The organism is Deinococcus radiopugnans ATCC 19172 (assembly GCF_006335125.1).
Classification (GTDB): Bacteria; Deinococcota; Deinococci; order Deinococcales; family Deinococcaceae; genus Deinococcus; species Deinococcus radiopugnans.
Genome location: NZ_VDMO01000002.1, coordinates 170,766 through 226,762, shown reverse-complemented (window position 1 = coordinate 226,762; position 55,997 = coordinate 170,766). Strand labels below are relative to the sequence as shown.

The 55,997-nt window shown below is 67.9% G+C and carries 50 protein-coding genes (1 of these 50 only partly in view); 19 read left to right on the top strand and 31 right to left on the bottom strand.

Annotation, left to right across the window (positions count from 1 at the left end; all coding sequences use genetic code 11):
• Positions 1 to 11: 11 nt before the first annotated feature.
• The 3 genes from FHR04_RS02470 to FHR04_RS02460 are packed head-to-tail and all read right to left on the bottom strand — an operon-like array spanning position 12 to position 2,840.
• The gene (locus FHR04_RS02470) at positions 12 to 1,142 is read right to left on the bottom strand and encodes an XdhC family protein (RefSeq protein ID WP_139400529.1); all 1,131 of its coding nucleotides are present in this window, start codon (positions 1,140 to 1,142) and stop codon (positions 12 to 14) included.
• Positions 1,139 to 2,353 (bottom strand): MFS transporter, encoded by a 1,215-nt coding sequence (locus FHR04_RS02465; RefSeq protein WP_139400527.1) that lies wholly within the window; start codon positions 2,351 to 2,353, stop codon positions 1,139 to 1,141. The genes FHR04_RS02470 and FHR04_RS02465 overlap by 4 nt, the downstream gene beginning before the upstream one ends.
• Before the next feature lie 43 nt (positions 2,354 to 2,396).
• On the bottom strand, positions 2,397 to 2,840 hold the full coding sequence (locus FHR04_RS02460) for a cobalamin B12-binding domain-containing protein (protein WP_139400525.1): 444 nt from the start codon (positions 2,838 to 2,840) through the stop codon (positions 2,397 to 2,399).
• A gap of 115 nt (positions 2,841 to 2,955) precedes the next feature.
• Here FHR04_RS02460 and cmk point away from each other — a divergent pair, with 115 nt between their 5' ends.
• The gene (gene cmk / locus FHR04_RS02455; protein ID WP_039681949.1) at positions 2,956 to 3,591 is read left to right on the top strand and encodes a (d)CMP kinase; all 636 of its coding nucleotides are present in this window, start codon (positions 2,956 to 2,958) and stop codon (positions 3,589 to 3,591) included.
• A gap of 3 nt (positions 3,592 to 3,594) precedes the next feature.
• The gene (locus tag FHR04_RS02450; protein WP_139400523.1) at positions 3,595 to 4,224 is read left to right on the top strand and encodes a lysophospholipid acyltransferase family protein; all 630 of its coding nucleotides are present in this window, start codon (positions 3,595 to 3,597) and stop codon (positions 4,222 to 4,224) included.
• Between the two features lie 23 nt (positions 4,225 to 4,247).
• Here FHR04_RS02450 and FHR04_RS02445 read toward each other — a convergent pair whose 3' ends face one another.
• The 6 genes from FHR04_RS02445 to FHR04_RS02415 form a co-directional block, all read right to left on the bottom strand.
• Entirely contained in the window at positions 4,248 to 6,959 is a 2,712-nt protein-coding gene (locus tag FHR04_RS02445) for a S8 family serine peptidase (RefSeq protein WP_249038931.1), read from the bottom strand.
• Between the two features lie 11 nt (positions 6,960 to 6,970).
• Complete coding sequence (locus FHR04_RS02440; RefSeq protein ID WP_249038930.1) at positions 6,971 to 7,456, bottom strand: PPC domain-containing protein; 486 nt, start codon at positions 7,454 to 7,456, stop codon at positions 6,971 to 6,973.
• Between the two features lie 120 nt (positions 7,457 to 7,576).
• The gene (locus FHR04_RS02435; protein WP_139400517.1) at positions 7,577 to 9,724 is read right to left on the bottom strand and encodes a S8 family serine peptidase; all 2,148 of its coding nucleotides are present in this window, start codon (positions 9,722 to 9,724) and stop codon (positions 7,577 to 7,579) included.
• Between the two features lie 36 nt (positions 9,725 to 9,760).
• A complete protein-coding gene (locus FHR04_RS02430; protein WP_249038929.1) occupies positions 9,761 to 11,554 on the bottom strand; it encodes a DRA0282 family DNA-binding protein in 1,794 nt (597 codons plus the stop codon).
• Between the two features lie 404 nt (positions 11,555 to 11,958).
• Positions 11,959 to 14,679, bottom strand: a complete 2,721-nt coding sequence (locus FHR04_RS21550) for a S8 family serine peptidase (RefSeq protein ID WP_276341328.1) — start codon at positions 14,677 to 14,679, stop codon at positions 11,959 to 11,961.
• A 29-nt stretch (positions 14,680 to 14,708) separates the two neighbouring features.
• A complete protein-coding gene (locus FHR04_RS02415; protein ID WP_139400513.1) occupies positions 14,709 to 16,319 on the bottom strand; it encodes an Ig-like domain-containing protein in 1,611 nt (536 codons plus the stop codon).
• A 349-nt stretch (positions 16,320 to 16,668) separates the two neighbouring features.
• Here FHR04_RS02415 and FHR04_RS02410 point away from each other — a divergent pair, with 349 nt between their 5' ends.
• From FHR04_RS02410 to FHR04_RS02390, 5 genes are all read left to right on the top strand, one after another.
• Positions 16,669 to 17,211 (top strand): hypothetical protein, encoded by a 543-nt coding sequence (locus tag FHR04_RS02410; protein ID WP_139400511.1) that lies wholly within the window; start codon positions 16,669 to 16,671, stop codon positions 17,209 to 17,211.
• 102 nt (positions 17,212 to 17,313) lie between these two features.
• Positions 17,314 to 18,300, top strand: coding sequence for an alpha/beta hydrolase family protein (locus tag FHR04_RS02405; RefSeq protein ID WP_170213820.1), 987 nt, complete (start codon positions 17,314 to 17,316; stop codon positions 18,298 to 18,300).
• Positions 18,301 to 18,304: 4 nt separating this feature from the next.
• Positions 18,305 to 19,387 (top strand): alpha/beta hydrolase family protein, encoded by a 1,083-nt coding sequence (locus FHR04_RS02400; protein ID WP_139400509.1) that lies wholly within the window; start codon positions 18,305 to 18,307, stop codon positions 19,385 to 19,387.
• A gap of 146 nt (positions 19,388 to 19,533) precedes the next feature.
• Entirely contained in the window at positions 19,534 to 21,126 is a 1,593-nt protein-coding gene (locus tag FHR04_RS02395; protein WP_139400507.1) for an ABC transporter substrate-binding protein, read from the top strand.
• A gap of 89 nt (positions 21,127 to 21,215) precedes the next feature.
• Positions 21,216 to 22,409 (top strand): M20 family metallopeptidase, encoded by a 1,194-nt coding sequence (locus tag FHR04_RS02390; RefSeq protein ID WP_039681969.1) that lies wholly within the window; start codon positions 21,216 to 21,218, stop codon positions 22,407 to 22,409.
• A 257-nt stretch (positions 22,410 to 22,666) separates the two neighbouring features.
• Here FHR04_RS02390 and FHR04_RS02385 read toward each other — a convergent pair whose 3' ends face one another.
• The 5 genes from FHR04_RS02385 to FHR04_RS02365 form a co-directional block, all read right to left on the bottom strand.
• Positions 22,667 to 24,229, bottom strand: coding sequence for an acyl-CoA carboxylase subunit beta (locus FHR04_RS02385; protein ID WP_139400505.1), 1,563 nt, complete (start codon positions 24,227 to 24,229; stop codon positions 22,667 to 22,669).
• 41 nt (positions 24,230 to 24,270) lie between these two features.
• Positions 24,271 to 24,759 carry a YflT domain-containing protein gene (locus FHR04_RS02380; RefSeq protein WP_139400503.1) on the bottom strand — a complete coding sequence of 163 codons (489 nt, stop codon included), beginning with the start codon at positions 24,757 to 24,759 and terminating at the stop codon, positions 24,271 to 24,273.
• A gap of 101 nt (positions 24,760 to 24,860) precedes the next feature.
• A complete protein-coding gene (gene xpt / locus FHR04_RS02375; RefSeq protein WP_139400501.1) occupies positions 24,861 to 25,442 on the bottom strand; it encodes a xanthine phosphoribosyltransferase in 582 nt (193 codons plus the stop codon).
• A 19-nt stretch (positions 25,443 to 25,461) separates the two neighbouring features.
• A complete protein-coding gene (locus FHR04_RS02370; RefSeq protein ID WP_139400499.1) occupies positions 25,462 to 25,956 on the bottom strand; it encodes a hypothetical protein in 495 nt (164 codons plus the stop codon).
• 192 nt (positions 25,957 to 26,148) lie between these two features.
• Complete coding sequence (locus FHR04_RS02365; RefSeq protein ID WP_170213819.1) at positions 26,149 to 27,084, bottom strand: quinate 5-dehydrogenase; 936 nt, start codon at positions 27,082 to 27,084, stop codon at positions 26,149 to 26,151.
• Between the two features lie 137 nt (positions 27,085 to 27,221).
• On the opposite strand from FHR04_RS02365, the gene panB reads away from it, so the two are divergent.
• A complete protein-coding gene (panB, locus tag FHR04_RS02360; RefSeq protein ID WP_139400497.1) occupies positions 27,222 to 28,043 on the top strand; it encodes a 3-methyl-2-oxobutanoate hydroxymethyltransferase in 822 nt (273 codons plus the stop codon).
• Positions 28,044 to 28,122: 79 nt separating this feature from the next.
• Here panB and sat read toward each other — a convergent pair whose 3' ends face one another.
• The 5 genes from sat to FHR04_RS02335 form a co-directional block, all read right to left on the bottom strand.
• A complete protein-coding gene (sat, locus tag FHR04_RS02355; RefSeq protein WP_139400495.1) occupies positions 28,123 to 29,277 on the bottom strand; it encodes a sulfate adenylyltransferase in 1,155 nt (384 codons plus the stop codon).
• Between the two features lie 86 nt (positions 29,278 to 29,363).
• Complete coding sequence (locus FHR04_RS02350) at positions 29,364 to 30,086, bottom strand: phosphoadenylyl-sulfate reductase (protein WP_139400493.1); 723 nt, start codon at positions 30,084 to 30,086, stop codon at positions 29,364 to 29,366.
• Positions 30,083 to 30,637: an adenylyl-sulfate kinase gene (gene cysC / locus FHR04_RS02345; protein WP_139400491.1), complete on the bottom strand. Its 555-nt coding sequence runs from the start codon at positions 30,635 to 30,637 to the stop codon at positions 30,083 to 30,085. The genes FHR04_RS02350 and cysC overlap by 4 nt, the downstream gene beginning before the upstream one ends.
• On the bottom strand, positions 30,634 to 32,226 hold the full coding sequence (locus FHR04_RS02340; RefSeq protein WP_139400489.1) for a nitrite/sulfite reductase: 1,593 nt from the start codon (positions 32,224 to 32,226) through the stop codon (positions 30,634 to 30,636). The genes cysC and FHR04_RS02340 overlap by 4 nt, the downstream gene beginning before the upstream one ends.
• Positions 32,227 to 32,329: 103 nt before the next feature.
• Entirely contained in the window at positions 32,330 to 32,779 is a 450-nt protein-coding gene (locus tag FHR04_RS02335; protein WP_139400487.1) for a DUF4395 domain-containing protein, read from the bottom strand.
• 416 nt (positions 32,780 to 33,195) lie between these two features.
• On the opposite strand from FHR04_RS02335, the gene FHR04_RS02330 reads away from it, so the two are divergent.
• The 3 genes from FHR04_RS02330 to FHR04_RS02320 all read left to right on the top strand — a co-directional run bounded on the left by FHR04_RS02330 (position 33,196) and on the right by FHR04_RS02320 (position 35,035).
• On the top strand, positions 33,196 to 33,732 hold the full coding sequence (locus tag FHR04_RS02330) for a phosphoribosyltransferase family protein (protein WP_039681989.1): 537 nt from the start codon (positions 33,196 to 33,198) through the stop codon (positions 33,730 to 33,732).
• A gap of 55 nt (positions 33,733 to 33,787) precedes the next feature.
• Entirely contained in the window at positions 33,788 to 34,336 is a 549-nt protein-coding gene (locus tag FHR04_RS02325; RefSeq protein WP_039681991.1) for a type I phosphoribosyltransferase, read from the top strand.
• 66 nt (positions 34,337 to 34,402) lie between these two features.
• Positions 34,403 to 35,035, top strand: coding sequence for a DedA family protein (locus FHR04_RS02320; protein ID WP_139400485.1), 633 nt, complete (start codon positions 34,403 to 34,405; stop codon positions 35,033 to 35,035).
• Here the strand turns inward: FHR04_RS02320 and FHR04_RS02315 are convergent.
• On the bottom strand, positions 35,026 to 35,682 hold the full coding sequence (locus FHR04_RS02315) for a hypothetical protein (protein WP_249038928.1): 657 nt from the start codon (positions 35,680 to 35,682) through the stop codon (positions 35,026 to 35,028). The genes FHR04_RS02320 and FHR04_RS02315 overlap by 10 nt on opposite strands.
• A 30-nt stretch (positions 35,683 to 35,712) precedes the next feature.
• Between FHR04_RS02315 and FHR04_RS02310 the strand changes: the two genes are divergently transcribed.
• On the top strand, positions 35,713 to 36,837 hold the full coding sequence (locus FHR04_RS02310) for an alpha/beta hydrolase family protein (protein ID WP_139400483.1): 1,125 nt from the start codon (positions 35,713 to 35,715) through the stop codon (positions 36,835 to 36,837).
• 9 nt (positions 36,838 to 36,846) lie between these two features.
• Here FHR04_RS02310 and FHR04_RS02305 read toward each other — a convergent pair whose 3' ends face one another.
• The 3 genes from FHR04_RS02305 to FHR04_RS02295 all read right to left on the bottom strand — a co-directional run bounded on the left by FHR04_RS02305 (position 36,847) and on the right by FHR04_RS02295 (position 39,251).
• Positions 36,847 to 37,353, bottom strand: a complete 507-nt coding sequence (locus FHR04_RS02305; protein WP_249038927.1) for a hypothetical protein — start codon at positions 37,351 to 37,353, stop codon at positions 36,847 to 36,849.
• 102 nt (positions 37,354 to 37,455) lie between these two features.
• Complete coding sequence (odhB, locus tag FHR04_RS02300) at positions 37,456 to 38,751, bottom strand: 2-oxoglutarate dehydrogenase complex dihydrolipoyllysine-residue succinyltransferase (protein ID WP_139400482.1); 1,296 nt, start codon at positions 38,749 to 38,751, stop codon at positions 37,456 to 37,458.
• A gap of 74 nt (positions 38,752 to 38,825) precedes the next feature.
• Positions 38,826 to 39,251, bottom strand: coding sequence for a DUF1801 domain-containing protein (locus FHR04_RS02295; RefSeq protein WP_139400480.1), 426 nt, complete (start codon positions 39,249 to 39,251; stop codon positions 38,826 to 38,828).
• A gap of 103 nt (positions 39,252 to 39,354) precedes the next feature.
• Here FHR04_RS02295 and menC point away from each other — a divergent pair, with 103 nt between their 5' ends.
• The 3 genes from menC to FHR04_RS02280 all read left to right on the top strand — a co-directional run bounded on the left by menC (position 39,355) and on the right by FHR04_RS02280 (position 41,896).
• Positions 39,355 to 40,464, top strand: a complete 1,110-nt coding sequence (gene menC / locus FHR04_RS02290; RefSeq protein WP_139400478.1) for an o-succinylbenzoate synthase — start codon at positions 39,355 to 39,357, stop codon at positions 40,462 to 40,464.
• Positions 40,465 to 40,529: 65 nt separating this feature from the next.
• The gene (locus tag FHR04_RS02285; protein ID WP_139400699.1) at positions 40,530 to 41,288 is read left to right on the top strand and encodes an acyl-CoA acyltransferase; all 759 of its coding nucleotides are present in this window, start codon (positions 40,530 to 40,532) and stop codon (positions 41,286 to 41,288) included.
• Between the two features lie 71 nt (positions 41,289 to 41,359).
• Positions 41,360 to 41,896 (top strand): single-stranded DNA-binding protein, encoded by a 537-nt coding sequence (locus FHR04_RS02280; protein WP_039681998.1) that lies wholly within the window; start codon positions 41,360 to 41,362, stop codon positions 41,894 to 41,896.
• A gap of 115 nt (positions 41,897 to 42,011) precedes the next feature.
• Here FHR04_RS02280 and FHR04_RS02275 read toward each other — a convergent pair whose 3' ends face one another.
• Together FHR04_RS02275 and FHR04_RS02270 are read right to left on the bottom strand one after the other, a co-directional pair.
• Entirely contained in the window at positions 42,012 to 43,040 is a 1,029-nt protein-coding gene (locus FHR04_RS02275; protein ID WP_039682000.1) for a PIN/TRAM domain-containing protein, read from the bottom strand.
• Between the two features lie 96 nt (positions 43,041 to 43,136).
• Complete coding sequence (locus FHR04_RS02270) at positions 43,137 to 44,504, bottom strand: MFS transporter (RefSeq protein ID WP_139400476.1); 1,368 nt, start codon at positions 44,502 to 44,504, stop codon at positions 43,137 to 43,139.
• Positions 44,505 to 44,726: 222 nt separating this feature from the next.
• On the opposite strand from FHR04_RS02270, the gene FHR04_RS02265 reads away from it, so the two are divergent.
• Positions 44,727 to 45,629: an EamA family transporter gene (locus tag FHR04_RS02265; RefSeq protein WP_039686441.1), complete on the top strand. Its 903-nt coding sequence runs from the start codon at positions 44,727 to 44,729 to the stop codon at positions 45,627 to 45,629.
• Here the strand turns inward: FHR04_RS02265 and FHR04_RS02260 are convergent.
• On the bottom strand, positions 45,592 to 46,410 hold the full coding sequence (locus FHR04_RS02260) for a hypothetical protein (RefSeq protein WP_139400474.1): 819 nt from the start codon (positions 46,408 to 46,410) through the stop codon (positions 45,592 to 45,594). The two genes, FHR04_RS02265 and FHR04_RS02260, sit on opposite strands and share 38 nt — an antisense overlap.
• Positions 46,407 to 47,234, bottom strand: coding sequence for an ABC transporter permease family protein (locus FHR04_RS02255; protein ID WP_139400472.1), 828 nt, complete (start codon positions 47,232 to 47,234; stop codon positions 46,407 to 46,409). Before FHR04_RS02255 ends, FHR04_RS02260 begins: the two co-directional genes overlap by 4 nt.
• A 65-nt stretch (positions 47,235 to 47,299) precedes the next feature.
• Between FHR04_RS02255 and FHR04_RS02250 the strand changes: the two genes are divergently transcribed.
• Entirely contained in the window at positions 47,300 to 48,121 is an 822-nt protein-coding gene (locus FHR04_RS02250; protein WP_139400470.1) for a histidinol-phosphatase HisJ family protein, read from the top strand.
• A gap of 57 nt (positions 48,122 to 48,178) precedes the next feature.
• The gene (locus FHR04_RS02245) at positions 48,179 to 49,900 is read left to right on the top strand and encodes a DNA polymerase/3'-5' exonuclease PolX (protein ID WP_139400468.1); all 1,722 of its coding nucleotides are present in this window, start codon (positions 48,179 to 48,181) and stop codon (positions 49,898 to 49,900) included.
• Positions 49,901 to 49,915: 15 nt separating this feature from the next.
• Here the strand turns inward: FHR04_RS02245 and FHR04_RS02240 are convergent, their stop codons facing one another.
• Together FHR04_RS02240 and FHR04_RS02235 are read right to left on the bottom strand one after the other, a co-directional pair.
• Positions 49,916 to 50,479, bottom strand: a complete 564-nt coding sequence (locus FHR04_RS02240; protein ID WP_139400466.1) for a CAP domain-containing protein — start codon at positions 50,477 to 50,479, stop codon at positions 49,916 to 49,918.
• Positions 50,480 to 50,665: 186 nt separating this feature from the next.
• Entirely contained in the window at positions 50,666 to 51,949 is a 1,284-nt protein-coding gene (locus tag FHR04_RS02235) for a tetratricopeptide repeat protein (protein ID WP_249038926.1), read from the bottom strand.
• 259 nt (positions 51,950 to 52,208) lie between these two features.
• Between FHR04_RS02235 and coaE the strand changes: the two genes are divergently transcribed.
• The gene (gene coaE, locus FHR04_RS02230) at positions 52,209 to 52,823 is read left to right on the top strand and encodes a dephospho-CoA kinase (protein ID WP_139400464.1); all 615 of its coding nucleotides are present in this window, start codon (positions 52,209 to 52,211) and stop codon (positions 52,821 to 52,823) included.
• Positions 52,824 to 52,842: 19 nt separating this feature from the next.
• Here coaE and FHR04_RS02225 read toward each other — a convergent pair whose 3' ends face one another.
• Positions 52,843 to 54,513 carry a CTP synthase gene (locus FHR04_RS02225; RefSeq protein WP_139400462.1) on the bottom strand — a complete coding sequence of 557 codons (1,671 nt, stop codon included), beginning with the start codon at positions 54,511 to 54,513 and terminating at the stop codon, positions 52,843 to 52,845.
• A 144-nt stretch (positions 54,514 to 54,657) separates the two neighbouring features.
• Positions 54,658 to 55,997, bottom strand: the 3' portion of a protein-coding gene (gene recD2 / locus FHR04_RS02220; RefSeq protein WP_139400460.1) for an SF1B family DNA helicase RecD2. 820 nt of this gene lie beyond the right edge of the window; the window shows 1,340 of its 2,160 coding nt (coding positions 821-2,160); its start codon lies off the right edge, out of view — the gene reads right to left on this strand; the stop codon is at positions 54,658 to 54,660.

The following is a 55,997-nucleotide window of genomic DNA, read 5'->3' as shown; positions in this document are numbered from 1 at the left end:
CTGACAGGGGGTCACTGTTCCGGGGACGCTCCCAGCGCCGGGCTGGCCGCGTGGGTGTGGGCGTCGTGAATGCGCCCGGCATGGCCGCTCAGGAAGCCGCCGTCATAGCCGCGCCGCCACGCCATCAGTTCGGCCAGGATGCTCAGGGCCACCTCCTCGGGGGCTTCGGCGCCCAGGCGCAGGCCGACGGGGGCGCGCAGGCGGGCCAGTTCGGCGTCGCTGAAGGTCACGCCCTCGGCCTCCAACTCATCCAGTAGGCCCTGGGCGCGGCTCAGCGGCCCCAGCACACCCACGTAAGGTGCGCCGGAGTTCAGCGCGTGATGCAGGCAGACCCGGTCCCGGTCCAGATGGTGGTTCATGATCAGCAGGCTGGCGCGGGCGGGCGGCGTGAATCCCCCCAGGTCCTCCGGCGCGAGGTCATGCAGAATGGCCCCTGGAAAACGCCCCGGCGTCAGGTACGCGCCGCGCGGGTCAATCACATGCACCTCGTAGCCCAGATCGTGCGCCCCGCGCGAGAGCGGCATGGCGTCGTGGCCCGCGCCGTACAGCACCAGCACCGGCGGCGGCGTGCTGATGTCGATGAATACGGGCGTCCCGTCCGGCGCGGCCAGCGTGACGGCGCGAGGTTCCAGCTGTCCCAGGCGTTCCCGCGCGGCCTGGACGGCAAAGTCGCGCAGCAGGGCGGGGGAGAGGTGGCCCTGGGTTTCCCCGTCCGCCGTAATCAGGAGGCGGCCCTCGCCTTTCAGGGGCACGGCCAGCGCGGCCAGCTCCCCTTGCCCCAGCGCCGCAAGCCACGCGCCCATCACCGGGTCATCCGCGTCCACCCGCTCCACGCGCACGTCCACGCTGCCGCCACAGCCGATGCCCAGGCCCCAGGTGGCGTCCTCGGACAGGTCGTAGTGGGTGATGGTGGGAACGCCGCTGCGGATCACTTCCAGCGCGACTTCCACCACTTCCGCCTCCAGACAGCCGCCGGAGAGCATGCACACCTGCGCGCCGTCGTCCAGCACCAGCATGCGGGTGCCCTCGCGGCGGTAGGCGCTGCCCTGCACGCCCACGACGGTGGCGATGGCGGCGCGCTGGCCCCGCTCGGTGGCGGCGTTCAGCGCGTCCAGCAGGGCGCGGGTCTCGGCGGCGTTCATGCGGCCTTCCCGGCGGGGGCGGGCGCCTTTCCGGCCCGCCACGCACTGAACAGCGGCAGCAGCGCCAGCACCGCGCAGATGTAGGCCAGCATCGGGAAGCCGGCGCGGGCGATCACGAAGCCGCCCAGCAGCGTGCCCGCGCCCGCCGTGATGTAACCCAGACCGTCAGTGACGCCCTGCACGGCGGGAAAGCGGGTCAGCGACTTGCTGCCCGACACGAAGGCCAGGTTCCAGCCCAGCCCCAGCAGGAACATGCTCAGGCCCAGCGCTCCTGCGCCTGGCAGCGATGCGGTCAGGGCCGCCGTGCACAGCAGCACGGCGCCGCCCACGTAGCCGACGCGCACGCCCAGCCGGTCGATCAGTGGCCCGGTCAGCCAGCCGAAGCCGAACATCCCCAGAATGTGGCCGCTGATCAGCGCGGCAATGCTGTTGTGGTCCATGCCCATGTTGTGCGCCCGCAGCGGGGTCAGGCTCATCAGCGTGACCATCAGGCCCTGCGCCGTCGCCAGCGCCAGGGCGGTGCTGCGAACGCCGGGAACGCGGAACGCCTCTGCGAAGGAGGGAGCCTTGCGGGTGGATCCGGCCACGGTGGCCGCCACCGGCTCACGCACCGGGGTCCACAGCAGCATCAGCAGCGCGGCCACGCCCAGCAGCGCGCCGCCCACCAGCCAGCCCACGATTTCCGGGGTGGTGCCGAAGGTGACGGCCAGCCGCTCGATGGGACGCGAGAAGCCGGTCATCAAAAACGAGCCCAGCACGCTCATCAGCATCAACGCGCCCAGGGCCGTGCCGCGCCGGTTGTCCGGCACACTCTCGGCGGCGGCGTAGCGGGCCTGCTGGTAGCCGCCCTGCGCCGCGCCCATCATGGACGCGCCCACCAGGAACAGCGGCGTGAGGCCCAGCTTGCCGCCAAAAAAGCCCAGCACCGCCCCCAGCGTGCCCAGCGCGAAGGCCAGCCCCAGCCCCAGCCGGCGCCCCGAACGCAGCATCAGCGCCCCGAAAAAGCCGGCCGACAGCGCCGCCGACACGCTGATCAGGGTGCTGGGCAGGCCCGACAGGGTGCCGAAGCCCAGCGTGCCCATGATGATGCTCGCCAGGATGGTGCTGACCGTCGTGGCGCCCGTCGCCAGCGCCTGCGCGGCGTACAGCGGCGCCAGCCGTCCCAGCTGAACGCGGGCGGGGGCGGCTGGTGCCGGGGCAGCCTGGCTCATGGCCGGGGGTAACCGGGAAGCAGGGCGGCCACGCGCAGCGCGTTCATCCTTCCCCCTGCGCCCGCCAGCGCTCACTCACGGCCCCCTTCAGGTAGGTGGCGGCGTCCTCGGTATTCGCGCCGGGCGTGAACACCTGGCCCACGCCCAGCTCCTTCAACTTGGGCAGGTCCTGATCGGGGATGATGCCACCGCCGAAGACGATGATGTCGGTGGCGTCCTTCTCTTTCAGCAGGGCCATCACGTCGCGGAAGTAGTGCATGTGCGCGCCGGACAGCACGCTCAGGCCAATGGCGTCCACGTCCTCCTGCACGGCGGCGTTCACGATCATCTCGGCGGTCTGGCGCAGGCCGGTGTAGATCACTTCCATTCCGGCGTCGCGCAGGGCGCGGGCCACCACCTTGGCGCCCCGGTCATGGCCGTCCATGCCCGGCTTGGCGATCAGCACCCGTATCCGGCGGTCTGTCGTTTCATTCTTGTTGTGGTCCATCCGGGCCTCCTAACGAGCGTTTGGTGGACATTCTAGGGCATCGGCTGGCGGGCGGCGGTGCAGCGTCGCCGTGGCCTTTCACCGCCGAGCCGGAACCCTGTAGACTGACCAATTGATGATCGTGACCATTGACGGCGTGGCGGCCAGCGGCAAATCCAGCGTGTCAGGCGGCGTGGCGCGGGCGCTGGGCGTGCCGTATGTCAGTAGCGGCCTGCTGTACCGCGCCGCCACCCTGCTGGGCCTGGAGGCGCGGCTGGACCTGCACGACGCTCCCGCAGTGCTGGCCCACCTGCAAGGCCACCCCCTGCGGCTGGAACCGCTGGCCGGGGGCAACCGGATCTGGCAGGGCGACCGAGAGTTGACCGGCGAGCTGCACTCCACCCGCGTCGACGCAGGCGTGAGCGTGGTGGCCGCCCTGCCCGAGGTGCGCGCCTGGGTGGACGCCCAGCTTCGCGCCCTGCCCGCCCCCTTCGTGGCCGAGGGCCGGGACATGGGGACCGCCGTGTTTCCGCACGCCGGGGCCAAGTTCTACCTGACGGCCAGCCCGCGCATTCGTGCCCAGCGCCGCGCCCAGGAGCGCCCGGAGGACGTGCCCGCCATCGAGGCCGCGCTGGTGCGCCGCGACGAGCTGGACCGCGTGCAGAGCGCCCCGGCCCCCGACGCCGTGGTAATCGACACCGGCCCGCTGACCCTGGACGGCGTGATTCAGACCATTCTCGCCCAACTGCCCGCGCAGCTCACCTCTGCCTGAGTCATGCCTGCCCAGCCTGAAGCCATTCCTACCCCGCATCCCCGGCTCTACCCCGTCATCCACTGGTGCGTGGGGCGCGTCGTGGCTTACGGCGGCGGCGTCCAGGTCAGCGGCCTGGACCATCTGCCGCGCGGCGGCCCGGAGGGGGGGGTCATCGTCGCCGGCACCCACGCGCTGGCCCTGGACCCCTTCACCATCGGCTACGCCATTCCGCCCGCGCTGCACCGCCTGCAATTCATGGCCAAGCGCGATGCCTTCGAGTGGAAGGTGGTCGGCCCTCACGCCATCGGGCCGGTTCTGCGTGCCACCGGGGCATTTCCGGTGGACCGCAGTGGGCGCGATCCCCGTGCGCTGCGGCAGGCGCTGCGGGTGCTGGGGCGCGGCGGCATGGTGGGCATCTTCCCGCAGGGCACGCGGCGCGGTCAGGGCCTGTACGGCGGCGCGGCGTTGCTGGCCCTGAAAGCCGGGGTGCCCATCGTTCCGGTGCGGGTGTGGCACGAGCGCCCGGCGTGGCTGCCGCGCGGGCTGCCCGGCGGGCGCTGGCACGTGCGCTTCGGGCCGCCGCTGCACCCGCACGGCGACACCCTGCGCGGCCTGACCCTGCGCTGGGAAAACGCGGTGAGCGTGCTGTAGCACAGGTCAGTGGCCACCCTGGCCTACTCCCGGACCACCGTGAAGTTCTGGCTGAGGTACGTCTCGGTGTCGGCCGCCACGGCGGGATTGCCCAGCGCCTTCAGCACCTTTAACCGCAACTGGTACGTGCCGGCGGGGGCCGGTTGCCCGCCTGCCAGCGTGCCGTCCCAGCCCACGAAGCTGAAGGCGTCGCTGCTGGCGTCCGTGTAGAGGGCGGTGGCGCTGCGCCCGACGTACTGCTGCGTGAAGACGGTGCCCAGGCTGACGCCGCTCGCGTCCAGCACCTCCAGCGTCAGCCGGCGGGCCTGATGGCCGAAGTGGACCAGCAGTTGCGGCGCGTCCAGCACGGTGATCTCCTGCCCGCTGTCATCGAAGACCTGGACTTTTTTCAGGGTGTAGACGGGCGGTTCGGCCAAGTTCAAACCTTCGGGGTAGTACTCGAAGGTCCTGGGGTTGTACAGCGCCGGGAAATTTTTGAAGGTCCGGCCTCCGTCAAAGCTCACGTCGCCCAGCACGGTCAGGGCCTGATAGTTGCCCACGAAGCCGCCGTAGGGAACCACCAGACGGCGGCCAGAGGCACCGGTCAGCGAGACGTAGCCGCCGTACTGCCCCTGCGCGGGACGGCTGGGCGGCGTGAGGAGCACGTTCAGCTCGGTCTCCCCGGCGGCGGGGACGGTCACCGTCACCTCGGCGCCGTCTGCATTCTGCCCGTTGATGGTCATGCGGGCCGTCTGTTCGCTGGCGGGGCGCCCCGCGCCGGTGGTGCCGACGCTCTGCGCCGGGACGTGGGTGGCCCGGAAGGTTTCGGCCTGCGCGCCACCGTTGCGCAGCACGATCACCTTGCTGCGGGGGCCAAAGGTCAGGCTGGCGCTCAGATCCAGCCTGGTGGGCGTGGCCGCAACCGGACTGCTGTACGCGGCCAGCACATTCACCAGGCCTGCGCCCTGCCGCTGCACCGGGGCGATCTGGACAGGGGCAGGCAGGCCACCGTCCAGGGCGGCAAGAGGGGCGGCCGTGTTCATCAAGAGCGCCGACAGCTGTCCCGCCGTCAGGCCGGGCCGCGCTTGAAGCAACAGCGCGGCAATGCCGGCCACCTGCGGCGCGGCCAGCCCCGTGCCGCTCAGGACCGCGTAGCCGCCGGGATTGGACTTCAGCGGCGTGGTGGTGCTGACCCAGCCGCCCGGCGCGGCCAGATCGGGTTTGAGCGCCAGATCCGGCGACGCGCCGGAGGCCGAGAAGGGGCTGACGGTGTTGCCGCTGGGGTTGTCGAAGGGCTGCGGCTGCGCGTTGACCGTCAGCCGGACCCCCGCTGCGATCCGTGCGTCGATCCTGACCCCATCCTCGGCCCGGACCGAGATGACCGGGATCTCAATGGCCGCGGTGTCGAACGGGCTGACTGGCCGGGCGTTCACGCTGGCAAGGCCGGGCTGATTGTCGTACAGCACCACCGCCTGCGCTCCGGCATTCTGGGCGTTGAGGATCTTCTCGCGGGCGGGACAGTTGCCCAGTCGGATCAGCGCGGCCTGCCCGCTCAGGCTGCCCGCCGCGTAGGGATTCAGGCCGTCGATGGCGCAGCCGTCGTTGTCGGTGTCTGGGGTGCTGCCGGGTAATTTTCCGATGGGCAGGCTCAGGCCCACGGGCGCGGGGGGGGCGCCGACGACGGGCTGGTATCCGACCGGAGTGCCTCCCGAACTCAGGCTGAAGTTCCCCAGCTGCACCCGCGTGTTGTCCACGGCCGCTACCGCCAGCACGTTCTCTCCCAGGGCCGGTGCGGCCACGCTGTACGGCCCCGCCCCGCCGCTGTCCCCGGCGGCGGCGCTGACCACCACGCCCGCCTTGACCAGCCGGCTGGCGGCCCGCGCGGTGGGGTACTGCGGCCACTGGAACGGCACACCCAGGCTGATGTTCAGCACCTGCATGCCGTCGGCCTGGGCGCGTTCCATCGCCGTGAGCAGCGTGGCGCTGTCGGTGGTGCCCTGACAGCCGAACACCTTGTAGATGCCGAGGCTGACGCCGGGGGCCACCCCCACGAACCCTCCGGCGGGATCATTGCCGCCCAGAATCCCGGCCACGTTCGTGCCGTTGCCCTGGCAGTCGTCGGGGCTGGGGTCCGGTACGGGCACGGAACCGGGAACAGAGGCGTCGTACTGATCGCCGACGAAGTCGTAGCCGGCGGCCACACGCCCCTGGAAAGCCGGGTGGCCCAGGTCCAGACCGGTGTCGATGATGCCCACCCGAACGCCGCTGCCGCTGAGCCCCAGCTGCGACTGCGCGAGGTCCGCGCCGGTCATGGCCAGGGCGCTCTGCACGTCGGGCTGCAGGGCCTGGGCACCCAGCGCCGTGTTCAGGGCTTTCGGTGGGCTGATCTGCCGCACCGGATAGACACCAATCACCCCCGGCAAGCGTGTCAGCCGCCCCAGGTCGGCTGGACTGGCCTGCACCGCGAAGCCGTTGAACAGCGTGCGGTAACGGGCAAGTTCCTGGTACTGCGCCCCGTTGGCGGCGGCCTGCGCGCGGAAGCCAGCCTGCTGTGCGCCGAGGCTCTGGGCATTCAGGGCCGTGGGATCGCCCGCCAGCTCCACGAACCAGCGGTCCTGGGCCTGGGCGGCCCCGGCAGGCAGTCTGGAGGCTGCCCCGGCAGGCGGCGTGGCCCCGTGACCAGGGCCACAGGCCGTCAGCAGCGCGGTCAGGCCCAGCAGCGAGAGCCTGAGTGGGCGGGTGCGCGGGTCTTTCACATCTCTCTCCTTCATCGGCGCGTCAGGGCCACCCGGTAGGTGTTGCGCTCCCGGTCATCGCTGGCCTGCTCGTCGTCATGAATGTCGAAACTGGTGACGGTCACGTAGTAGGTGCCAGGCCGCGTCACGTTGAAGCGCAGCTCGGATTCCAGGCCCCCACCGCTGTCGTCGTCGTGTTCCAGCACTGTAAAGCCGTCGGGCAGCAGCACCTGCGCGTAGGGATCGAGCGTGCTGCCGGGGTCCACGCTCACGCTGCTGACCGTCAGCTTGAGCCGCGCACCGGCCTCCGCACTGAATTTGAAGTAGTCCACGTCGCGCGGCTGGCCTGCAATCCGGCCGTCCAGCGGCGTGCCGGGGGTCAGCAGATTGGCGGTAGCGGCGCTGTCGTTCGGCTCGCTCTCGGTGCCCGGCACAGCTGGCACCGGCAGGTCGGTACAGGCTGCCAGCACGACGCTCAGGGCCAGCGGCAGCAGGGCAGGGGTGGACTTGGGAGGCACGCCTCCGATTGTAGGGGTGCGGGATGAACGGGGGGCTGAGGGGGCCGGTGCCTGGGCTGGCAACAGAACGCACCCGGATCACAGACTGATCCGGGTGCGCCTGATGAAAGAGAACGGACGCTAGTTGGTCTTGCTGAGCTTCAGTTGGTACTTGTTGAAGGGGCTGTCGTCCGGCTGATCGTCCTGGCTGATCGTGTAGCTGGTCACGACCAGGTAGTACTGGCCGGCCGCGGGCAGGGTGAAGGCGATCTCGGAATCCGAGTCGATGCGCGGAGTGCCCCGGTCGTCGTTCTCGGCCAGCACGGTTTTGCCGTCCGGGCCGATCAGGGTCAGGTAGGTGTCGAGCGAACCGCCGATCTGCGCCCTCGCCCGTGCCTCGGCCAGGATCTTGTCGCCGGCCGCTCCCGTGAACTTGAAGTAATCCAGATCCTTGGCCTTTCCGAAGATGTAGGCCGTTTTGGTGGTCTGACCGTAGGCGATGGGTGTGGCTGTGGCCGGCGTGTCGTTGGGTTCGTAGGGGTCCACTGGATTGAGGTCCACCGCCCCCTTGGTCAGCATGACCAGGTTCGGGGCCACGCTGCCGATCACGTCTCCCGAGGTCACCGTGAGCTGGCCGACGAAGGTGGCCCGGTCACTGGGCTGGCCGCCGGTCAGGGTCAGGTCGGGGGTGCCCACCCGCAGGGTATAGGTGCCGGGCGCAATCGCGACGAAGTTGGCGTAGCCGTCCGCGTCCGTCTGCACGCCGTAGACGGCGCCGTCCTGGCCCTCTCCTTCCAGAATGACGTCGGACAGAATGCCGGGCACCATGCCGCCAGGGGTCTGAATTTCCACCTTGACCCGCGCTGCGCCGCCCTTTTGCGGCATGGTGCCCGCCTTGAGCCGGGTCGCCAGACGGTCCAGGCGAATCAGGCCATACCCGGTCTGACGGTCAAAGCCGCTGGCATTGTCGCCCACCGAGCTGTCGGCGGTCTCTTCCATCAGGCGGCGGACCTGATACGGATCAAGGTCCGACTTGGCCCCCAGAATCAGCGCCGCTGTGCCCGCTGTGTAGGGACCGGAGAAGGACGTGCCGCTGATCAGCTGGTAGCCGCTGCCCCCGGCAGACGTGTAACCGCTCTTGCGCGTGCCGTCCTTGTTCAGGAACAGGGGCGAGGCCAGCAGCACGTCCACGCCCGGTGCGGCGACGCTGACATGCCGCCCGAAACTGGAGAACGACGCCTTGGTGTTGTTGATGTCCAGCGCCGCAGAGGCGAGCAGGCCGGGCAGCTGTGCGGGGCTCTGCCAGTTCTCACGGGCCGAGTTGCCTGCCGACGCCACCACCACCACGTTGCGCTCCAGGGCGTAGTCAAAGGCCTGCTTGAGCAGCGGCGAATACCCCTCGCCGCCCCAGGAGTTGTTCAGCACCTGGCTGCCCTGGTTGACGGACCAGACGATGGCGCGGGCCACGAAGTAGTCGCCGATAAAGCCCGGCTGGAAGATGGCGGCGGTGAAGAAGGTGGAGTCCGGCGCGACGCCCACGATGCCCTTACCGTTTTTGGCCGACGCGATGGTCGAGGCCACCGCCGTGCCGTGTTCGATATCCGGGTCTACTTTCTGATCGATCTTGCCGTCCATGCCGTCGATGGCATCTATCCATGCTTGGGCGTCGGTGTAGGTCTGATTGGTGACCGGATCAAAGGCCTTGCCTGCCCAGGTGGGGTTCAGATCGGGGTGGGACACGTCGCTGGGATCGTCGATGACGCCCACCTTGACGCCCTTACCGGTAAAGCCCGCGTCCCAGGCGGCCTGGGCGTCCATGTGGTTGGCGTCCAGCGCGTACTGGGGAAGGGTATCGAACACCTGCTTGGTGTCCTGGCTGTTCAGGGGAAGGTCACGGTAGACCGGCTTGGGCCGGCGCATCACCTGCTGGGCGGCGGCGGACACGACGCTGCCGGCCTGCATCAGCCTCACGCCCACCGCGCGGGCATCCTGACCGTCAGGCAGTCCGATCAGCGCGACATTCAGCTCGGGAATACGGTCTAGTACGCTGCCGCCCACCTTCGAGGCGATGGCCTGGGCGTCCTGACCGCGCAGGTGAACCACCAGCTGGTTACGGACGTACATCTCCCCGCTCTTGGTGGTCACCACCTGGGCCGGCGTGATGGTGGCGTAGGCCGGACGGGCAGCGGCTGGGGTCTGGGCTGTCGGCGCCCCCGTGCTGGTGGGCTGCTGACCGCAGGCGGCGAGCAGGGCCGTGAGGGTCACGGCGGCCAGAGAAATCTTTTTCATGGATGCTCCTATCCTCATGCTGGGATGTGCGGATGCTTATTTCTGGGTGGTGAAGTCGCTGATCTCGGTGTACTGCTGCCGGATGCCGCCGGGCACGATGTAGTTTCCGACATCGGGATCGCTGTAAACCGAGTAGGCCACGGTGGGGTTGGTGGTGGAGGCCGGCTGGCTGGGATCGGCCAGACGGTAGGCAAAGCCCTTGTTGATGTACCAGCTGTAGCGGCGGTTGGTCTGGAGCGGCGTGACCGCGCCACCGAGCAGCTCCGCTTCAAACTGGTGCGGCACGCCCAGCACGTCGCTGCTGGCGTCGTACGTAACGGTGTCGTTCACAGTCTCGGGATCACTGTCAGTGGCCCAGCTGTCGCGGAACACGTAGTAGAGGTTGTTGCCGGCCAGATTGCTCAGAATCTGATACTCGGGTTTCTGCGCCGCATCGAAGCCCTGGCGCACTATCAGCCGTTTGCCCACATAGGCGTAGTTTTCTCCGGTGAAGGTGTCAGCCACCCGCAATTCCAGGTGTGCGCCCGTGGCTCCGGTCGAGAAGGCATTGAGCTTCATGGTGTAGGTGGGCGTCAGGGCCACGTCGTGACTGTCCTTGGCCGGGAACACCAGCTTGGGCCGGAACTCGGGCAGGGTATAGGTCCGGGCCACGTCGCTGGTCATGTCGTTGCTGCCCACGGCGGCGACCTTGTAGAAGTAGTCATGGCTGGTTTGCAGGGTGGCCGTGTTGTCGCTGACTGTGCAGCGGCGCGTGGTGGCTTCCTTGGCAGGCGCCGCGCACTGGGCGCTGCCGGCAAAGGCCACCTGCTTGTAGGGGCCGGCCTCGCTGTCGGCGCGCAGCACCCGGAAGCCGGTGTAGCCCGTCAGATCTGCGGGCGCGTCCCAGGACGTCGTGACCCACAGGTTGGTGCCGCTGGTGGGCGCGTCGGGCTTGGGAACGCTGTAGATGTAGTCGATTCGCTCGCTGAGGGTGTACGACACCGCACTGACCTTGCCGGGAGCGGTCACCGGCCCGGTGGCAGCGGTCCGGTTGATGCTGATCGGCACCAGATACGCGACGCGGTTGTAGTTGAAGTCCAGCCCCACAACCTGCAGGTACACGTCGCCCTTCAGGCCGGTGGCATTCAGGGTCACCAGATCGCTGTCCTGACCGTCCGTGCCCTTGCCGGGTTTAACGTAGCCAGGGTCCAGTTCGGTCAATCCGGCCCGCGCATCGGCCCAGGTGCCGTTCTCATCGATGGTGACCAGCGAGAACAGGTAATAGCGCATCACGCGCGGCGTGTCGCTGTTCTTGACGGTGTAGGCCCGGACGTTCACCACGTTGTCGAAAGCTGCGCCCGCGGCCAGCGCCTTCCAGTCCTCGACCTCGCCCTCGGCCGTGAGGCCCGTGGGGGTCTCCAGCTTGAGCTGAGGCACGTCGGTGGTGGCCTTGGGATCTGCCGACTCGAACTGCGCGATCTTCAGGTGCGTGTTGATGGTCCCCTTGGCCACGGCTCCGTTGAAGGCCGAACCGGCCCAGCCCGTCTTGACGAACACCAGGTCATAGCTGCCCTCGGGAATCTTGGCAAACTCTGCGTAGCCCTGGGCATTGGTGGTGGCTTTGCCGACCACCGTCTTGCGGTCTCCCGCCTTGTACAGGTAGGCGGTGCTGCCTTCAACGGCGACCCCACGGTTGGAACGCACGAGGTCAACCGACAGGGTGGAAGGGCCAGTGCCCAACACCGAATCCGTGGGCTTTTCGTCTGGTGGAGTGCCGTTGGTGGTTCCGCAGGCCCCCAGCAGCAACGCGCTTGACAGCAAGACGAACGGAAGAATGCGCCGTGATTTCATGTGGTCTCCTTGTGGACCCAGATGGACCCAGCTCAGAACGGTTCGGATGGGCAGACGTGGGCTCGGTGCATACACGGAACACGACGCAGGCCGCAGAGTGAATTTCCCCGTTGACTGAGGCTGCGACGCTTGATGATGGAATCAAGCTACTTGTGGGACGGAGGCAAGATAGCGCCCGATTTCCAAGTGAGCAAGCACTTTTCAAGCTCTCATCATAACTGCCTCATCTTTGCTCCCGGCAAGTCACCCAGGGCAGTTCTGACCGTATGCAGGCCATCGGGACTGGCTGTGTCCTACAAATTGGGCAACTATGGTTGCCTTTTTAACCGGGTAGCCCTCGTGCATTAAGGCAAGAGAAAGGGAGAAGCCACGCGGCTTCTCCCTCTTGACAGGTCAGCGGAAGCTCAGCGCACGACCTTGAATTTCTGGCTGGTGTAGACCTCGGTGTGGGCCGGGTTGCTGGCGTCGCCCAGCGGCTTGAGGGCACTCACGCGCAGGCTGTAGATCCCAGCCGGAGCGTCCTTGCCGCCCTTCAGCTTGCCGTCCCAGTTCAGCAGGCTGTAAGCGTCGCAGCTGGTGCTCGCCTTGGACAGATCGTTGGTGCAGTTGCGGGCCAGGTAGTCGTTCTGCAGCAGCGTCTGAACAACCGCGCCGTTTTCATCAAGCAGATCGAAGGTCAGCGTGCGGATCTGGTGGGCGTAGTTGACCACCAAGTAGGGAGCGTCCATGACGGTGTCTTTGCTGCCGTCGCTGTAGGTCACTTCCACATCCTTGAAGGTGTAGTCCGGCATGTCAGGCAGAGCGGCCCCCTCGGGGTACAGCGCGTCGTCGGCGTCGTCGGCCAGTAGCGGTGCGTTGTAGGCCTTGCCGCTGATGATCAGATCACCCAGCGACTGCAGGCTCTGGTAGTCCCCCTTGAATCCGGAGTAGGGCACCACGAGGTTCGGGCTGGTGGCGCTTTGCAGGAACACATAGCCGCCGTACTGGGCCTTGTCGGGAGCGGCGGCAGGTGGGGTCACCACCACGTTCAGCTCCAGCTCGCTGAAGGGCGGCACAACCACTTCCACGCCAGCGTCGGCGTCGGCGCTCTGGCCGTTGACCGTCATGGTGGCGTATTTCTGGTTCGGGACAGGAGCCAGGGTGGTACCGGCCAGGGTCAGGGCCGGGTAGTTGTAGGCTCTGTAGGCCTCGCGGCGCGGGCCGGTGTTCTTCAGCACGATCACCTTGTTGCGGGTGGCGAAGGTGTCGCTCTCGCCCAGGCTGAGCTTGCTGGGGGTGGCGCTGACCGTGTTGCCGTACGCCGCCACGATGTCCACCATGCCCGCACCCTGACGCTGCACGTAGTCGGGCAGGCCCTCAAGGAGCGTGCTGCCGTTCAGGTACCAGCGCAGCGAGGCCGTGTTCATCATCAGGCCGCGCATGTCCTTGGCCTGGGTCTTGGGGTAAGCCTGCAGGATCAGGGCCACTGCGCCGGCGACGTGGGGGGAGGCCATGCTGGTGCCGCTGAGCACCGCATAGCCGCTGCCATCGCCCGTGCTCAGCGGATAGGTGCTGTAGATGTTGCCGCCGGGCGCGCCGATGTCGGGCTTGAGCTCCAGTTCGGCGGACATCCCGAACGAGCTGAAGCTGCTGCTGGCGTTGGCGGTGGGGTTGTTAACGGCCACCTTGCCGCCGTCGAAAGTCATGCTGACTCCACCAGCGATCAGGCTGTCGATCTTGACGCCATCGACATCGCTGACAGACACCACAGGAATGGTGATGGCCGGATCGGTCGGGTTGGGGGGAGCCACCGTAGGGTTGATGTATCCGGCGGCGTTGTTGTACAGGATGACGGCGCTGGCCCCGGCCTTCTGGGCATTGCTGGCCTTGATGTAGAAGCTGCAGGTCCCACGGCGGATCAGCACGGCCTTGCCCGTCAGGCTGTTGGGCTCATAGGCATCGCAGCCGTCGTCGGTGACTGTGGGGCTGCCTTTGGGTCCTTTAGCAATGGGCAACGTCGTGCCCTTCCCCGGCAGGGGTGAGCCGGTGGCCGTGTAGAAGCCGATCTTGGTCTTGGCGCTATCGGACAGCGTGAAGCTGCTCAGATCGATCTTGATGTTGTCCACTGACGCCACCGAGATCACGCTGTCGCCCATGGTGGGGCCGCCCATGCTGTACTGGCCGTTCGCGCCGCTGTTCCCGGCAGAGGCCACCAGCACCACGCCCTTCTTGACCATGCGGTTGCCTGCCTTGGCCAGGGGTGTCTCGGCCCAGTCGTCGAAGGCCGAACCCAGGCTCATGTTGACGACCTGCATCCCGTCCTTGACCGAGCGCTCCATGGCTTCCAGGATCACGTCGTCGTAGGAGCTGCCCTCACACCCGAAGATGCGGTACGCGCCGAAGCTGACCTCGGGCGCCACCCCCTTGAAGTTATTGGCGGCGACATTTCCGCCGACGATGCCCGCCACGTGCGTGCCGTGACCGTTGCAGTCGTCGGGGTTGTCGTCTGGAACAGGAACGTACTTGCCATCCTTGCCGTAGTCATCGCCCACGAAATCGTAACCGGCCACGATCCGGCCCTTGAACGCCGGGTGATCCACGTCGATCCCGGTGTCGATCACGCCGACCTTGACGCCCTTGCCGGTCAGGCCCAGTTCGTTCTGCGCGATGTCTGCGCCGGTCATGCCCTTGGCGTAGTACATCTCGGGGGCGGCCAGCGTGTTCGGGCTGACCGTGACCTTTGGCGCGTCGACGCGGCGGACGGGGTAGACCCCGATCACGCCGGGCAGGCGAGAGATGCGGTTGATCTCTGCCCCACTGGCCACGACGCTGAAGCCGTTGAACAGGGTGCTGTAGCTCTGGACCTCGGTGTACTGGATGCCCTGTGCCACGGCCTGCGCCCGGAAGCCGGCCTGCTGACCGCTGATGCTCTGTGCGGAGATGCCGGTCGGGTCGCCGGCGAGTTCGACGAACCATTTGCCGGGGGTCTGGCTGGCATTGCGCAGGCTGGACGGCATTTTGACGCCCTGCTGGCCGCTGCCGGTGCTCGCGCTGGGCGTGGTGACGGCATTCTGTCCGCAGGCGCCGAGAACCAGCGACAGGCTGAGGAAGGCAAGGGTTCTGACGGTCTTGTTGGGTTTACTCACAGTGTGTACTCCTTGGCATCCGCCGGGGCTCAGCGGTTCGTCAGCGCGATCTGGTAGGTATTGGTGATCTTGTTGTCGGTGGCTTCGGCATCGTCATGAATGTCGAAGCTGGTCAGGGCCACGTAATACGTGCCTGTTTGCGGGACGTTGAAGCGGATGGCGGATTCCAGATCTGCGCCGCCGTCATCATCCTTTTCCACAACTGTCTTGCCGTCTGGCATCAGGATCTGGACGTAGGGGTCAAGGGTGCTGTTGGAGTCGATGCTGGTGCTCTTGACCGTCAGCATCAGCTTGTCACCCTCCGCGGCGTCAAACTTGAAGTAGTCCATGTCGCGGTCCTGACCGGCGATGCTGCCGTTGATAGGCTTGCCGACCATCAGCGGGGTGGCGGTGGCCGTGCTGTCGTTGGGTTCGTTGGGGTCGATGTCCACCTTTACCATGGCGGTCGCCTCGGCACTGTTGCCCGCAGCGTCGGCGGCTACGGCGCGGTAGTTCAAGGTGCCGTTGTCGGCGGCGGTCACGCTGTCCTTGAACTCGTAAGGGGCCGTGGTATCGATGCCAATTTCCTTGTCACCGCGGTAGAAGGTGACCTTGGTCACGCCCACATTGTCACTGGCGTCGGCCGTGAGGCTGATTTCCCCAGCTGCCATCACGATGGTCGGAACCGCCTTCAGGCTGACGGTGGGTTTGGTGACGTCAATATTGACCGTCACGGTGGTGGTGGACTCTCCCTTATTCCCAGCGGCGTCGACAGCTACGGCGCGGTACACCACGCTGCCGTTCTGATCGGCGGTCACGTTGTCCTTGAACTCGTAAGGAGCAGTGGTGTCGGTGCCGATTTCCTTATCGCCGCGGTAGAAGGTCACCTTGACGACGCCCACATTGTCCTTGGCGTCCGCCGTCAGGCTGACCGGACCAGCGGCCGTGACGGTCTTGGGAGCCGCTGTCAGTGTGACCGTGGGCTTGGTGGTATCCGCAGGCGGTGCGGTGCTGATGTTCACCGTCACGGTGGTGGTGGATTCCCCGATGTTTCCGGCGGCATCCGTCGCGACGACGTGGTAGTTCAGGGTGCCGTTATTGGCCGCCGTCACGTTGTCCTTGAATTCGTAAGGGGCTGTGGTGTCGCTGCCGATCTCGGTGTCATCACGGTAGAAGGTCACCTTGACGACACCCACATCATCGGTGGCGTCGGCCGTCAGGGTCACTGCGCCAGCGGCCGTGACGGTCTTGGGAGCCGCTGTCAGTGTGACCGTGGGCTTGGTGGTATCCGCAGGCGGGGCCGTGCTGATGTTGATCGTCACCGTGTCGGCGGCGTCTGCGGTGTTCCCGGCAGCATCGGTGGCCACAGCACGGTAGACCACGCTGCCGTTCTGGTCGGCGGTCACGTTGTCCTTGATCTCGAAGGGGGCGGTGGTATCCGTACCGATTTCCTTGTCACCGCGGTAGAAGGTGACTTTGGTCACGCCCACGTTGTCGCTGGCGTCGGCGGTCAGGGTCACGGTGCCAGCGACCGTGACGGTCTTGGGGGCAGCCGTGAGCTTGATGGTAGGGGCGGTCACGTCGCCTGGAGTGGTGCCTCCACAGGCCGTGAGCAGCAACCCGGTGAGGGCCAGGAACGCGAGGGGTGAGGATCGCTTCATGTGATCTCCTTCTAGCTTCGTACTCGGAATTCTCTGAATGGAAAAGATGAGTACAGCACGTTGCGGTGACCGAGAGGGACACAGCCGTCAAACGGTATGTGACATTCTCGTGTCTGAGACGCCTGATTCAGAACCAGGCCGATGTGGGACGGGCGCAAGATAGCGTCTGGACCACCTGTAATCAAGTTCTTCACATGAGCTCATCACGAGCGTCTGGTCCTCAGATTGGCGTTTGAAAGGTCAAATATCTTGTGCTTAGCCAAGTGTGAGGCTACTTTGCGCTTTTGAGCACTCAGACGCTCATCTCTCTTCTTTCTGGTTCTCATGCCCTTTGGCCTATGGTGATGGCATGCGCTCACTTCTGCCTGCCGCCCTGCTGCTTCCGCTGATCCTGGCCGCCTGCGGGCAGCAGGAGGTCAAAGCCCCCGCCGATTACGCCCTGAGCGGCACCATCGGCGGCGACTGGGGAGCGTCCCCCAGGCTGCGGCTGGCGCTGGTGGGCACGGGGGTGCCGGTGGCCGTCACGAACGACAGCGGCATAGCCCAGAACGTCGTCAGCACCGGCGTGAACATGTGGCAGTACGGCTTTGATCTGCCGGGGATTCCCGGTGTGGCAGGCGTGTATCAGGTGGTGGCCTTCGACGACGCCAACAACGACGCCCGCCTGACGCTGGGCGAGACGGTGGCACGCAACCGGTTGTGGCTGATCTTCAGCCCGGCGGCCGGCACCTTCGGTCCGCTGGATCTGCCTGAAAGCTGGCCCGGCGGCGGCGAACTGCTGCCCCAGATGACCGTGTCGCGCGGCTGGAACGTGTATGACCGTTCGGTGGCGCTGGGTGACGGAAACCCGCGATCGGTCGGCAAGATCACGAACTACGACATCAGCCGCTGAACGGCCTGCCGTCCCTCAGTCTTTGAATTCGTAACCCTGTCTCAAGGCCGTAACGTTTGGGCCGACGCTTTTTGCGGCGCGGTGGCCCTCTAGGCTGGGCAGATGAGGTTTTCCCCCTTCCTGTGGCTGTCCCTGTTGCTGACTGCCCCGCTCTCCAGCACCCAGGCCGGGGCACAGTCGGCCGCCGCACTGGCGAACATCGACGTGGCGGACATGAGCATCGCTGCCGCCCGCGAAAAAAAGTATCCGGGCAGCGCCCTGAACGTGCTGACAAATCTGCGCGCCGGCAGCAACTACAGCCGTCAGGTGGTGTCGTATCAGTCCGATGGCCTCAAGATTCACGCCCTGCTGACCGTTCCCAACGGCACGCCGCCTAAAGGAGGCTGGCCCGCCATCGTGTTCAACCACGGCTATATCCCGCCTCAGCAGTACCGCACCACCGAGCGCTACGTGGCGTATCAGGACGCCTTTGCGCGTGCGGGGTTCGTGACCCTCAAGAGTGACTACCGGGGCCACGGCAGTTCTCAGGGCGAGGCGCTGGGCGGCTACTACTCGCCCGGCTACACCGACGACGTGATGAACGCGCTGGGCAGCCTGAAGCGGGACGGGCGGGTGAACGCGGCGCGCATCGGCATGTGGGGGCACAGCATGGGCGGGTTTCTGACCCTGCGGGCCATGGTGATTGATCCAGGCATCAAGGCCGGGGTGATCTGGGCCGGGGTGGTGGGCGATTACGACGCCATGATGACCAGGTGGAACAGTCCGGTGCCCGCCAGCATTCCGCAGGGTGTGCTGAACCTGCGCAAAACGGCGGTGGCGAAATACGGCACGCCCGCCAAAAACCCGGAATTCTGGGCCTCGCTGAGTGCCAACAGCTACCTGAAGGATCTGGGCGGCCCGCTTCAGCTGCACATCGGCACGGCGGACGAGGACGTACCGGTGGCGTTTCACACCACGCTGAGCAAAGACCTCAAGGCCATCAACAAGCCGGTGGCGAGTTACGTCTATCCCGGCGACAACCACAACCTCAGCCGCAACCTGCAGACGGCCCTGAACCGCAGCGTGGCGTTCTTCAAGGACAATCTCTGATCCCATGAGGCGACTGGTCCATTTCGTGGTGCTGCTGCTGGTGATGGGGGCAGGTTACGTCGCTGTGACCCAGCCGGAAAATCTGCCGTTCAGGGTGCCGTGGCAGGGGCAGACGCCAGCCGCCCCAGCTCCGCAGGCTGAAGCTGAAGGGGACGCCTCCACCGAACCGCCGCCCGATACCACCGTCCGGACTGGTCCGTTCGGTGAAGTGACCGACGCCGCCCTTGAGGCGCTGGTGGCCCGTCAGCCCATCAGCATTCCGGCGCTGCGGGCGCGCGAGTATCCGGGCAGCCGACTGACGGTGGTGCGGACCCTGAACGCGGGCAGCAACTACAGCCGTCAGGTGGTGTCGTACCAGTCGGACGGCCTCAAGATTTTCGCGCTGCTGACCGTTCCGAACGGGACACCGCCCAAAGGGGGCTGGCCCGCCATCGTGTTCAACCACGGCTACATTCCGCCTCAGCAGTACCGCACCACCGAGCGTTACGTGGCGTATCAGGACGCTTTCGCGCGGGCCGGGTACGTGACCCTCAAGAGCGACTACCGGGGGCACGGCGACTCGGAGGGCGAGGCTGGCGGCGGGTACAACGATCCCGGCTACACCGTGGACGTGCTGAATGCCGCCGCCAGCCTGAAAAAGGACCCACGGGTGAACCGTGACCGCATGGGCGTGTGGGGGCACAGCATGGGCGGGCAACTGTCCCTGCGGGCCATGCTGGTGGATCCGGACCTGAAAGCTGCCTCGCTGTGGGCGGGCGTGGTCGCCAGTTACGACGTGCTGGCCACCGACTGGAACCCGCCCAAGGGAGAGGAAAAACCGACGCTGGACCGCCTCAATCGCCGCTACCTGCGTGCCTTGAGCCCCAACGCCTACCTGCAGGACCTGGACGGGCGGCCCATCGAGTTGCAGCAGGGCACCGCCGATGAGGACGTGCCCTACAGCTTTCAGCAGGCTTTCGCCGACGATCTGCGTGCCGCCAGGCAGCGCTTCACCGCCTACCGGTATCCCGGCGACAACCACAACCTGAGCGGCAACCTGCGCACGGCGCTGAACCGCAGCGTGGCGTTTTTCAACGACAACCTGTAGCCGCAAGGAGAGGCCAGAACCCCCGCCGTCTGGATAACCCGTTTGACTTTGCCCGGCGCAGTCCCTAGCCTCGGAACTGCTCCTTAAGGCATTTCAATTCAGTGCTCCGGCGGTCCTCACCTTTCCTTGTGTTTCAGGAGGCTTCTATGCGGCGTTCCCTCTCCCTTTCTCTGGCCCTGCTGGGCGCAGCGTCTTACGGCACCGTGGCGGGCGCGGCCACCCTGGTCTACGGCGCAGGCGGCGAGCCCGTGTCGCTGGATTCCGGCACCATCACCGACGGCAATTCCGCCACGCCGCAGATGATGGTCTACGACGGGCTGGTGCGCTTCAAGAACGGCACCAGCGACATCTCGCCCAGTCTGGCGCTGAGGTGGACCTCGAATGCCAACGCCACCGAATGGACCTTCACCCTGCGGCAGGGCGTCAAGTTCACCGACGGCACGCCGTTCAACGCCGACGCGGTGGTGTACAACGTCAACCGCTGGTGGGACCCGGCGGCCCCCGGCGGCGCGAAGGAACTGGGCAAGACCTTTACCTCCTGGCAATTCATCTTCGGCGGCTTCAAGGGCGACGCCGGAACCATCCTGAAAAGCGTGCGGACCGACGGCCCCAACAAAGTGATTTTTACCATGACGCGCGGCTACGCGCAGCTGCCCGAAACGCTGGCCACCAGCTTCTTCGGCATTGCCAGCCCGGCGGCCATCAAGAAGGCGGGGGCCAAATACGGCACGCCCGCCGCGCTGCCGGTGGGCACCGGGCCGTTCATCATGCAGGACTGGAAGACCGGGGACCGCATCAATCTGATTCCCAACAAGGCGTACTGGGGCACCAAGGCCAAGTACGACGCGCTGGTGCTGCGCTTCCTGAAAGACCCCAGCGCCCGCCTGAATGAGCTGAAGGCCGGCACCATCGACTTCACCACCGACCTGAACCCCGAACAGCTGAGCGCGGTCAAGGCCGACAAGAACCTCCTGCCGGTGCTGGTGCCGTCCTTCAACGTGGGCATGCTCAGCCTGAATCTGGGCAACAAGTACCTGAAGAACGACAAGGTGCGGCAGGCCATCAGCATGGCGATCAACAAGAAGGCCATCGTGGACGCCTTCTGGGGTGATCTGGGCGTGACCGACGCCAGCTTCCTGCCGCCGGCGCTGAAATGGGCCAACAGCCCGAATGTACCCGCCGACTACAAATTCGACCCCGCAGCGGCCAAGAAGCTGCTCGCAGACGCGGGCTACCCGAATGGCTTCTCGCTGGACCTGTGGTACATGCCGGTGTCGCGCCCGTACTTCCCCACGCCCAAGCCGATTGCCGAGGCGATGGCCGCCGATCTGGCCGCCATCGGCATCAAGGCCACCCTGAAAACCGAGGACTGGGCCAAGTACCTGGATGACCGCAACAAGGCCCCCGGCTTCGATATGTACATGATCGGCTGGACCGGGCCGTATGCCAGCCCGTACAACTTCTACAACACCTATTACGGCGAAGAAGCCAGCGCCGACAGCAATTTCGGCAACCAGAAAATCTTCGATCAGCTGCGGGTGGCCGCCGCCGCCAGCACCCGCGCGGCGCAGGCCAAAGCGTATGCCCAGATCCATCAGCTCACGTACGACGCCAACGTCCGCCTGCCCATCGTGCATTCGCGCCCGCTGGCGGCCATCCGCACCTACGTCAAGGGCTGGCAGCCGGGGCCGTCCAGCCTGCTGCCCTTCGAGGACATCACGATCGACGGCAAGAAGTAAGTCCACCTCTTCTGAACGTGAGCAGGGTGACTCGGCGAGGTCGTTCGGGTCACCTTCCTACCTTTCAAGCTCTCCCACGAGGAGTTCCCATGACCCAGAGCATCCGTCAGCCCACGCCCGCCAGCATCGAGGACTATGCCCTGCAGCAGCAGGTGATCCAGTGGCGCCGCTACCTGCACGAGCACCCGGAACTGTCGTTCCACGAGACCGAGACCGCCGATTTCGTGGAGGGTCAGCTGAGCAAATTGCCCAACCTGACCGTCACGCGGCCCACGCCGACCAGCGTGCTGGCGACCCTGAAGGGCGGGGCCGGGCCGGGGCGCACCGTGCTGCTGCGCGCGGATATGGACGCGCTGCCCATCACCGAGGAAACCGGGCTGCCCTTTGCCAGCAAGCGTGCGGGGGTGATGCACGCCTGCGGCCACGACGCGCACACCGCCATGCTGCTGGGCGCAGCCAAGGTGCTGTCGGGCCAGCCGGAGAAATTACACGGCGAGGTCCGTTTCATCTTTCAGCACGCCGAGGAGCATTTTCCGGGCGGCGCGCAGCAGATCGTGGACAGCGGCGCGCTGGCCGGGGTGGACGTGGTGATGGGCGAACACGTGATGAGCCCGATTCCGGTGGGCGTGATCATGCTGCGCGAGGGGCCACTGATGGCCTCGCCGGACGGATTCGACATCACCATTCAGGGCAAGGGCGGCCACGGCGCAAGTCCGCACGAGACCGTCGATCCGGTGGTGATCGCCGCGCAGATCGTGCTGGCCTTCCAGAGCGTGATCTCGCGCCAACTCGATCCGATTGTCCCCGCCGTCCTGAGCGTCACGCAGATTCATTCCGGCACGGCGCACAACATCATTCCCGACACGGCCACCCTGAACGGCACGGTGCGCACCTTTGACCCGGAACTGCGGAAGCTGATGCCGCAGCGCATGGAAAAGATCGTGCAGGGCATCACCGAGGCCTTCGGGGCAACCTACACCTTCAGCTACCAGAACGGTTACCGCGCCACCGTCAACGACGCGGCCACCACCGCCATCCTGCGTGAGGTGGCCGCCGAGACCTTCGGCGATACGGTCACGGTTACGGACGGCAAACCGCTGATGGGCAGCGAGGATTTCAGCGCCTACATGACGGTGGCCCCCGGAACTTTCGTGCTGATCGGCGCGGGTGGCCCGGACCACGCGCCGCACCACCACCCCAAGTTCGACATCGACGAGCGCGCCCTGGACCACGGCACGCGGATGTACATCGCGGCGGCCCGGCGCCTGACACAGCCGGTGTAGCAGCGCAAACACGGAGAGGGAGGAGCGTGAGATAGCCCCACGCTCCTTGTTCGGATGCTGTTGGAAATCCGCTGGTGGCCCCCAGCGTGACTGAGAGGGCCGACTTCGGCACGCCTCACCGGACGTGCCCACTGCCCCACCGGAAGCCTGTCCAGGGGCGGCGGGCCTCCAGAAGCAGTCAGCGCTGACGGGGGCCTTGGTTACCGGGCCGAGGAAGTGACGCTCCTTGGTGAATGCGAATGAAGTCTTCTCTCTGTCTACAGCGGCATGTTCCCGTGCTTCTTGTAGGGCCGGGTCTCGGCCTTGTCGCGCAGCATGGCAAACGTCTGAATCAGGCGCTGACGGGTCTCTTCCATCGGGATCACGTCGTCGATGTAGCCCTTGCTGGCGGCCACGTAGGGGTTGTCGAAGGCGTCCTTGTAGTCGGCAATCTTCTCGGCGCGGGTGGCTTCCGGGTTGTCACTGGCGTTGATCTCGCGGCGGTAGACGATGTTGGCGGCCCCCTCCGCGCCCATCACGGCGACGGCGGCGGTGGGCCACGCGTACACCACGTCCGCGCCCATATCCCGGCTGTTCATGGCGAGGTACGCGCCGCCATAGCTCTTGCGGGTAATCAGCGTGATCTTGGGCACGGTGGCCTCGGCGTAGGCGTACAGCATCTTTGCGCCGTGGCGGATAATGCCGGCGTGTTCCTGCGCCACGCCGGGCAGAAAGCCGGTCACGTCCACCAGCGTCAGCACGGGGACGTTGTAGCAGTCGCAGGTGCGGATAAAGCGGGCGGCCTTGTCCGCCGCGTCGATGTTCAGCGCCCCGGCCATCACGCGCGGGTTGTTGGCAACGATGCCCACACTCTGGCCGCCCAGCCGCGCGAAGCCCACCACGATGTTTTTGGCCCAGTTCGGCTGGATTTCCAGGAACGTGCCGTCGTCCACCAGCTCGTGAATGACCGCGTGCATGGCGTAGGGCTTGCGCTGATCCGGCACCACGATGTCCAGCAGGTTGTCGTTGCGGCGGTCGACGGGATCATCCGTCTGGTGTACCGGGGGCTGCTCGTGGGCGTTCTGGGGCAGGTAGCCCAGCAGGTCACGCACCCCGGCCAGCACGGCCGCGTCGCCGTCGTATTCCAGGTGGGCCACGCCGCTCTTGCGGGTGTGCACGTCCGCGCCCCCCAGCGCCTCAAAGGTCACGTCCTCGCGGGTCACGCTCTTGATGACCTCGGGGCCGGTAATGAACATGTAGCTGCTGCCCTCGCTCATTAAAATGAAGTCGGTCAGCGCCGGGCTGTACACCGCGCCGCCCGCGCAGGGGCCAAGGATGGCGCTGATCTGCGGCACCGCCCCCGAGTAGATGGCATTGCGGTAGAAGATCTCGCCGTAGCCGCTCAGCGAGTCCACGCCTTCCTGGATGCGCGCCCCGGCCGAGTCGTTCAGGCCGATCACCGGGCAGCCGGTCTTGGCCGCCAGATCCATGATCTTGGTGATCTTGGCGGCGTTCATCTTGCCCAGGGAACCGCCCAGCACGGTGAAGTCCTGTGAAAATACGAAGACCTGCCGCCCGTCGATGGTGCCGCGCCCGGTCACGACGCCCTCGCCGGGGGCCTCCACGCCCTGCATCAGGCGTCCGCCGCGGTGTTCGACGAAGGTGCCCATCTCCAGAAAGCTGCCGGGGTCCAGCAGCGCGTCGATGCGCTCGCGGGCGGTCAGTTTGCCCCCGTCGCGCTGCTTTTGCTGGCGTTCCTTGCCGCCGCCGGCCTCCACCTTGCCGCGCCGCTGCTCCATCTCGGCGATCAATTCCTGCAACTCCATGCCGGGCTGTGTCATGCGGTGCATCCTATCCAAACGGGCGTTAGGAAGTTCTCTGTTCAGCGGGAAGGCAGGTTTGCCAGCAGCGTCCGCGCCTGCTCGGCCACCTCGGCGTCGGCCACGACGGCGTAGCGGTCCGCCTTCATCCCGCCGATGGAGGTGAAGTCGCGCCGCCCACCGCTCAGGGCGTAGCCCACCAGCCCCCAGACCAGCCCGAAGATGGCCCCCACCACCATGCCGTAGGCGATGGAGAACAGCAGGTTGCCGCTGCCCAGGCCCAGGACGCTGAAGATCAGGCCCACGAACAACCCGATAAACAGCCCCTGCCCGAAGCCCAGACCCGCCGCGCGGCCCCAGTCCAGGCGGCCCGTGACCTGCTCGACGGTCTTGAGGCCCTCGCCGATGATGGCGGTGCGCTCGACGGGAAACTTCTGATCGCTCAGGTAGTCCACGGCGCGCTGGGCGTCGAGGTAGTTGGTGTAGGTGGCCACGTTGATACGGGCACTCTGGTCTGGAATCAGGGCGGCGCGGGGATCAGGCTGGGTCATGGGGGTCACGTCCTTTGTCCCAGCCTAGAGAACGGCGGCTCCGCGCGACTGAGTGCAGGGTTGAGGCGGCCTCATGCTTGCCTGCTGCTCGCGTGGGGCTGCTAGCGGCCCACTTCCACCAGGATGCCCCCCTCCTCGCTCATGCGGACGATGTTGGCGAGGGTGTGGATGGGCACGCCCAGATCGGCCAGATGCTCGCGGCCCGACTCGAACTGCTTTTCCACCACGCAGCCCAGGCCCAGCAGCGTGGCCCCGCTCAGTTCGATCATGCCGGTCAGGGCGCGCAGCGTGCCGCCGGAGGCCAGAAAGTCGTCGATGATCACCACGCGGTCCTCCGGTCCCAGGAATTCGCTGCTGACGAACAGGTCGACGTTCCCGCCCTTGGTGCGACTGACCGAGGACGCCGTGAAGGCCGGTTCCTTCATGGTCAGCGGCTTTTTCTTGCGGGCGTAGACCATCGGCACGTTCAGCTCCATTGCCGTGGCAATCGCCGGGGCGATGCCGCTGACCTCAATGGTCAGAATCTTGTTGGGCCGCAGCGGCGCGAACAGTTCTGCGAAGCGCACGCCCATCTCGCGCGTCAGGCCGGGCAACAGTTGATGGTTGACCAGCCCGTCCACCTTGAGAAAGCCGCCGGGCAGAATGACGCCCTGCTGCCGAATCGCGTCCACCAGTGATTGCATGGGGGCGAGTGTACAGGGGCTAGGGCGCGGCGGTGCTGAAGACGTACAGCACCTGAATGTCCCCGTTGGCCTGCCGCGTGGTCTGAACGTCCAGGCCCTGGCCGTCACGCATGAGTGTGGCGCGGGCGCTGCTGGCACTCGGGAAGCTGCGCGTCCCGATGTCGAAGCCCTGCAACTGCAACTGGTTGGTGGCGAAGGCCAGGGCGCTGCGGGCGTCCAGGCCTTTCGGCAGCCGGTAGGTCAGCAGCGCGGCTCTCTTCGCCGCGTCGTAACGGGTGCCCAGCACGCTGGCCCCCGCCGGAACGCCCACGCGCAGGCCCGGGCCATCGTCCTGCAGACTGGCGCTGGAGAGGCCGCCCGCGTAGATGCCCCAGCCCAGCCCGGAGGTGGTGCCGCTCAGCAGCGGTTTGGGCGGCTCGGCAGGCGTCGTCTGCGCCGCGGCAGAGCTGGCAGGCAGCGCCAGAACGGCGGCCAGCAGCGCCGCTCTCCACCTCAACCCCTCACCTTTGGTCATGTCTGCCATCCTAGCCGCAAAGCCCAGGCATCCCAAACAGGCATCCCAAACCGAATCCACTCCTCCGGCCAGTTCACCGCAAAAGGCAACCGAGGGCCGCCCCCACCCACAACGCCAGCTCTGCTTTGCCGCTTTACACCTCCTCCGATCCCTTTTGGGATGGGGGTGGGGCCACAAGCTGGAGCCTCCGGCCTAAAGCTCGTTGACTTCCGGTTTAAAGCCCACCTCGCGGATGTAGCGCAGGTACTCGTCCTCGCCAAGCGCCTCCTTCTTGCCGCTCATGGCGACGAAACACGCCTCCAGCACGTTGGTGGCGAAGTTGCGGCTGCCCATGCGCGGCGTCGTGGTGATCAGCCGCGCCACCCCGTGCTCCTTCATCCAGTCGCGGTCTGCGCCCGTGATGGTCTGCGTGAGGATGGTCTTGCCCTCCAGACTTTTGGGCGCGTAGCGCTTGGCGTAGTGGGTGTCCCCGGCAATCACGTCGGCCCAGGCGTAGTATTTGGTTCCCTTGCCCTCAACGCTGCTTTCCTGCTTTGCGCCCGTGGGGTAAAACCAGTCCTGCGGCAGCTTGGTGATCACGGGCAACACGACTCGGGCCACGTTCCGCAAGGCTCCCAGCGAGCGCAGTGGACGGTCGGTGCCCAGCCCGAACACCACGTCCCCGAACACGATGTCTGCGCCGTGCTGGGCCAGGGCCTCGGCCATGCCGAACCGGTCCACGGCCGAGACCATCAGCACCTTCTGGGTGCGCCAGTTCAGCAACGGGTCGAGTTGGGCAATCGCGTCGCGCTCCAGCGTGTTTTTCAGGCCGCTGCCGTCCAGCACGGGGGTTTTCCTGGCGTTCGCCACCAGTTTCCTGACGTTGCCGAACTGGTAGCGTTTGCCGTCCGCGATCACGTACAGGTCCGCGCCGCCCAACCCGAAGGCGTCGATGCGTCCGTCCAGCGCTCCGAACAGCCCGGCGGCTTTCTTCGCGTCGCCGTCGGTGCCGATGCGCTCCAGGACAAACGGCTGGCCCAGCAGCGTGACCGCCTCGCGGGCGTTGCCCCGGCTGCTGCCCAGGCTGACGCTGACCACATGCTTGTGGCCGGGGGGGGCCGGGGTCCAGCCGCTCAGAATGTCACTCATGAAGGCCATTGTAGGCGCGTGAACGGAGGAGGGTCCTCAAAAGCGGCCGGGGCGAACAGCGCGGTCTCTATGCAGGGGCCCCGGGCCGGCAGGCGCGGACCCCACGCCCGCCGCGCCGCCCTGCTACCCTGCCCCGTATGAAGCGCAGCCTTCCCGAACTCCAGCACTCGCCCCAGCCGCTGGTGATGGTCACCGCCTACGACTACCCCGGCGGACGCCACGCCGAGGCCGCCGGGGTAGACCTGATCCTGGTGGGCGACTCCCTGGGCAACGTGGTGCTGGGCTACGACTCCACCGCCCCGGTCACGCTGGCCGACATGATCCACCACGCCCGCGCCGTGCGCCGGGGAGCGCCAGAGACATTCATGGTGGTGGATCTGCCCTTCGGCACGTACCACACCGGGGTGCAGGACGCCATGCGCAACGCCGTGCGTGTGATTCAGGAGACGGGGGCCGACGCGATCAAGATGGAGGGGGCCTCGCCCGAGATCCTGGGCGTGGTGCAGACGCTGACCCGCAACGGCATCCCCGTGATGGGCCACGTGGGCCTGATGCCCCAGACCGCCACCGCGCAGGGCGGCCTGAAGGTGCAGGGCAAGGACGACGCCAGCGCCCGCGCCACCCTGGAAGGCGCGCAGGCCCTGGAGGCGGCGGGGGCCTTTGCCCTGGTGCTGGAGGTCATTCCCGCCCGTCTCGCCCGGTTGATCAGCGAGAAGCTGAGTATTCCCACCATCGGCATCGGCGCAGGCGTGGGCTGCGACGGACAGGTGCTGGTCACCCACGATCTGCTGGGCGTCTACGAGGGCGAGGAAAAGAAGATCGCCCGACGCTACGCCGAGGTGGGCCAGATTTCTCGCGAGGCGATTGAAAAGTACGCCGCCGAGGTGCGTGCCCGCGAATTTCCGGCGAAGGACAACAGCTTCGTGATGAAAGACGAGGTGCTGGACAAGCTGTATTGAAGGGTCTAACCGTCAAACGGTCTAAAGGTGAAACTGCAAAAAGCTCTGGCCGTCAGACCTTTAGACGATTCGACTGTTTTTAGCTGTCCTGATACGCCCGCCGCAGCACCTCGGCCACCTCCGGGCGCGAGAATTCAGCGGGCAGGTTCTCGCCGTTTCTCAGCTTCTCGCGCACCTTCGTGCCACTCAGCACGAGGTGATGCGACGCGTCGTGCGGGCAGGTGCGGGGGCTGACCAGCTGGGCGCAGGACTGGCAGTAGAAGGTATGCTCGAACTTCAGGATGCGGATGCCCAGTTCCTCGGCGGTGAATTCGTTGAAGATTTCCTGCGCGGCGTAGGTGCCGTAGTAGCTGCCCACGCCCGCGTGATCGCGCCCCACGATGAAATGGGTGGCCCCGTAGTTGCGCCGCGACAGCGCGTGCGTGATCGCCTCGCGCGGCCCGGCGTAGCGCATGGCGGCGGGGTACACGCTCAGCAGGGTGCGGGGGGCGGGGTAGTAGCGCGAGAGCAGCACCTCGTAGGCCTCCACCCGCACGTCGGCCGGCACGTCGTCGCCCTTGGTGGTGCCCACCAGCGGGTGCAGCAGCAGGCCGTCCACCAGTTCCAGCGCGACTTTATGCAGGTACTCGTGCGCGCGGTGGATCGGGTTGCGGGTCTGGAACGCCACCGTGGTGCGCCAGCCGCGCGCCTCGATGGCGGCGCGAACCTCGGCGGGGGTGCGGTGGTGCTGGGGGAAGGTTCCACGCGGCACCTCAAACAGCGTGACCGGCCCGGCCAGATTGATCTCGCCCCCCGCGTACAGCGCCGCCACGCCGGGATGGGCCGCTTCCTCGGTGCGGTAGACCTCGCGGGCTTCCCACAGTTTGCGGGCCTCGAACTGCTCCTGAACGTCGATCAATCCCACCGCCGCGCCGTCACGGGTCAGCACGACGCGGCCCCGCAGCTCACGGGCCTCGGCGCGGCCCACCGGCAGGGTGATGGGCAGGCTCCAGGGCGTACCGTCGGCCAGGCGCAGGTGCTCGATCACGTTCAGATAGTCGGCCTCGACCAGAAAACCGGTCAGCGGCGAGTACGCGCCCGTCGCCAGCAGTTCCAGATCGGCGGCGCTGCGTTCGGACAGTTCCAGCCGGGGCAGCCCGCGCAGTTCAGCCTCGGGGACGCGGCTCACCTGATGGATCAGCGTGCCGCCCAGCGGCGTGGGAAGGCCAGTGACGGGATGGGGAAGGGTGGGCATGGGGGTCTCCTTCGGAGGTCTAAAAGTTAAGGGGTCTCACCGCAAAAGATGTGCATCGTGCTGATGTTTCGCGGTTGGGCGGCCCGTCAGAGCTGGCCTTCACCGGCCCATAGGCCGCATTCAGTCTTGCCCTGCCCGGCCCAGCGTCCGGCGCGGGCGTCCTCGCCGGGGCGCACGGCGCGGGTGCAGGGCCAGCAGCCCACCGACAGAAAGCCGTCGGCGTACAGCGGATTGACCGGCAAGTCGTGCGCGGCGGCGTAGGCTTCCAGCTCCTGGCGCGTCCACTCGGCCAGCGGGTTGATCTTGATTCTGGCTCCACCCTCTTCCACAAACGGAATCTCGGCGCGGGTGGCGGCCTGATCGCGGCTGCGGGCATTCAGCAGCGCGGAGGGATTTTTATGGCGCAGGTATTCCTGAAGCGGCGCCACCTTGCGGGCCGCGCAGCAGGCATCGGGGTCTGCCGCGTACAGTTCCGGCGGGGTGCGTCCGTCTTCCGGCGACGCCCCCGCGTTCAGCGTCACGAATTCCAGTTCGGCATACCGCGCCGCCAGCCGATCCCGCGTCTGCAGGGTTTCGGCGAAGTGGTAGCCGGTGTCCACGAACACCACCTGCCCCCGGTAGCCCGCCCGCACCGCCAGATCGATCAGCACGACGCCGTTCAGGTTGAAGGCGCTGGGCATCAGCACGTTGGGATGGGCGGCGATGGCCCATCGGATCAGGTCAAGGGTTTTGACCTCCCGCGCCTGCGGTGTGCAAGGGATGGAGAGAAGAGGCGGTTCGGTGGCGAACCTCTCCGCGCCCGCCGTCATCTTTCCCCCAGTGCCCGCAGCAACTCCCGCACCCCGTCCTCCACGCTGATCTGATCGGTTCGCAGGTGCAGGTCTGGCGTCTGGGGGGCCTCGTAGGGATCGCTGACCCCGGTGAAGTGCTGGATCTCTCCAGCGATGGCCTTGAGATACAGCCCTTTCACGTCGCGCGCCGTGACCACCGCCAACGGCGCGTCCACGAAGACTTCCAGCGTGTTCGGCAGGGCGGCCAGCACCTCGCGGCGGGTCTCGGCATAGGGGCTGATGGCGCTGACCAGCACGGTCACGCCGTGTTTGGCGAGCAGGCCCGCCACGAAGGCGATGCGCCGAACATTTGTGTCGCGATCCTGGCGCGAGAAGCCCAGGCCCCTGCAGAGATTCTCGCGCACGGCGTCGCCGTCCAGCAGCTCCACCGCCACGCCGCGCGCCATCAATTCGGTGTGCAGCGCGGCGGCCAGCGTGCTCTTGCCCGCCCCGCTGAGGCCGGTGAACCACACCACGCGTCCCGTCTTCACCCCTTCGGCGGAGGGCTGGCGCTCCAGCGTGGCGGTCATGCGCCCACCAGCTCGCGCTCTTCCAATCCGGCGTCTTGTGCGGCCAGCACGGTGTCGGGCAGGAAGCGCTCGTTGCCCATGCGATCCGCGTATTCCACGAAGCTTTCGCCCTCGGTCTTGTGCGCCTTGAAATCGCTCAGCACCCTATCGGTGTATTCGGTCAGGCGGGTGGCCGGGACGATGCCCTTGAGCTTGCTGCCCGTCCGCTGCGCCTGCCCGATGCTGCCGGCCAGATGCACGTTGTAGACCTCTTCTTCGCCGCCCTCTTTCAGTTGGCGCAGCGCCCCCATAAAGCCCAGATCGGCCACCTGATAGCGGGTGCAGGCGTTGCTGCAGCCGGTCAGGTTGATCACGAACGGCACGTCCAGATCGCTGTGCAAGGGTTCGAGGGTGTCGATCATGTCCGCCACGCGCGCCTTGGTCTCGGTCTGGGCCAGGCGGCAGAACTGCGTGCCGGTGCAGGCGATGGTGGTGCCGCGCAGGGTGGCCCTGGGGGCGAGGTCCAGCGTCTGCAGCTCGGCCACCAGCGCGTCCACATCCTCGGTTCGCACATGCGGGATCATCATGTTCTGGAAGGCGGTGGTGCGCACCACGCTCTTGCCGTAGCGCTCGCTCAGATCGGCCAGCGCCCGCGCTTTGGCCGGATCGATGCGTCCGACGGTGGTGGTCAGCACCACGTAGTTCAGACCGTCGTGCTGCGGGTTGACACCCAGCACGTCGCTGCCGCCAAAGCGGGCCACCGGGGCCGGGGGGCCGTCGCGCAGTGGGCGGCCCAGATACTCGGTCTCCACAATGGCGCGGAACTGTTCCACGCCCAGGTCTTTAATCAGGTACTTCAGGCGGGCTTTCTTGCGGTTGACGCGGTACCCATGATCGCGGTAAGCCCCGGCAATCGCGCGGCCCACCTCCACCACCTCGTCCGGGCGGATGAAGACGCCCAGCCGCCGTGCCAGGTGTGCCACCGCGCCCAGGCCGCCGCCCACCCACACGTCGAAGCCCACCTCGCCGCCCACCCGGTGCGCCAGGAAGCCGATGTCGTTGACCAGATGGATGCCCTCCAGCTCGGGCGTGCCGGTCAGGCTGATCTTGAATTTGCGCGGCAGATCCTGAAAATCGTTGTTGCCGCTCAGGGTGCCTTCCATGGCGCGGGCCAGCGGGCGCACGTCGATCACCTCACGGGCGTCCAGCCCGGCCAGCGGCGAGGCGATCACGGCGCGCACGGTGTCGCCGCAGGCCCCGCGCGTGTGCAGGCCCACGGTGTCCAGCCGCTCCAGAATCGCCGGAATATCCCCGATCCGCAGCCAGTGGAACTGGAACGCCTGCCGGTCGGTCACGTCCAGCAGCCCGCGTCCGTAGTCCTCGGCGATGCCTGCCACCACGCGCAGGGCAGCGCTGCTCAGCTCGGCGGTGGGCACCTTGACGCGCATCATCAGGAAGCCGTCCTCCTGTGGGCGCTGCGGGTAGACCCCGGCCCACTTCAGCAGATCGACCTTCTCCGGGTCAATCGCTCCGGCGGCGGCGTACTGCGGAATCAGGTCGAAGATCTGGAACGGCGGCAGCTCTTTTTTCAGGGTTTCGATGTTGGACATGGGGAAAACCTCGGCGGTGGGGAAGAGGATGAAGCGCAACGACGAGAGATGCGGACTTCAGGTGTGAAATCCGGGCTGAGACCAACTGGGGAATTGAAGGGTTCTAGCGGCTCAGGACGGCGTAGCGCAGGCGGCGGTACTGGAAGTACAGCAGGCAGCCCACACAGATCTTCTGGCTCAGGTTCAGACCTGCCAGGGCGATCACGGCCAGTCCCAGCCCCAGGCCCAGCAGCGGCAGCCCCGCCAGTCCGCTCAGACCAGAGGCCAGCAGGAACACGCCGCCCACACCCTGCGCGAAGTGGTGGGCGCGGGGGTCTTCAGCGACGACTTCGGGCCTCAGCCCCAGCCGCCGCCCAGACATTCGGTACGCGGCCCGCAGCGGCGAGAGCTCAGGCCGAATGGCCCCCAGCAGCATGGCGGCGCCCAGGATCAGCGTCAGCGCGCTCAGGCCGGACATCAGCGCCAGCACGGTCACGCCGATCACGGCGTACTGGTTGAATTTCAGGGCGCTCAGGTCTGTAGATGCCGAGGGAACGGATGCGGTGGCAATCATCGACCAGAAAGGTAATCTTTTATTGATGATAAAACAAGTCAACTATTGCCGGGTGAACTAGACGGGGCGAAGGCAGGCGCCCGTCGGGTCGCGGGCCTGACCACGAAGGCGGGCGCTTTCAGGCTCAGCAGGCCACCCTGTGGCAGGCCCTTTCAGATCAGGGCCATCAGCGCGTCTGGTTGCGCTGTATCCGGTCGGTCCACTGTCCGTTCCAGGCTCTCGCCGCCGAGCGTGCGGTTCGTCGGCAATTCGTGCAGTCGGTTGGCGTGGTGGAGCGGTTGTCCAGGATTGCCGCTTTCAGTCAAGCCGTCTGCCTCTCCCTGCGGCGCGGGTGTTCTTTTGATGGTGACGGTGCCGCTCGTCTGGACCTGTGGCGTCTGGACCTGCGGGGGCCTGCGGGCATTACACTCGGTCCCGTGAAGACGCACACCGTACAGGTCGGGGACGTGACCCGTGAACTGCCCATCGTGGAGGTCGCCCCGGGCGTCAACGTGGCGCTGTTCAACATGCTGGGCGACACCGAGGTCACCGAGGCGGCGGGCAAGGCCCTGGCCCGGCTGATGCCGGAGGACATCGACGTGCTGGTCACGCCGGAGGTCAAGGCGCTCTCGCTGGCGCACGTCATCAGCCGCGAGACCGGCAAGCCGTACATCGTGATTCGCAAGACGCAAAAACCCTACATGGTGGACCCGGTGGCGCGCGAGGTGGTCAGCATCACCACTGGCATTCCGCAACTGCTGGTGCTGGACGGCTTCGACGTGCCCAAAGTCAGGGGCCGCAAGGTGGCCATCGTGGACGACGTGGTGTCCAGCGGCGGCACCCTGCACTCGCTGCGCCAGATCATCGACGAGGTGGGCGGCGAGGTGGCCGCCGTGCTGGCGGTGTTCACCGAGGGCGAGGAGCGCGACGAGGTCACGGCGCTGGACCATCTGCCTCTGTTTCCCTCGTCCTGACCGCTGGCCCGGCGCTGGGGCCTGCGCGGACGCCCCGGCGGGCTAAGCTGGGGGCATGACCCAGGCCAACCCGGAAGTGACCGTGAAGATCGGCGGCGTGACCCGCACCCTGCCCAGCGCGCGTGCTGGCAGCATGGGCCGCGTGCCGCTGGTGGAGTTCATCGGCGACAGCGAATTCACCCGCGCGGTGGCCCGCGAGATGCTGGTGATGATCCCCGAAGGCACCGAGGTGTTGCTGACGGTGGTGACCAACGCCCTGCCGCTGGCCCACGAGTTGAGCCACGTGAGCGGCCTGCCCTACGAGTGCGTGCGCAAGAAGCGCCGCCCGTACATGCAAGACCCGATCATTCAGGACGCCCCCAGCATGACCCTGGGCGTGGCCGAGACCTTCTGGCTGGACAGTCCGCACGCCGCCCGCCTGAAGGGCAAGCAGGTGGCCATCGTGCAGGACGTGATTTCCAGCGGCGGCACCGCCCAGACCCTGGCCCGGATCGTCGAACGCTCGGGCGGCACCGTCAGCGGGTATCTGGCCGCCTTCCGGCAGGGCGAGAGCGCCCTGAGCCTGCCCTTCAAGTATCTGGAAAAGCTGCCCGCCCACATCTGAGCGTCTGCCTGTGCCCGACTTTCGGCTGACGCCCCGCTGACCCGTCGCCCCTAGCCTGGGCGGCAGATGGTGGAGTGGATTCAAACCCTGATGGACAGCCTGGGCTACCCCGGTATCGTGCTGCTGATGGTGCTGGAAAACGTGTTTCCGCCGCTGCCCAGCGAGCTGATCCTGCCCTCGGCGGGCTTCGCGGCCTCGCGCGGCGAGCTGAGTCTGGTGGGCGTGGTGCTGGCCGGAACGCTGGGCAGCGTCGTGGGCACCCTGCCGCTGTATTTCATCGGGCGGGTGTTCAGCGAGGAGCGGCTGGTGGCCTGGGCCGACCGGCATGGCCGGTGGCTGGCCCTGAGCGGCGACGACATCCACAGGGCCGACGACTGGTTTGACCGCCACGGCCCGAAGGCGGTGCTGTTCGGGCGCATGGTGCCGGGCGTCCGCAGCCTGCTCAGCCTGCCGGCGGGCATGAGCGAGATGCCGCTGCCCACCTTCGTGCTGTACAGCGCGATTGGCTCGGCGCTGTGGGCCAGCGTGCTGGCGGGTGCCGGGTACCTGCTGGGCGACCATTACGAGCGGGTGGGCGAGTACATCGGCCCCGCCTCCACCGTGATCGTGGGCGGCCTGCTGGTGGCCGCCGCCGTGTGGGTCATCCGGCGCAGGCGGCAGGCCGGGAAGCGGGCGGACGGGAGCCAGACTCAGGGCTGAGCGTCCGCGTGATCGCGGCACAGGAACGTGCCCAGCAGATACGGGTCACCGTCCTCCCGCCTGAGGTACGGCGTGAGCAGGGCCATCAGACTACGCTGCAGCGTGCGGGCCTCTTCCGGCGTGGCGCGGATCAGGTTCCAGCCGGACAGCAGCAGCGGCGCGCCCTCCTCCAGGGGATCCCAGAGGTGGCCGTCTGGCGTGGCGATCTCGTAGTACGTCTCGCCGGACGGCAGCAGGCCGGTCAGGGTGCCCCACTCCGGGGAAAAGTCATGCCGCACCGAGGCCGCCAGGTTGCGCTCGAAGCGCTGGAGATGGGCCAGACGGTTGCGCTCGCCGATCTGCTCCAGCCCGAGGACATGAAAGGGCACGAAAAAGGCGGCGGGGGCGCGGTAGTACCGGACGGCCCGCCCGGCCCGCTGCTCCTGGCGGGTCTCCTGAATCAGGCCCAGCGCCCGAAAACGGGTCACGAGTTTGTAGGTGGCCGTGACCCCCAGATCGAGCATGCGGGCCGCCCCCGACACGCAGGCCTCGCGGCCCATGAACGGGGCGAGGCGGCGCAGTTCGTCGCGGCTGGTGATCACCTCGGCCTGCCGCCGATTCGTGACCACCGTGAAGGGGGCGTGGCTGCTTCCCGCGGGGGCTTTCATGGGAAGCAGCCTACCTTCTAGCCTGGGGGCATGAAACGCCTTCTGATGCTCGCCGCCCTCACGCTGGGTTCCCTGGGACTGGCCGGAGGTACTGAGCCCGGCCCGCTCACCCAGGCCCTGACCCTCGATTTTGGCGGGCAGCCCACCCGCGCCGAGTTGTTGCGGCCCGCCGGAACCACGCCCGCGCCGCTGGTGCTGCTTGTTCAGGGCACCGGCCCCGAAGACCTGAACGGCAGTTTTCAGTCTTACGGCGGGCTGGTGCAGGGCTCGCTGGGCACGCTGGCGCAGACGCTGGCCCGTCAGGGCTTCGCGGTGATGCGCTTCGACAAGCGTTACGCGGCGGCCACCTTTGACCCGAAGACCGCGCAGGTTGCACAGGAAAGCTATGCGAAGTTGACCCTGCAAGACCTGCTGGCCGACGCGAAGACGGCCCTGGAGACGGCGAAAAAGCAGCCAGGCATCGACGCGGAACAGGTCTTGATCTACGGCTGGAGCGAGGGCAGCGTGGTGGCGGCGGCGCTGGCGCAGGCGGCGGGCGCCCAGGGCTTGATCGTGCAGGGGCCGGTGGTCCGGCCCTTCGCCGACGCCTTCGCGCACCAGTTCGAGCGGGTGGGCCTGAAGTACTTGGAGCCCTACGCCCCAGACGGCCAGATCGATCTTAAAGGGGTGGTGGCCTCGCTCTACGGCCCCGGCTCAGCGTTGGCGAGAACGCAGGGGCAGTTCCTGCTGGCCCCCGACAGCACGCCGCAGGTGCCCAGGCTCAGCACCGTGCTGGACACCAACGGGGACGGCCAGATTGACCTGCGCGGCGAAGCGTTGCCGATGGTGCAGGCCTTCTTCACCCAGAGCGTCGCGCAGTCGCCGCTGTACGCCCCCGCCACCACACTGCCCACGCTGGGCGAACTGGCCCCGAAGCTCAAGATGCCAGTCCTGATCTTGCAGGGCGAGAACGACGGCAACATCGATCCTGCCGATGCCCGAGAGCTGGATGCGGCGCTGGCCGCTGCGGGCAACACCGAGCACACCCTCAAGCTGTACCCCGGCCTGGGCCACAGCCTCGGCCCGGCGGCGGACATAACAAAGGACGAGTTTGCCCCGATGGCGGGCGGCCCCATGAACGACATGGCGGCGTGGCTGCGGGCGCACACGCGCTGAGAGGCCGCTTCAGCTCGCCGCTGTCAGCGCCACGTCCTCGCGCCATAGGCACAGGGCCGCCACCGCGAGGATCACGGCCAGCGGCAGCGGCACCTCGCCCAGTTCCATCCGGAAGTCGGTGCCGCTGCTGTACCCGCCAAAGCGTCCGCGCACCTCGCCCGCGTAGTGGCGCAGGTGGACATCCAGACCGTCAGTAAACCGCCCGTAGCGGCCTGCCGCGCCGTCCGGTGTGAAGTCCAGGCGTGCGTCTATGCCGTCCACGCCGCCCAGATGCAGGTGCAGCTCTCCGGCCAGCACGTCGGCCCGCAGGTCAAAACCGCGCGTGAAGCCGCCCACCCGGCCCGCCAGCCCGTCCGCCGTCAGCCCCACCACGACGTCCTGTCCCGCCGTGAAGCTGCCGACGCGCCCGCTCAGGCGCTGGCCGTCCCAGGTGCCCTGAAGATTCAGGCCCTCGCTCAGGGTGCCCAGGCGTCCGCGTAATGCTGTCTGTAGGGCTGTCTCCGGCATGACCGTCATGGCACCAGCTTAGGCGCACGGACCTTTCAAGGGCCTGACGGAACCCAATAGCAAGCGGCGGCCTCCCTCATGTAAAAGGAAAGGCCGCCGCGCCGCAACGGTTTACAGCTCCAGCAGCATGCGGGCCGGGTCTTCAAGCAGGTTCTTGATCATCACCAGGAACAGCACGGCTTCCTTGCCGTCGATGATGCGGTGGTCATACGACAGGGCCAGGTACATCATCGGCGCAATGACCACCTGCCCGTTCTGCGCGATGGGCCGCTCGATGATGTTGTGCATGCCCAGAATGGCGCTCTGCGGGGCATTGATGATCGGGGTGCTCATCATGCTGCCAAAAGTCCCGCCGTTGGTGATCGAGAAGGTGCCGCCGCTCATGTCCTCCATGGTCAGCTTGCCGCTGCGGGCCTTGCCGGCGTAGGCCGCGATCTCCTTTTCAATCGTCGCCAGGCCCATGCTGTCGGTGTCGCGCAGGATCGGCACCACCAGACCCCGGTCACTGGCGACCGCGATCCCGATGTCGTAGAAGCCGTGGTACACGATGTCCTTGCCGTCGATGCTGGCGTTGACCAGCGGGAAGGCCTTGAGGGCCTCGGTGGCGGCGCGCACGAACAGGCTCATGAAGCCCAGCTTGACGCCGTGCTTGGCGACAAACTGATCCTGGTACTTCTTGCGCAGATCCATGCTGGGCTGCATGTTGACCTCATTGAAGGTGGTCAGCAGCGCCGCCGTGTTCTGCACGTCCTTGAGGCGCTCGGCGATGCGGGCGCGGATGCGGGTCATGGGCACGCGCTGCTCGGTGCGCGGGCCGCTGGGAATGGTGGCAGAAGGTGCGGGCTGGGCAGGCTTGGCGCTGGGTGTGCTGGCCGGAGCCGCCGCTTTCTGCGGTCCCTGGTCCGTGCCGCCCCCCTGCGCCGCCACCACCGCGTCCTGCTTGGTGATGTTGCCGCGCGGGCCGGTGGCCGGAATCTGAGTGGAATCCAGATTGTTCTCGGCCACCACCTTGCGGACGGCGGGGGAGAGGTCTTCACGGCGCTCTGCGGCAGGCTGATTGCCGGTGCTGTCCGGCTGGACGGCGGTGCCGCCCGCGCTCTTCTCGTCGGGGATGGGGCCGCTGGTTTCCTCTTCAGTGGCCTTCGCGGCCGGGGCTGCGGCAGGCGCGCTGCCCGCGTCGCCCATCACGCCCAGCACTTCCTCGCTGAGCACCGTGTCGCCCTCGTTCTTGGCAACGCTTTGCAGCACGCCGTCGGCCTGCGCCGTGACCTCCAGCACCACCTTGTCGGTCTCGATCTCGGCCAGCACGTCACCGCGCTTGACGGCCTCGCCGGGTTGCTTGTGCCAGGTGAGCAGCGTGCCCTCGCTGACCGATTCGGAAAAAACTGGAACTTTAATGTCCGCCATAGTGTCTGTAGTTATACCGCGTCTGTGCTGTTTGCCGCCCGGCGGCTGTGACTGATGTGGGAACGGTGGGGTGTTCAGGTTGTGGTTCTCTTCGGAGGCTTCGGTTTTCCGGCGCTGTTGAGGGCCACCGCCTGCCCAATCAGGGTTCTGAAGGCCGACTCGTCTACCTCCTGACCCTCATGAATGTCGATGGCACGGCGGGTGTTGCCCTCCAAGCTGGCATTGAAGAGCTGGGCCGGATCGTCCAGAGATGCGCCCTTCGCAAAGGTCAGCTTGACAGCCCCTTTGTACGTTTCGCCCGTGCAGAGGATGCCGTCGTGCTCCCAGACCGGCGTGCCGCCCCACTTCCACGTCTCGGTCACGTCCGGGTCTGCTTCCAGGATCAGCCGCCGCATCCGCCCCAGGGTTTCGCCGCGCCAGTCGCCCAGGGCGGCGATTTTATCGGAGATTAGGTCAGAGGCCGACTGTTCTGCTGCCTGCGCTGCGTCCGGGTTCTGCATGATGTCTCCTGGAACGTGGGAGGAGCGGCGAGCCGTCCCGCTGTCCTGACTGTCGTGGCCTGTTTTGCACCCCATTCTAGGCCCAGCCCCCATACTGTGGGGCATGCTGCGAATAGAAGCCGCCGAGATCATGGTTGTCCGCCTGCCACTGAAATTCCGCTTCGAGACCAGCTTTGGTGTCCAGACCGCCCGCACGGTGCCGCTGCTGGTGCTGCACGGCGACGGTGTGCAGGGCCTGTCGGAAGGCACCATGGAAGTCGCCCCGATGTACCGCGAGGAGACGCTGGCCGGGGCGTTGGATCTGCTGCGGAATGTGTTCCTGCCGCGCATCCTGGGCAAGACCTTTGCCAACCCGGAGGAGTTGAACGACGCGCTGGGCGCGTTCCGGGGCAACAGGATGGCCCGCGCGATGGTGGAAATGGCCGCGTGGGACTTGTGGGCGCGCATGCTGAACGTGCCGCTGGGTACCCTGCTGGGCGGGCGCAAGACCCAGGTGGAGGTGGGCGTCAGCCTGGGCATTCAGGCCGATGAGGCCGCCACGGTGGACGCCGTGCGCCGCCACGTCGAGCAGGGTTACCGCCGCATCAAGCTCAAGATCAAGCCGGGCTGGGACGTCCAGCCGGTGCGCGCCACCCGCGAGGCGTTTCCCGATATCCGCCTGACGGTGGACGCCAACAGCGCCTACACGCTGGCCGACTCGGTGCGCCTGCGGGCGCTGGACGAGTACAAGATGACCTACATCGAGCAGCCGCTGGCCTGGGACGATCTGGTGGATCATGCCACGCTGCAAACCCGCCTCCAGACCCCGCTGTGCCTGGACGAGAGCATCGCCAGCGCGGCAGACGCCCGCAAAGCATTGGCGATTGGCGCGGGCGGCGTGATCAACCTCAAGGTGGCCCGCGTGGGCGGTCTGGCCGAGGCCCGGCGCGTGCACGACGTGGCGCAGGCGTTCGGCGCCCCGGTGTGGTGCGGCGGCATGCTGGAAGGGGGCGTGGGCCGCGCGCACAACATCCACCTGTCCACCCTGCCGAACTTCACGCTGCCCGGTGATACATCAAGCGCCAGCCGCTACTGGGAAACGGACATCATCAACGAGCCGCTGGAAGCCGTGGACGGCCTGATGCCGGTTCCCGAAGGCCCGGGCATCGGCGTGACCCTCAACCGCGACTTTATCGAGAGCGTGGCCGAGCTGACGGAGGAACACCGCCCTTGAGCGCGGTTCCCGCCTCGCTGCCGCTGCGGCCCTACGTGATCCGCGACGTGACCGATCCGTGGGCCATGCGTGGGCTGGAAGGGGTGCAGGTGGATGCCTGGGGCTACCCCGACCGCGAGGTGCTGCCCAGCAGCATGTTCCGCATCAGCTCGGTGTGCGGCGGCGTGGTGCTGGGCGCGTACGCGGCCCCCTCGCCTGGCGTGCCGGACGACGCGCGGCCCCCTCCTTTCGGGCTGGCCTACGGCTTTCCGGCGCTGCGGAACGGGCAGCTGTGGCACCACTCGCACCTGCTGGCGGTTCACCCGGACTGGCGCGGCAGCGGGCTGGCGGTGGCCCTCAAACACGCGCAGCGGGAGCGGGTGCTGGCGCAGGGTCTCACGCGCATGACCTGGACTTTCGATCCGCTGATCGCCCGCAACGCCCGCCTGAACCTGGGCAAGCTGGGCGCGCGGGCCGTGTCCTACCACGCCGACTGGTACGCGCTGGGCGACGATCCGGCCACTGCCTTTCCCGCCGACCGCCTGATGATCGAGTGGGATCTGACCCGTCCCAGCGAGGCCCACCCGCCCCCTGCCCCCGACGGCGAGGTGGCCCTGAGCGCCGTGCCGGAGGGCGAGGAGCCGGACGCGCCGAGGCTGAAGCTGGACAGCCCGCAGGTGCTGGCCGAAGTGCCGCGCAAGGCCGAGCTGATGAACGAGCCGCTGCGCCTGCTGTGGCGGCTGGCGCTGCGCGCGGTGCTGGGCGAATACCTGGGGCGCGGCTACGTCGTCACGGATCTGGCTGCCGACGGCGAGCGGGTGTACTACGTGCTGACCCGGACATGAGGTCAATCCTCCACCCCAGTTGACACCTGTCGTCTCAGGCTGTGTTATGTTATTTACGTAAGGAGGTTTGGATGTTACACATTGAATTCGTCACCGATCTGGGCGCGACCGTCACCGTGGACGTGGAGAGCGCCGACAAGCTGCTGGACGTGCAGCGTCAATACGGTCGGCTGGGCTGGACCAGCGGGACCGTGCCGAGTGGCGGCTACCAGTTCCCGCTGGAGAATGAACCAGATTTCGACTGGTCTTTAATCGGGGCCAGAAAGTGGACGAACCCCGAGGGTGAGGAAATGGTCATCCACAAGGGACTGGCCTACCGTCGCCGCGAGCTGGAGGCCGTGGACAGCCGCAAGATGAAGCTGCCCGCCGCCGTCAAGTACAGCCGGGGCGCACGCGGCACCGATCCCGAACACGTCCGCGAGAAGGCCGACGGCGAGTTCGAGTACGTGACGCTGGCCATTTTCCGGGGCGGCAAGCGGCAGGACCGTTATGCCATTCCGGGCGGACGCCCTTCCCAGCAGGCCGCCCGCCCTGCCGCAGCTCGGCCTCAGCCGGTGGCCGCTCGCCCCGCCCCCGTGGCGGTGCAGGAGGAAGAGACACCATTCTGAACTGAGTCGGCACCCTATTGAGCGCCCTGATCACGAACTCCTGCTGAGAGGAGGCGTGACCAGGGCGCTCAACCTTGCCGGCATTCCAGGCAGACGGCCTTCTGGTTGTGCGGTCCTACGCCACTTCCCCTTCCCGCTCCAGCCGGGCGAAGATCATGCGGCCCACGTTGGTCTGCACGTTGTTGACCACCTGCACGCGGGCCTGCTTGCCGCGCAGTTTCAGGCCGTCTTCCACCACGACCATCGTGCCGTCTTCCAAGTAGCCGACGCCCTGGCCGGACTGCTGCCCGCCCTTGGTGATGGTCACGGCCAGCAGGTCGCCGGCCTGCACCTGCGGCTTGAGGGCCACCGCCGCCTCGTTGATGCTCAGGACCGTGACGTCGTGCAGCTTGGCGATCTTGCCCAGGTTGCCGTCGTTGGTCACGATCTGGCCGCCGGTCTCGCGGGCCAGCCGGATCAGCTTGTCGTCCACCGTCTTCAGCGCCGCGTCGTCCCAGTCCTCGATGCGGATGGGCCGCAGTTCACGCAACTCTTCGAGCAGGCCCAGGCCGCGTTTGCCCCGGACGCGCTTCTGGGCGTCGCCGCTGTCCGACAGCAGTTGCAGCTCGCGCAGGATGAAGCCCGGCACCACCAGTTCGCCTTCCAGAAATCCGGCGCGCACCAGTTCCAGGATGCGCCCGTCGATGATCACGTTGCTGTCCAGCAGCTTGCTGCCGTTGCGGCGGCGCACCTGCGGAAAGGCCAGCATCCCGAAGGCCTCGGCGTGGCCCGCCGCGAAATTCACGAAGAACACCGCCAGGATCACCGTCACCAGCAGGCTCCAGAACCAGTTGTAAAAGGGCAGGCTCTGCAGCAGGCTGCTCAGCAGCACGCTTAGCAGCAGGGCCACGATCAGGCCGAAGGTGGCCGCCGCCACCGTGCGCGGCGACAGGCCGGCGTACCAGCGCGAGAAGCGGGTCACGCTGCCGGTCAGCAGACGCTCGGCGCGCGGCGCGAGCAGCAGCGCGATCAGACTGCCGGCCAGCATCAGGCTCAGGGTATTGACCCGGCTCAGGTCTGTGGGCTGCGCCGAGGCCAGCGCCTCCCCGGCCAGCCAGCCCAGCAGCAACCCCACCAACATGACGAACAGACGAACAGCCAGCACGCCCCATAGTGTAGCGGTTGCTGGACTGTGAAACGGGAAAAGAACGGGATTGCAGGGGGGGATGGGTCCGGCAGACACAACCCGGCCCGGCTGCCCTCAGTCGGCGCCCTGTGCCGTCACCTTCGGGCCGTCCTCCACCCGCCGCAGCGCCGGATTGAACAGTTGCGCCGCCGCCACCCCGGCCAGCAGCAGGCCGGCGGCGACGGCCACGCTCCCGCCCGCGTATCGCGCGGCCAGCAGCCCGGCCAGCGCGGTGCTCAGGGGCGAGGTGAACTGCGCGATCAGCCGCCGCACGCTGAACACCCGGCCCTGCATGGCGGGCGGCACCTGCGACTGCCAGATGCTCTGAGAGTGCGCGTTCATGGCCGGCGTGGTCAGGCCCAGGATCAGCAGCGCGGCGCAGGCCCCCAGCACCGTGGCGCTGAACCCGAAGGCGGCCAGCGCCAGCCCGGACACGATCATCGGCACCAGCACGCCCAGCACCCGCTGGTGTTTCAGGCCGCCCCACACGCTGATGAACACGCCGCCCAGCACGCCGCCGACGCTCTGGGTCACCGTCAGCGTGGCCAGTGCCGCCGTCAGTGAACTGCCCCGCGCCTGCCAGTCGGCGGCCAGCCCGAACTTGGCGATCAGCGGCTCCAGCACGCCCAGGCCGCTGCCGCACAGGTTGGCGACGGCGAAGGTCAGCAGCAGCGCCAGCAGGGGCCGCCGGCTGCCGATGAATTTCCAGCCGAAGGCCATATCTTCCCTGAACGAGCGCGGCTGACTGCGGTCCGTGACCTCTTGCGGCGACGGCACCGACAGGCGCGACAGCACCGCGGCCGCCAGCACGAAGCTCAGGCCGTCCACCGCGTAGGCGAACGGCACGCCATTTTGCAGGCCCGAGAGCCAGACGGGCAGGGCGTCAGACTTGCGCAGCAGGGCCGGTACGCCGATCAGCAGGGCGGCCAGCGCCGGTCCCACCAGCCCGGCCAGGCTCCAGATGGTCTGCATCATGCCGTTGGCGCGGGGCAGGCGCTCACGCGGCACCAGCGTGGTGTAGCTGGCGTCGAAGGCCGAACCGTGGAAGGTGGACACCAGGCCCATCAGGCCGGCGGTCAACACCAGCGCCCACAGCGGCGCGGCGGGCAGCAGCAGCAGGCCCAGCACGCTGAAGGTCAGCGCCGCGCCCAGCAGGTCCGCGCCCAGCATGATCCGGCGGCGGTCATGGCGGTCTGTCCAGGTGCCGGCCAGCGGCGCGCTGAGGGTGGCGGCCAGCCCCCAGGCCAGCGCCGTGGCCGACAGCGCCAGCGCCAGTTGCGGCTTTTGCTCGGCCAGCGGAAAACGCGTGACCGTCAGGTAGATGTTGAAGGCAAAGCCCGCCACCGCCGAGCCCAGCACGCTCAGGGCCTGCGAACTCCACAGCCACACGAAGGTGCGCCAGCCGTCCGGAGCGGGTGGGGCAGGGTGGGTGGAAGACGTCATCGAATCTCAATTTACGGCGCTGCGGGGCCGGGGAAAATACGCCATCTGGCGGGGTGGGCACCGTTTTGCGGGCTTTCGCTACAGGAGGGGTCCGGGGCCAGGGCAGCGCCGGCTGCATCCCGCATCCAGGGACGCCGACCCCCGTTCCAGGATTACACTCCGGGGCGTGATGTCCCAGTGACGGTGGCCGCCCCCTCCCACGCCGCGAATGGAAACCAGCCTCTGGGCACGCGCGGACTGCTGCTGGCCCTGATGATCACGCTGATCTGGGGCCTGAACTTCGTGGTGATCAAGTGGTCCGTGGAGGGCGCCCCGCCGCTGCTGGTGGCCGCCCTGCGCTTCGCGGTGGCGGCGGTTCCGGCGGTGTTTTTTGTCAGGAGGCCGGCCGTGCCTGCCCGCATCCTGTGGGGCTACGGGCTGGCGGTGGGCGTGGTGCAGTTCGGGCTGCTGTACCTGGCGATTGCGCTGGGCCTGAACGCTGGCCTGGCCTCGCTGTTGATGCAGATTCAGGCGTTCTTCACGGCGCTGCTGGCCGCCGCCTTTCTGCGCGAGCGCATTCAGCCGTGGCAGGTGGCGGGCATCGCGCTGGCCTTCGCGGGCATGGCGACCATCGGGCTGCTGTCGGGCGGGCAGGTCAGCGTGCTGGGCCTGGGCCTGACGCTGGTGGCGGCGCTGGGTTGGGCGGTCAGCAACCTGCTGGTGCGGGCGGCCGGCGGCGCCAATGTCTTCTCGCTGGTGGTCTGGAGCAGCCTGATCGCGCCCGTCCCGCTGACGCTGCTGTCGGGTGTGGTGAGCGGCTGGGACGCGGTGGCGCACACGCTGCTGCACGGCGGCTGGGAGCTGTGGGCCGCCGTGCTGTACATGGGGCTGGGGAACACGGTGCTGGGCTTCGGCGTGTGGTCCCTGCTGATCCAGCGCCACGGGGCCGGGCGCGTCGCGCCGCTCTCCCTGCTGGTGCCGGTCTTTGGTCTGGTCTCCAGCGCCCTTCTGTACCACGAGGTCTTTCCGCCGGGCAAGGTGGCGGGCGCGGCGCTGATCGCCGTAGGGCTGCTGCTGCACGTCTTCGGACGGCGCGTCTGGCCCACGTCTAGCCGCGCGGCGCGGCCCGCCGGGCCACATCCTTGAGGGCCAGGGTCAGCGCGATGAGCAGCAGGACCGGCCACACCAGCTGTTCTGGGGTGTCCAGCCAGGTCCAGCGAAAGAAGCTGATCAGTTGCCCCAGGTCGGCGTTCAGCGGCAGCGCCAGAAGGTCTGGCGTGCGGTCATAGCTGTCGGTAAAGCCCACGCTCAGCACGGGTTGATCGTGGAACCCCAGCGCGCCCAGTTCCATCAGCCACACGAACACGCTGCTCAGGACGGTGGCGAGGACGGCGGGCAGGCCAGGGCGCAGGTGCGGCCACAGGTGCCGGATCAGCAGGTGACGCGGCGCGGCGCCCAGCGCCAGCGCCCCCTCCACGAACGGTTCGCGCAGCACCGCCGCGCCGCGCACGGCCACCAGCCGGGCCGTCAGCAGGCACACGCCCAGCGCCAGCACAGGCCGGAAGGCGTCCCGGCCCAGCAGCAGCACCAGGGCCAGCAGCACCATCACCTCGCCGGGCAGCGTGAGGCGGGGGCGCCACGCCAGCCACAGGCCCAGGGCCAGCCCCGGCAGCACACCCAGCGCCAGCACGCTCAGCGAGACCAGCAGCGAGCGCGCCAGCCCGCGCCGCAGCAGGCACACGGCGTCGCGGCCTGCCCGGTCGGTGCCCAGCGGGGCCAGCGGATGGCCCACCCGCAGCGGCGGTATCAGCAGTTCCGGCGCGGCGCCTGCCTGGACGCTCGGCCCCTGAATGACCGGGCGCAGCGGGCATTCGGTGCGTGGGGCCAGCAGCGCCAGCAGCAGCAGAGGCAGCAGCAGCCACCTCATGCGTCCGCCTCGGCCCCGGACGCTCCGGCGCGCGGGCGCGGATCGAGGCGGGCGGCCAACGCGCGTCCGATTCCCGCAAACAGCAGCGCCAGTCCCAGCAGGGCCGCCAGCGACGCCGAGAGGGACTGCGCCCCGAAGGGCTGACCGTCCGCGCCCGCGAACGTGCCCTGCAGGGCCACGTAGACCTCGTTGCCCACGCCGGGAAACTGCAGCAGCCCCTCGATCACCGACAGCGAGAGGGCCAGCCCCAGCGCGTCTCCGGCCAGCCCCGCCGCCCGTTCGGGCAGGGCCACACGGGCGGCCCGTCGCTGCACGGCGCGCTCCGGCAGTCCCATCGCGCGGGCCACGCGGCTGTGATCGGCGCTCAGGGCCTCTCCGGTGGCGTGTTGCGTGGCCAGTGCGGCGCGGGCGGCGGTGGGCAGGGCCAGCGCGGTCACGATCAGCGCCAGCATCAGCGGGGACCACGCGGTCAGCGGAAAGTCCCAGCCCCGCGGCACGGTCACGGCCAGACCCGCCCCCACGCCGGCCACCAGCAGCAGAAAGGACGGCAGCCCCTCCAGCACCCACAGCGCGGGCCGCGCCACCCGGCCCAGCAGCGCGGCCAGGACCCAGGCCAGTGCCAGTCCGCCCAGCAGGTACGTGCCGCTCAGCAGGGCCAGCGGCAGCGTCTGGACCAGCACGTCTGGCCTGAGAATGCCCAGCAGTTGGGCCGGATACGCCGCCAACCGCGCAGGCAGGGGAATCTGCCGCTGCAGCCCCACCAGCAGGGCGGCGTGGAGCAGCAGGAACGACGCCAGCAGGCCCAGCGGGCGGTGGCTCAACACGGTTGCCCTTCTGACCCGGCCATCAGCACGGCCTTCAGTATGAACGGCTCCGCTACCCTGGTTCCATGCCCCCCCGTCCCTCCGGCCTCTATGACTGCCACCTGCACACCCCGCTGTGCGGCCACGCCACGGGCGCGCCGCGCGAGTACGCCCAGGCCGCCCTGGACGCGGGTCTGGCGGGGCTGTGCTTCACCGATCACGCCCCGATGCCCGCGTGGTACGACGCGCCGTGGCGGATGCGTCTGGACCAGCTTCAGGAGTACGTGGACGGGGTCCGTGCCGTGCAGGCCGAATTCGCCGGGCGTCTGGACGTCAGGCTGGGGCTGGAGGCCGATTTTCACCCCGGCACCGAGCGCTTTGTCGAAGGGCTGCTGACCGCCCATGACTGGGACTACGTGATCGGCAGCGTGCACTACCTGGGCGCGTGGGGCTTCGACAATCCCGAGTTCGTGGACGAGTACGGGGCGCGCGATCTGGGCGGCCTGTACACCGACTATTACGCGTTGATTGGGGGCGCGGCCCGCTCCGGCCTGTTCGACAGCATCGGCCACCTGGACCTGCCCAAGAAATTCGGCCACCGGGACCCCGGCGGCGCGGCGGCCCTGCGGGCGCTGGACGCGGTGGCGGAGGCGGGCCTGAGCCTCGATTTCAACACGGCAGGCTGGCGCAAGCCGGTGGCCGAGGCGTACCCCGCGCCGGACCTGGTGGCCGAGGCGGTGAACCGCGGCATTGGGTTCGTGCTGGGCAGCGACGCGCATCAGCCGCAGGAGGTGGGTTTCCGGTTCGCGGACGCGGCGGCCCTGCTTGAGGGCATGGGCGCTAGGGTCGTGACATATGCGCGGCGGGTGCGGCTGGTAGGCGACGCCGCGCCCGGCCCACAGCCCTGAGCTCCAACCTTCCTGCCCCTTCCAATCCTTGAAGCTTCTCCTACACGAGGTTTTTTCATGTCCACTGCTCCTGATCTGACCCGCAAATCCCTGGTTCACGCCCTGAACTCCACCGCCGACCTGCTGGACCTGCTGGGCGAGGAAGCCTTCCGCGCCCAGGCGTACCGCAGCGCCGCCCGCAGTCTGGAAGGGCTGGAGGCCGACGTTCCTGAACTGGCGGCCAGCAGCTTCGCGGGAATCCCGAAGGTGGGCAAGACCATTGCCGCAGAACTGGTTGCGTACCTGCACACCGGCACCTTCGGGCCGCTGGAAGACGCGGCCAGCCAGATTCCCCCCAGCGTGCTGGGGCTGTTCCGCGTGCGTGGGCTGGGGCCGAAGAAGATCCGCGCCCTGTGGGACGCCGGCTTCGACTCGCTGGAACGGCTGCGCGAGGGCGCGCAGAACGGCGGGGTGGCTGGGACCAAGGGGTTTGGGGCCAAAAGTGCGGCCACCATTCTGGAGGCGGTGGACTTCGCGCTGGCCTCGCAGGAACGCCAGAGCCTCAGCACCGGCCTGGACATCTCGGAGGCGCTGGCGGCGCGGCTGAAAGATCTGGACGGGCGCATCTCCGGCGACGCGCGGCGCGGCCTGGACACCGTGCGGGTGGCCCGCGTGACGGTCACGGGCACGGCGCAGGAGGTGACGGCGCGGCTCTCGGGCGTGGTGGAAGATCTGAAGGGCGTCGAGAAAAAGCCGGTGCTGGCGGGCCGGGTGGACGGCGTGCCGGTGGAAATCGCCTACGCAGACGCGGACGCACGCGGCGCGCTGGACCTGATGATGGGCGGCAGTACGGCTTACCGCGAGGAACTGCGGGCCGAGGCCAGGGCGCGCGGCTTCGATCTGAGCGGGCGTGGCCTGAAAAAGGATGGCGTCCTGATCCCCACTCCCACCGAACAGGATGTGACCGACGCCCTGGGCCTGCCGCTGCGTCCCGCCGAGTACCGCGAGCCGGAGCACGACGGGCTCTGGCAGACGTTGCCGCCGCCGGAACAGCTGATCACGGTGGGCGACCTGCGCGGCCTGCTGCACACCCACTCGGTCTGGTCCGACGGCGCGGCGACGGTGCGCGAGATGGTGGAGGCGGCGGTGGGGCTGGGGAATGGCCAGGGTGGCCACTATCTGGGCACCGGGGACCACTCGCGCGCCGCCCACTACGCCAATGGCCTGAGCATCGAGCGTCTGCGCGACTACATTGCCGAAATCCGGGCCTTGCAGGCCGAGGGGCTGCCCGTGCTGGCCGGCGCCGAGGTGGACATTCTGGACGACGGCTCGCTGGACTACCCGGACGAGGAACTGCTGGCGCTGGATTACGTCGTCGCCAGCGTCCACAGCCTGTTCACGCTGGACCCGGCGCGGCAGACCGAGCGGCTGGTGCGGGCCGCGTCGCACCCGCTGATCACGGTGCTGGGCCACCCCACGGGCCGCCTGCTGCTGCGCCGCCCCGGCTACGCGCTGGATCTGGAAGCGGTGCTGGCGGCGTGCGAGCAGAACGGCACGGTGGTAGAGATCAACGCCAACGCCGCCCGCCTGGACCTCGACTGGCGCGACGCCCTGCGCTGGCGCGAGCGACTGACCTTCGCCATCAACACCGACGCCCACGTGCCCGGCGGGCTGGCCGACACCCGCTTTGGGGTGGCGGTGGCGCGCAAGGCGGGACTGCGCCCCGAGCAGGTCATCAACACGCTGGATCAGCCCGAGTTCCTGAACTTCGTGGCGCGGCAGCGGGCAGCGCGGGGCTAGTTTCTTCGGTTTGGTTTAGCGGCTGCCGAAGTCCTGCACCCAGTAGGCACTGTACTGGCCGCCTGTAGCTGGGGCGTACCCGAAGCCCACTTCCTTGTAGGCCGGGTCCATCAGCGCCTCGCAGTGGCCTGTCTTGCTGGCCAGCCAGCCGGCCATCGCCTCCGCGATCTCGGTGTCGCTGTACCCCGCCGCGATGTTCTCCCCCAGACGCTTCCAGCCCGTGTAACCGGCGGCCTCGGCGCGGTTTTTGAGCGTCTTGCCGTCCGGCGAAACGTGGTCAAAATAATTGTGTGCTGCCATGTCCTGGGCGTGGGCACGGGCCGCCTTGCCCAGCAGACCGTTCCAGGCCAGCGCGGGAGCCGCGGCAAAATCCTTGCCCTGACACTGGCGCGCTGTGGCGCGGGCCGCGTTCACGGCCTGAAGCATCCGGGCCTCGGCCGCCGTGGGGGCGGGGCCAGCGCCCTGATCGCCCTGTTGATTCGGCGCAGGGGTGCCGCCGCCGCCACACGCGGTCAGCAGCAGGGTGCAGGTCAGCAGCAGGCTGCCCAGCAGTCGGGGGGAGGTCGGGATTCTGGTCATGCGGCGCTCCTTGCAGGGCTGAGGGAGGGGAGGGGAAACGTCCGCAGCCTAGCCCGGCGGCTCTTGCGGGCGCTTGACGGCCCGCCGGATGAAGGTGCGGTTTTCGACGCGGCCTTCTCGCGGAAGGCAGGAAGAGGGGGCCATCTGCACCCGGCAGTGACCCCCCCCCTCTTAAGGACCGACGGTCTAGCGCACGCGGGCCAGACCGTCCTGCGCCGCCTTGTACGACGGGCTGAGCTGCAGGGCACGTTCGTAGTTGTCGCGGGCCTTCAGGCGGTCTGGCGCCACGGCGCCCGCGCCGCGCTCGTAGCTCAGGCCCAGGTAGTACAGGTATTCGGGGGTACGGCTCCCCAGCGTGGCGGCGCGGGTCAGCGAGTCGCGCGCCCCTTTCAGGTCGCCGACGTCCAGGCTCAGGCGGCCCAGGTAGTAGTAGAACTCCGGGTTGCGCAGCGGGTCCAGGGTCACGGCCTGGGTCAGCTGCGACTTGGCGGTGGCGCGGTCCCCGGCCAGGTAGCTGACCACGCCGTACTGCCCCACCGCGTAGGCGTTGGTGGGGGCCAGCCGGGCGGCCTGCGCCGCCTCGGACTTGGCCGCCCCCACGTCGCCGTTCAGGGCCAGCAGCTTGGCGTAGTACGCGCGGTTGTAGGGGTCGCGCGGGTCGGCGATCACCGCCTGCTGCAGGTAATCCAGCGCCGCCTTCAGGTCCCCGGTGGCGTAGTACATGTCGCCCAGGTTGAACAGCAGCACGCTGTTGTCGGGGTTCAGGGTGTTGGCCTGCTTGAAGGCCTCGATGGCCTTGCCGGGGTCGCCCTGGAGCTTGTACACGTAGCCCCGGTCATTGAAGATGCGGCTCAGGCTGACCTCGCCGGGCTTGCCGGTCTGCGCCTTGGCAATGGTCTCGGCGTCGTCCAGCACCTTCAGCGCCGCCGCGAGGTTGCCCACGAAAGACGCCGGATCGCCCGAACCGATGTATTGCTGCACGTATGCCTGCGACAGGTAGATGTAGCCGTTGAGGCTGCGGGGGTCCAGCTCCAGCGCCTTTTTCAGCGTGTCCAGCGCCGGGCCGAACAGCCGCAGCTTGACCTGCGAGCGCCCCAGGCCCAGCAGCGCGTCTACATTTTTGGGGTCCAGCTCGGAGGCGGCGCGGAAGGCCACGTAGGCCTCGTCGTACTTGCCCTGCTCGTAGTTAAACACGCCCTGCGCCACGTAGTTGGCCGCCGGGATGGTGCGTGCCGGGGCGGCGGGAGCTGCCGGAGCCGCTGGTGTGGTGGGTGCAGGCGTGCCGGGTACGGCGGGGGTCGGCGTGGTGGGTGCCGTCTGGACCGGCGGAGTTTGGGCAGGCGGCGTCTGAACCGGCGCGGGCGGCTGCGCCGGGGCCGTCTGGTCCTGGGCCAGCGCGCGGCCTGGGCCAGCGGCCAGCAGTGTGGCGGCCAGGAACAGCAGGCCGGAAATACTCATGCGTCGATTCACTTGAAAAACCTCCGTGGGTTGGCAATGGTGGGATGAGCTGCACAGATCATACTGCGCCGCCCCCTTGGCCCCTCCGAAACCACGTCCTGAGCGTCATGGGACACGTGCGGCATGATACGGGAGGGCCGGGCGCGCAGGGGTGAAGTGCCAGTGAGAGCGGCTGGAGGGAGATGCGGAGCTGGCAGGGCGTCCCGGCCGCAGTGTCCACTGCCGGTTTGACGCGGGGCTGACCGGCTGCCGGCCCCGTTATAGTCACGGCATGACCCGTCCTGCCGCTGCCGCCCTTCCCCGCCGCCTGGGCCTGACCGGCAGCATTGGCGCCGGCAAGAGCACGGTGGCGGCGCTGCTGCGTGGGCGGGGCCTGACCGTGCTGGACGCCGACGCCCAGGCCCGGCTGGTCACGGAGGAGCCGGAAACCCTGGCCCGCATCGAGGCGGCCTTTCCCGGCACCGTGCAGGACGGCGTGCTGGACCGGCCCGCGCTGTCCGCCGTGGCCTTTGCCGATCCGGCGCGGCTGGCCGAGCTGAACGCCATCGTCCACCCGCGCGTGCGCGCCCGCATGACCGCCCTGGAACTTCAGGCCGTCGCGGCAGGCGCGCAGTGGGTGGTGCAGGACATTCCCCTGCTGTTCGAGGGCGGGCTGGAGGCGGGCATGGACGCCGTGCTGGTGGTGGACGCCCCCCTGGACGTGCGCCTGAGCCGCGTGATGGAACGCAGCGGCTTCACGCGCGAGGAGGTGCTGGCGCGGGACGCCCGCCAGACCCCCGCCGCCGAGAAACGCGAGAAAGCCGATTTCGTGATTGAGAACGGCGGCACGTTGGCCGAGCTGTCGGCGCAGGTGGACGCGGCGCTGGTGGCCCTGGGCGTCGGGTAAGGCCCGGTTTCCCTGTCGCTCAGGCCATCCGTTCAGCAGACGGCTCGGTGCGCACGCCCTGGTGGGCCAGCGCCGCTGCCACGAACCCCGCGAAGGGCGGGCTGGGGCGCATCGGGCGGCTCTTGAATTCGGGGTGGGCCTGCAGGGCCACGAAGAACGGGTGGCCGGGAATCTCGATGCTCTCGACCAGCCCCGCCCCGCGTCCCGCCACCCCCGGCGTCACGCCGCTGATGGTCAGGCCGGCCTCCTGCAACTGCGCCACGTAGGCGGGGTTGACCTCGAAGCGGTGGCGGTGGCGTTCACGCACGGTGCCGCCCTCCGGAACGCCGTACAGCTCGGCGATTTTGGTGCCGGCCCTCAAATCCATCGGCCAGTCGCCCAGGCGCATGGTGCCGCCCAGCCCGGCGACTTCCAGCTGCTCGGGCATCAGGTCGATGACGCGGTGCGGGGCGTAGGCGTCGAACTCGGCGCTGTTGGCCCCTTCTAGCCCAGCCACGTGGCGGGCGTACTCGATCACCGCAATCTGCATCCCCAGGCAGATGCCCAGGTACGGCACGCCGCGCGTGCGGGCGTACTGCGCGGCGTGCACTTTGCCCTCGATGCCCCGGATGCCGAAGCCCCCCGGCACCAGAATGCCGTCCACATCGCCCAGTTGCGCTTCCAGACCCCCCGCCTCACCGCTGGAACTGTCCAGTTCCTCGGCGTTGATCCACTTGATGTTCACGCGCGCGTCGTTGGCGATGCCGGCGTGGGTCAGCGACTCCAGCAGGCTCAGGTAGGCGTCGGGCATGTCGGTGTACTTGCCCGCCAGCGCGATGGTGACCGCGTGCGTGGGCTGCTTGATGGTCCGCACCGCACCCACCCACACGCCCAGATTCGGGTGAACGCGCTCCAGCCCCAGCAGGTCTTCAACCGCCTTGCCCAGCCCCTGCTCCTCCAGCGCCAGCGGAACCTCGTAGACGTGCGAGACGTCGAAGCTGCTAAACACCCGGTTCTCGCGCACCGAGGTGAACAGGGCGATCTTGCGCGTGATCTCGCTGGGCAATTTTTCCTTGCTGCGCACCATCACGATGTCCGGGCTGATGCCCACCGAACGCAGGGTGGCGACGCTGTGCTGCGTGGGCTTGGTCTTGAACTCGTTGGACGTGCCCAGGTAGGGAACGAGGGTCAGGTGCAGGTACAGCACGTTCTCGTCGCCCTCGTCGAAGCGGAACTGCCGGATGGCCTCCAGGAAGGGCAGCGACTCGATGTCGCCCACCGTGCCGCCCACCTCGATCAGCACGATCTCCGCGCCCGCGTTCTCGCCCGCCACCTTGATGCGGCGCTTGATCTCGTCGGTAACGTGCGGGATGACCTGCACCGTCTGTGACAGGTAGTCCCCAGCCCGCTCCTTGCGGATGACCTCCTGGTACACCTGCCCGGTGGTGATGTTGCTGCCCGGCGGAATGTCCAGATCCAGAAAGCGCTCGTAGTTGCCGATGTCCAGGTCGGTTTCCGCGCCGGAGGCGGTCACGAAGACCTCGCCGTGCTCGTAGGGCCGCATGGTGCCCGCGTCGATGTTGATGTAGGGGTCGATCTTGACCGCCGTGACCCGGTAGCCGCGCGCCCGCAACAGGGCGCCGAGGCTGGCGCTCGCCACGCCTTTTCCGAGGGAACTGACCACGCCGCCCGTGACAAAGATGTACTTCATGACTTCTCCACTGTCCGAAAGCGCCTGACCCCCAACGCGGCTGTGACGGGGCCAAAAAAGAAAAACCGGGGCGCTCGGCCTCCGGGATTCCATGGTATCACGCGGAATTGGGGGTGGGGGCGCTGCCGCCAGGAGGAGGCCCGGTCAGCGCCCACGCACCCGCTCCAGCAGGGCGGTGTTGCGCGTCTCGCGCTGCCGCCCCGCCGCCTTGTGCCACGCCGAGGCCGAACCCACCGCGAAGAAACGCTCGCGGGCGCGGGTCAGGGCGGTGTAGGCCAGATTGCGCGACAGCATGGGCATGTGCGCCTCGTGCAGCACGGTCAGGACGCTATGCCACTCGCTGCCCTGCGCACGGTGGACGGTCAGGGCGTAGCCCAACTGCACGTTGAACAGCTCCGCGCCCGCCAGTTCCACCACGTTGTTGTCGAAATCCACGGTCAGGCGTCCGCCCTCGGCCTTCAGGACCGTGCCCAGCGTGCCGTTGAAGACTTCGTTGGTGTAGTCGTTTTTCGTCTGCACCACGATGTCCCCGGCGCGGGCCTCGCCGTCCGCGATCTTCACGCCGCCGTCACCCGGATTGAATAGGCCCTGCAGGTGGTAATTCAGGTGTTCCATGCCCAGCGGCCCCCGGCGCATGGGGGTCAGCACCTGCACCTGTGTCGGCCCGCCCAGATCACGCACCAGCAGCGCCACCCGCCGCGCGCCGCCGTCGGGATCGGCCTCGGTCAGGTTGAGGCGGGGATCGCCCCATTGGGGCGCCGAGCCGTGCAGCAGGTCGTGGGCGGCGCGGATAATCGGGTTCTGGGCCGCCTGGCGGTACACGGTTTTCAGCCGCACGGTGGGGGCGGTGTGCGTCAACGCGTGCAGCGGCAATCCTGCGTCCACCGGGGGCAGCTGATCAGTGTCGCCCACCAGCAGCACCCGCGCGCCCGCCCCCACCGCCGAGAGCAGCGAGAGCATCAGGGCGTCGCCGCACATGCTGACCTCGTCCACGATCAGCAGGTCGTACGGCGCGGGTTCCAGGTGGTTGTGCCGGAAGCCGGCGGGGCCGAAGCCCAGCAGCCGGTGAATGGTGCTGGCCCCCCGCCCCGTGACCTCGCCCAGCCGCCGCGCCGCCTTGCCGGTGGGGGCGCACAGGCCGACGTCCAGCCCAAGACGCTCGGCCAGGTCGGCCACCGCCCGTGTGGCGGTGCTCTTGCCGGTGCCGGGGCCGCCGGTCAGCACCACCAGTCGGTGATCGGCCAACAGATCCAGCACCTGTGCCTGCTCGTCGGACAGATCCTGGGCCGCGCCTGCCGGAACAATCCATTCCTCCCCGCCCGGTGGCGTGGCGATCAGCGTGCGGATCAGGGAAGCCAGCTTCTTCTCGGCCCGCAGAACGTGCGGCAGGTAGATGCGGCTCTCGCTGCGTTCTTCTGCGTCCACCCCTCCAACAGACCGTTCCTCGGCGAACAGGGGGGCCTCGTCATCTGACAGGCGGCCCA

Excerpts from the sequence above, each read along its gene's own strand:
- FHR04_RS02470 (WP_139400529.1), bottom strand. The coding sequence starts at position 1,142 with ATGAACGCCGCCGAGACCCGCGCCCTGCTGGACGCGCTGAACGCCGCC.
- FHR04_RS02465 (WP_139400527.1), bottom strand. The coding sequence starts at position 2,353 with ATGAGCCAGGCTGCCCCGGCACCAGCCGCCCCCGCCCGCGTTCAGCTG.
- FHR04_RS02460 (WP_139400525.1), bottom strand. The coding sequence starts at position 2,840 with ATGGACCACAACAAGAATGAAACGACAGACCGCCGGATACGGGTGCTG.
- cmk (WP_039681949.1), top strand. The coding sequence starts at position 2,956 with ATGATCGTGACCATTGACGGCGTGGCGGCCAGCGGCAAATCCAGCGTG.
- FHR04_RS02450 (WP_139400523.1), top strand. The coding sequence starts at position 3,595 with ATGCCTGCCCAGCCTGAAGCCATTCCTACCCCGCATCCCCGGCTCTAC.
- FHR04_RS02435 (WP_139400517.1), bottom strand. The coding sequence starts at position 9,724 with ATGAAAAAGATTTCTCTGGCCGCCGTGACCCTCACGGCCCTGCTCGCC.
- FHR04_RS02430 (WP_249038929.1), bottom strand. The coding sequence starts at position 11,554 with ATGAAATCACGGCGCATTCTTCCGTTCGTCTTGCTGTCAAGCGCGTTG.
- FHR04_RS02415 (WP_139400513.1), bottom strand. The coding sequence starts at position 16,319 with ATGAAGCGATCCTCACCCCTCGCGTTCCTGGCCCTCACCGGGTTGCTG.
- FHR04_RS02410 (WP_139400511.1), top strand. The coding sequence starts at position 16,669 with ATGCGCTCACTTCTGCCTGCCGCCCTGCTGCTTCCGCTGATCCTGGCC.
- FHR04_RS02405 (WP_170213820.1), top strand. The coding sequence starts at position 17,314 with ATGAGGTTTTCCCCCTTCCTGTGGCTGTCCCTGTTGCTGACTGCCCCG.
- FHR04_RS02400 (WP_139400509.1), top strand. The coding sequence starts at position 18,305 with ATGAGGCGACTGGTCCATTTCGTGGTGCTGCTGCTGGTGATGGGGGCA.
- FHR04_RS02395 (WP_139400507.1), top strand. The coding sequence starts at position 19,534 with ATGCGGCGTTCCCTCTCCCTTTCTCTGGCCCTGCTGGGCGCAGCGTCT.
- FHR04_RS02390 (WP_039681969.1), top strand. The coding sequence starts at position 21,216 with ATGACCCAGAGCATCCGTCAGCCCACGCCCGCCAGCATCGAGGACTAT.
- FHR04_RS02385 (WP_139400505.1), bottom strand. The coding sequence starts at position 24,229 with ATGACACAGCCCGGCATGGAGTTGCAGGAATTGATCGCCGAGATGGAG.
- FHR04_RS02380 (WP_139400503.1), bottom strand. The coding sequence starts at position 24,759 with ATGACCCAGCCTGATCCCCGCGCCGCCCTGATTCCAGACCAGAGTGCC.
- xpt (WP_139400501.1), bottom strand. The coding sequence starts at position 25,442 with ATGCAATCACTGGTGGACGCGATTCGGCAGCAGGGCGTCATTCTGCCC.
- FHR04_RS02370 (WP_139400499.1), bottom strand. The coding sequence starts at position 25,956 with ATGACCAAAGGTGAGGGGTTGAGGTGGAGAGCGGCGCTGCTGGCCGCC.
- FHR04_RS02365 (WP_170213819.1), bottom strand. The coding sequence starts at position 27,084 with ATGAGTGACATTCTGAGCGGCTGGACCCCGGCCCCCCCCGGCCACAAG.
- panB (WP_139400497.1), top strand. The coding sequence starts at position 27,222 with ATGAAGCGCAGCCTTCCCGAACTCCAGCACTCGCCCCAGCCGCTGGTG.
- sat (WP_139400495.1), bottom strand. The coding sequence starts at position 29,277 with ATGCCCACCCTTCCCCATCCCGTCACTGGCCTTCCCACGCCGCTGGGC.
- FHR04_RS02350 (WP_139400493.1), bottom strand. The coding sequence starts at position 30,086 with ATGACGGCGGGCGCGGAGAGGTTCGCCACCGAACCGCCTCTTCTCTCC.
- cysC (WP_139400491.1), bottom strand. The coding sequence starts at position 30,637 with ATGACCGCCACGCTGGAGCGCCAGCCCTCCGCCGAAGGGGTGAAGACG.
- FHR04_RS02340 (WP_139400489.1), bottom strand. The coding sequence starts at position 32,226 with ATGTCCAACATCGAAACCCTGAAAAAAGAGCTGCCGCCGTTCCAGATC.
- FHR04_RS02335 (WP_139400487.1), bottom strand. The coding sequence starts at position 32,779 with ATGATTGCCACCGCATCCGTTCCCTCGGCATCTACAGACCTGAGCGCC.
- FHR04_RS02325 (WP_039681991.1), top strand. The coding sequence starts at position 33,788 with ATGACCCAGGCCAACCCGGAAGTGACCGTGAAGATCGGCGGCGTGACC.
- FHR04_RS02320 (WP_139400485.1), top strand. The coding sequence starts at position 34,403 with ATGGTGGAGTGGATTCAAACCCTGATGGACAGCCTGGGCTACCCCGGT.
- FHR04_RS02315 (WP_249038928.1), bottom strand. The coding sequence starts at position 35,682 with ATGAAAGCCCCCGCGGGAAGCAGCCACGCCCCCTTCACGGTGGTCACG.
- FHR04_RS02310 (WP_139400483.1), top strand. The coding sequence starts at position 35,713 with ATGAAACGCCTTCTGATGCTCGCCGCCCTCACGCTGGGTTCCCTGGGA.
- FHR04_RS02305 (WP_249038927.1), bottom strand. The coding sequence starts at position 37,353 with ATGACGGTCATGCCGGAGACAGCCCTACAGACAGCATTACGCGGACGC.
- odhB (WP_139400482.1), bottom strand. The coding sequence starts at position 38,751 with ATGGCGGACATTAAAGTTCCAGTTTTTTCCGAATCGGTCAGCGAGGGC.
- FHR04_RS02295 (WP_139400480.1), bottom strand. The coding sequence starts at position 39,251 with ATGCAGAACCCGGACGCAGCGCAGGCAGCAGAACAGTCGGCCTCTGAC.
- menC (WP_139400478.1), top strand. The coding sequence starts at position 39,355 with ATGCTGCGAATAGAAGCCGCCGAGATCATGGTTGTCCGCCTGCCACTG.
- FHR04_RS02285 (WP_139400699.1), top strand. The coding sequence starts at position 40,530 with ATGCGTGGGCTGGAAGGGGTGCAGGTGGATGCCTGGGGCTACCCCGAC.
- FHR04_RS02280 (WP_039681998.1), top strand. The coding sequence starts at position 41,360 with ATGTTACACATTGAATTCGTCACCGATCTGGGCGCGACCGTCACCGTG.
- FHR04_RS02270 (WP_139400476.1), bottom strand. The coding sequence starts at position 44,504 with ATGACGTCTTCCACCCACCCTGCCCCACCCGCTCCGGACGGCTGGCGC.
- FHR04_RS02260 (WP_139400474.1), bottom strand. The coding sequence starts at position 46,410 with ATGAGGTGGCTGCTGCTGCCTCTGCTGCTGCTGGCGCTGCTGGCCCCA.
- FHR04_RS02250 (WP_139400470.1), top strand. The coding sequence starts at position 47,300 with ATGCCCCCCCGTCCCTCCGGCCTCTATGACTGCCACCTGCACACCCCG.
- FHR04_RS02245 (WP_139400468.1), top strand. The coding sequence starts at position 48,179 with ATGTCCACTGCTCCTGATCTGACCCGCAAATCCCTGGTTCACGCCCTG.
- FHR04_RS02240 (WP_139400466.1), bottom strand. The coding sequence starts at position 50,479 with ATGACCAGAATCCCGACCTCCCCCCGACTGCTGGGCAGCCTGCTGCTG.
- coaE (WP_139400464.1), top strand. The coding sequence starts at position 52,209 with ATGACCCGTCCTGCCGCTGCCGCCCTTCCCCGCCGCCTGGGCCTGACC.
- FHR04_RS02225 (WP_139400462.1), bottom strand. The coding sequence starts at position 54,513 with ATGAAGTACATCTTTGTCACGGGCGGCGTGGTCAGTTCCCTCGGAAAA.